Genomic DNA, 57,221 nt, shown 5'->3' on the forward strand with positions numbered 1-57,221 from the left:
CCGCCAGGCCCATCAGCATGCAGCTGACCGTGCAGTTGCCGCCGATGTAGTCGCGTACGCCGCGCTGCATGGCGGCATCGATCACCGGACGATTGACCGGATCCAGCACGATGATCGCGTCGTCCTTCATGCGCAGCGTGCTGGCGGCATCGATCCACAGGCCGGTCCAGCCGGCAGCGCGCAGTTTCGGATAGACGGCCGAGGTATAGTCGCCGCCTTGCGCCGTGACGATGATGGGCAGTTTTTTCAAAGCATCGATGTCATGAGCATCCTGCAGGGGACCCGCCCCCGCCGCCCATGAAGGCGCCGCCCCGCCTGCGTTGCTGGTGGAAAAAAACACCGGTTCGAAGAACGCGAAATCGTTTTCTTCCCGCATGCGCTGCATGAGCACCGAGCCCACCATGCCACGCCAACCGACCAAACCTACTGCCTGCGCCATAAATTTCCGCCCCAACCAAATATAGTAACGATTCAGATTTCTTTATTCTAATGCCTTCAGCACGGCATCACCCATTTCCGAGGTCGACACCCGCTTGGTGCCAGCCTCGAAGATGTCCGCCGTGCGCAAACCCTGCGCCAGCACGGCTTGCACGGCGGCTTCGATACGATCGGCCTGCGCGCCGGCATCCAGAGAATACCGCAGCATCATGGCTGCCGACAAAATGGTCGCCAAGGGATTGGCGACGTTCTGCCCCGCGATATCCGGAGCGGAGCCGTGGCTGGGCTCGTACAGGCCCTGGCGGCTGGCATTCAGGGACGCCGACGGCAGCATGCCGATGGATCCGGTCAGCATGGCGGCCTCGTCGGACAGGATGTCGCCAAACAGGTTGCCGGTCACCACCACGTCGAATGCCTTGGGTTCACGCACCAACTGCATCGCAGCGTTGTCCACGTACATGTGCGACAGCGCCACCTGGGGATATTCGCGCGCCACGTCGATTACGATATCGCGCCAGAATTGAGAGGTCTCCAGCACATTGGCCTTGTCCACGCTGCACAGCCTGCCCTGGCGCTTGGCGGCAGCCTGGAAAGCGACGTGGGCGATGCGCCGGATTTCGGTCTCCGCATAATGCATGGTGTCGAAGCCCTGGCGCTCGCCTGCGTAGGGACCGTCTTCCAGGGTGCGCACGCCACGCGGCTGGCCGAAATAGATGTCACCGGTCAGTTCACGCACGATCAGGATATCCAGGCCGGCGACGATCTCGGGCTTGAGCGACGAGGCGTTGGCCAGTTCGGGATAGAGGATGGCCGGGCGCAGGTTGGCGAACAGGCCCAGCGCCTTGCGCAGGCCCAGTACCGCTTGTTCAGGGCGCAGGGAACGTTCCAGCTTGTCGTATTTCCAGTCGCCAACGGCGCCAAACAGGATGGCGTCGGACTGCAGGGCCAGGTCCAGGGTGGACTTCGGCAGCGGATGCCCTTGGGCAGCGTAGGCGGCACCGCCGACGGGCGCCTCGGTGAAGGACAGGTCCAGGTCCAGGGCGCGCAGCACGCGCACGGCCTGTTCGACGATTTCCGGCCCGATGCCGTCGCCCGGCAGAACTGCAATGTGTGATGTCATGAAGGTTTCCAGGTCATATGAACCCGGCCCTGCCAGGCGAAGCGCGTCCGCCTGGCAGGGCCGGGTCCGGGAGTCGGTGAAGTGGGTTCAAGGATTGCCGGGAGCCGCCTTGACCAGCCAGGGATGCTGCGCCAGGCGGCTGGATTCGAAGGCACGGATCTGATCTGCATGCAGCAGGGTCTGATCGATTTCGTCCAGCCCCTTCAACAGGGACTCCTTGCGGTAGGCATCGATCTCGAAGGACCAGTGCGCGCCGTCCGGCGCCGTCACTTGCTGTTGCTGCAGGTCGACGGTCAATTGATAGCCGGGTGTGGAGTCCACGGCCTTGAACAACTGATCCACGACGGCTTCGGGCAGGACGATGGGCAGCAAGCCGTTCTTGAAGCTGTTGTTGAAGAAGATGTCGGCGTAGGACGGCGCGACCAACGCCCGGAAGCCATACTGCTGCAGCGCCCAGGGGGCGTGCTCGCGACTGGACCCGCAACCGAAGTTCTTGCGGCACAACAGCACCGACGCGCCCTGGTAGCGCGGCCGATTCAGGACGAAATCCGGGTTCACGGGTCGCTTGCTGTTGTCCATGCCCGGTTCGCCGTGATCCAGGTAGCGCAGTTCGTCGAACAGATTGGGGCCAAAGCCGGTGCGCTTGATGGATTTCAGGAACTGCTTCGGGATGATCAGATCGGTATCGACGTTGTCGCGATCCAGAGGGGCCACCAGGCCCTGGTGGGTGGTAAAGGCTTGCATGATGGAATCCTATTGGAAAGTGCGCACGTCGACGAAGTGGCCCGCCACCGCAGCGGCGGCCGCCATGGCCGGGCTGACCAGATGAGTGCGCCCGCCCTGCCCCTGGCGTCCTTCGAAATTGCGGTTGGACGTGGAGGCACAGCGCTCGCCCGGATCAAGGCGGTCGGCGTTCATGGCCAGGCACATGGAACAACCCGGTTCGCGCCATTCGAAGCCCGCGTCCAGAAAGATGCGGTCCAGGCCTTCCTGTTCCGCCTGTTCCTTGACCAGTCCCGAGCCCGGCACCACCATGGCCAGGCGCACGTTGGACGCCACCCGCCTGCCCTTGGCTACGGCTGCGGCAGCCCGCAGATCTTCAATGCGGGCATTGGTGCAGGACCCGATGAAGACCTTGTCGATGGCGATGTCGGTGATCGCCGTGCCCGGCTTCAAGTCCATGTACTGCAGGGCGCGTTCCATGCCCTTGCGGCGTACCGTGTCAGCCTGCGCCGCCGGATCGGGCACCTGGTTGCCGACGGCCGTGACCATTTCGGGCGAAGTGCCCCAGCTGACCTGCGGCTGGATGGCGGCGGCATCGATGTCCACCACGTGGTCGAAGGCCGCATCCGGATCGGAATGCAATGTCTTCCAGTAGGCGACGGCCTGATCCCACAGGGCGCCTTCCGGCGCGTAGGGACGGCCCCGGAAGTAATCGATGGTGGTCTGGTCCACCGCCACCATCCCGGACCGGGCGCCAGCCTCGATGGCCATGTTGCACATGGTCATGCGGCCTTCCATGGTGAGCGCCTGCACGGCGCTGCCGCCGAATTCAATAGCGTAGCCAGTGCCCCCCGCCGTGCCGATCTGGCCGATCACGTACAGGATCAGGTCCTTGGCCGTACAGCCGAAAGGCAGCGTGCCGTTGACGCGCACCAGCATGTTGCGGCTCTTTTTCATCAGCAGCGTCTGGGTAGCCAGCACGTGCTCGACCTCGGACGTGCCGATGCCGAAGGCCAGCGCGCCCATGGCGCCATGTGTGCTGGTGTGCGAATCGCCGCAGACCACCGTCATGCCCGGCAGGGTCGCGCCCTGTTCGGGGCCGATGATGTGCACGATGCCCTGGCGCCGGTCATTCATGCGGAATTGCGTGATGCCCCAGGCGTCGCAGTTCTTGTCGAGGGTATCGACCTGCAGGCGCGAGATCGGGTCCTGGATGCCCTGGGAACGATCGGTGGTGGGCACGTTGTGATCCGACACGGCCAGGTTGGCGGCGATGCGCCAGGGCTTGCGGCCCGCCAGTTCCAGGCCTTCGAAAGCCTGCGGGCTGGTGACTTCATGCACCAGGTGGCGGTCGATGTACAGCAGACAGGTGCCGTCCGGGCCTTGATGCACCACATGGGCATCCCAGAGCTTGTCATACAGGGTTTGGGGCATGGTCGTGATCTCGAAATTCGGAAAGATGCGCCGCCGACGGGGTATCGCCGACAGCGGCTGAAAACCCATTATGCCAGTGTGACCTCCAGCCACAAGCCCAGCAATTATCCTAGTATCAAAGGTAACTGGTACCCGTTTCGATCTGCGACATCACTGACGCTGCTGATACAGCGGCAAGACCCGCGCCGACGCCTGTTCCAGGTCCTGGATGCGGCTTTGCGACGAAGGGTGCGTGGACAGGATTTCGGGCGGCGCGCCGCCACCGGCCTGTCCCATCTTCTGCCACAGGGTGATGGCCGCGCGCGGGTCGTAGCCCGCCCGAGCCGCGAGCTCGACTCCCATGCGGTCGGCTTCGGTCTCGTTGGAACGACTGTTGGGCAGGGTGAACATGACCTGGCTGAGATTCGAGCCCAGATCGGCCACCGCCTGGCTGCCGGTAATCGCCGCCAGAATCGAAATCCCCATATTGGTTCCCATCTGGCGGGACACCTGTTCGCGGGCATGCTCGCGCAGGGCATGGGCGATCTCGTGCCCCATGACGGCGGCCAGTTCCGCATCCGTGGGCTTGATCTTGTCCAGCAGCCCGGTATAGACCGCGATCTTGCCGCCCGGCATGCACCAGGCATTGACCTCGTCGGACTTCAGGACGTGAATTTCCCAGGCCCAGTTCTTGGCATCCGGGCGAAAGGCCCCTGTCTGGGCGATCAGCCGGCGCCCGATGGCCTGCACTCGCTGCGTCTGCGCAGCAGAGGGGTCCAGCGCGTGTTTCGCCCGCGCCTGGGCAAGAATCTGCTGGTACTGGCCAGCGGCTTCCTGGTTCAGTTCAGCCTCGGACACCAGACTGGACATGTACTGGGTGCGGTCGATGCCGACCTGCCCGGACCGCGTGGTCTGCACCGGCGCGCAGGCGACCAGCGCAACGGCCATCCCCGTGCCAACCGTCCATCGACAGGCCCGACGCCATGAATTGGATACGTACGGCTGAGTGCTCATGAGGATCCTTTCAGAGTGATCCGGGCGTCCCGTCACCGGGGTGCCCGGTGCGGGGCGTTCAGGCGCACTGCCCCCGATGACGCAAGGCGTGATCCATCAGCACGATGGCCAGCAGGGCCTCGGCGATGGGAGTGGCACGGATTGCCACGCAGGGGTCGTGCCGCCCCAGGGTCTGGACCATGACGGGCTCGTTGGCCCGGTTCACCGAATGTCGTTCGATGCGGATGCTGGAGGTCGGCTTGATCGCCAGGGACACCAGCAGGGGCTGGCCTGAGGAAATCCCCCCCAGGACGCCGCCCGCGTGATTGGCGAGGAAGCCATCGGGGCTGAGCTCGTCGCCGTGTTCCGAACCGCGCATGGCGATGCATTCGAAGCCCGAGCCGATGGACACGCCCTTGACGGCGTTGAGCCCCATCATGGCGTGGGCGATGTCCGCATCGAGCCGGTCGTACAGCGGTTCGCCCCAGCCGGCGGGCAGGCCGTCGGCCTGGACTTCGATACGCGCGCCAATCGAGTCCCCGTCATGGCGCAGCTGATCCATGAAGGCTTCGAGTTGCGGGACGATGGCGGCGTTGGGCGCGTAGAACGGATTTTCCGGCACCGCATCCCAGGATTCGAAGGGAATCGGAATCGGCCCGAGCTGGCTCATGTAGCCGCGAATCCGCACACCATGTTCCTGCATCAGCCATTTGCGGGCCACGGCCCCGGCGGCCACGGTGGGCGCCGTCAGCCGGGCCGACGAGCGGCCCCCGCCACGCGGGTCGCGGATGCCGTATTTCTTCCAGTAGCTGTAATCGGCATGGCCAGGACGGAAGGTGTCGGCAATATTGCTGTAGTCCTTGCTGCGCGCGTCGGTATTGCGGATCAGCAGGCCGATGGGCGTGCCGGTAGTCTGCCCCTCGAAGACGCCGGACAGGATTTCCACGGTATCGGGTTCCCGGCGCTGGGTGACGTGACGCGAAGTGCCGGGCCGGCGGCGGTCCAGTTCCGCCTGGATGTCGGCTTCGGACAGCGCCATCCCGGGGGGGCAGCCATCGATGACGGCGCCGATGGCCGGCCCATGCGATTCGCCGAAATTGGTGACACGGAACAAGGTACCCAGGGTATTGCCAGACATGGTCGGTATGCGGTGGGAAAAGTCGTCGTAAGGGAATCCGATTATGGCACAGGCCCCGTCAGGACGAGCAGCTGACGGCCACCACGGGGATGTCCGGCGCAGGCGGCCGGGCGTACTGCGCGCAATCGGGGCGTTCCGTGAACGGATCCTGCAGCAGGTCCATCAGATGATCTATGCCCGACGCATCGCCCTGCTGCGCGGCTTCGATGGCCTGCTGCGCCAGATGATTGCGCAGCACGTACAGTGGATTGACGCGGTTCATCGCCGCCTGGCGCCCGGCCTGTGGATGCGGATCCTGCGCCCGTCGGGTCCGGTAGCGATCCAGCCATTGCTGCGCCGCCTGCGCGTCGGTGAACAGGTCCAGCCAGGACTGCGCATCGGTATCGACATCGGCCAGACGGCGAAAGGCCAGGGTGAAGTCGGCCCGCTGCGCGTGCAGCAGCGCCCACCAGGCATCGCCCAGTCCGGCGTCTTCGGGGCGCCAGTCGGACAGGCCGAATTTGCGCGCCAGCCCCGCGTGGTAGGCCTGCAGAAAGGTGGACTCGAAGGGCGCCAGCGCGGCTTCCAGGTCGGGCACGCTGCAGCCCAGCACCATCAGGCTTTCGGCCAGGCGCGTCAGGTTCCACTGAGCCACTGCAGGCTGCGCATTCCAGGCATAGCGCCCCAGAGTATCGCTGTGATTACAGATGTGGTTGGCCTGAAAGGCGTCCATGAAGCCATAGGGCCCGTAGTCCAGCGTCAGGCCCAGGATGGACATATTGTCGGTATTCATGACACCGTGACAAAACCCCGCCAACTGCCATTGCGCCATCAGCCGAGCGGTCCGGCGGGTGACCTCGTCGAGCAGTTGGCAGGCCGTGGCAGGCCGGTCGGGCCGATCCCCCGGCCCCACCCGGCAATCCTGGAACCCCTGTGCGATCACATGGTCCAGCAAGGCTGCCTGTTCCGTCGCGGACCGCGCCCAGTGCTCAAAGTGTCCAAAGCGGATGAACGACGGCGCCACCCGGGTCACGACCGCCGCCGTTTCGGGCGTTTCCCGGATCACCGGATCGGCGGACGCCACCAGCGCCAAGGCGTGGGTGGTCGGAATTCCCAGTCCGCTCATGGCCTGGCTGGCCAGGTATTCGCGCACGCTGGATCGCAACACCGCCCAGCCGTCCCCCATGCGGGAATACGGCGTGCGCCCCGACCCTTTCAGTTGAATTTCCCAACGCCCCTGCGGCCCCTGGATGTCTCCCAGCAGATGCGCCCTGCCGTCGCCCAACTGCCCGGCCCAGACCCCGAACTGATGGCCGCTGTAGACGCTTGCCAGAGGCTCGACCCCCGGCAGGCGGCCACTGCCGGCGCACAGCGCCAGGAATTCAGGCGACTGCAGGGCGGCGGCATCCAGGCCCAGCCATTGGGCCACCACCGGATTGGCATGCGCCAGCCACGGGGCGGTCAGCGGCCGAGGCGCGACGTGCGTGTAAAAAGAAGCCGGCAGGTTGGCGAAGGCGCAGCCCGAGGCCGATTGTGCGAACAGTGCCCCCTGGGCGTTGTCGGCAGCAGCCGCAAGCGGCGGCGCATCCGGACGATTCATGATGCCGCCCCTACGATGTCTGGCGGCGAGCCGCGCGTTTGGCCGGCCGCACATAGAGGATGGCGCCCAGGTACAAACCCAGCGACAGCACGATTTCCACCCCGGCCAGGGCCGCCGAGACGGCCGATGCATCCGACCAGGCTCGCACGGCGCCTTCCATCAGGTAGAGCAGGCTGAGCATCGCCACCCACTGCAAGGTATAGAGCCGCGCCCCCAGCACTCCGCGCACGGCAAACAGCAGCGGCACTGCCTTCAGGGCCATCAGGGTGCCCCCGGGCCGCAGCGGTGCCCACCAGAGTTCCCACCCCACGCACAGGACGATCAGGGCGACCAGGCAGATGCAGGCCAGACGATGCAGGCCTCGATTGAGCTTCGTTTCCATGCTGCTATTATGGCTCGAAACCAGCCTCCTGCCTGTCGACGATGCCGCCTTCACCCGCCGTTTCCGCCACCGAACGCCGCGCCCGAATCCTGGACATCCTGCGGTTCACCCTGGATTTCGCCAGCCACCGCAAGCTCACCCGGGTTGCTTCCAGCCTGACCTTCACCACCGTGCTGGCCATCGTGCCGCTGCTGGCGGTAGTTCTGGCTCTGTTCACCGCCTTCCCGCTGTTTGCGCAATTCCACCTGGCGCTGGAAACCTTCCTGGGCGAAAGCCTGCTGCCGCCATCGGTCTCGGATACCATCATGCGCTACCTGAACCAGTTCGCCGCCCAGGCCTCCGGTCTGACGGCGGTGGGCGGCGGCTTTCTGGTGGTGACTTCGATCCTGCTGATCATGACGATCGACGAGGCCTTCAACGAGATCTGGAACGTCGCCCGCCAGCGGCTGCTGCGCCAGCGCCTGCTGGTGTACTGGGCCATCATTTCCCTGGGGCCGATCCTGATGGGCGCCAGCCTGTGGGCCAGTTCGGTGCTGGCACGCGAATCCCTGGGCTATATCGGCGACCTGCCCGAAGGGCTGGGACTGCTGCTCAATCTGGTGCCCTTGCTGGTGTCGGTCCTGGGATTTACAGCGCTGTTCGTGTTCGTACCCAACTGCCGGGTCCTGTGGCGCGACGCCCTGGCCGGCGGCCTGGGCACGGCCATCATCCTGGCCCTGATGAAGGCGGCCTTCACCTGGTATCTGACGAAGTTCCCGTCCTACACCGTGATCTATGGCGCTTTCGCCACGCTGCCGATCTTCCTGCTGTGGATCTACCTGTCGTGGCTGGTCGTCCTGCTGGGGGCCACGGTGGCATCGCTGCTGCCCGCCTTGCGCCTGCGCCGCTGGGCCCTGCAGCGTCACCCCGGCGCCCAGATCGTCGACGCTGTGGGCATCCTGCAGGTGCTGTGGCAAGCCCGCGACACCCTGCCTCCCGGCCGCAGCCTGGGCTTTCTGGAAAAGCACCTGCGCGTCCACCCCGATGCCCTGCACGACATCCTGTCCATGTTGCGCGAACTGGGCTATGCCGTGCCGACGTCCGACAACGACCACTGGGTGCTGAGCTGCGACCCCCACGGCGCGACCCTGGGACCACTGACCGATCACCTGCTGCTGGATCGCAAGCAACCTGGCCTGAGACCCGTCGTAGCCGATGCGCTTGCAGCCACGCTCCAAGGCCAGCCGCCGACACTCGAAGCGCTGTTCCGGCGATCCGCTACCGCAAACCCGGACGATGATGCACAATAAGCATTGGGGGGCTTTCCGGGACCATCCCCTGAAAGTCATCAAGAAAAACGGCCCATAGGGAACCATCATGTTGAAAGTCAATGAAATCCTGCGGGTGAAGGGGCACACGCTGTATACCGGCAGCCCCGACATGCCCGTGCGCGAAGCCATCTCATCCATGAGCCAGCTGGACATCGGGTCCCTGGTCATCATGGAACACGGCCAGCTGGTCGGCATGCTGACCTTCCGCGAAATCATCAACCACCTGAACCGCCACGACGGCCAGGCAGGCGATTTCACCGTGCGAAGCATCATGGACGACGCACCGGTCAGCGTCACGCCCAACACCGACGCCGACGAGGTCCAGCGCCTGATGCTGGACAAACACGCGCGCTACATCCCCGTCATGGACGGCCCCACCCTGATGGGCGTGATTTCCTTTTACGACATGGCCCGCGCCATCGTCGAGGCTCAGCAGTTCGAAAACGACATGCTGAAGGCCTACATCCGCGATTGGCCGACCGAAGACGCCGGCACGTCCGCCCGCAAATCCTGAGCGCTGCCGGCCGTCAGCTGATCCCAGGCGCGGCGCAACACGGTCGGCCCCTCGGCTCGCAAGGCCTTGGGGTCGGACAACAGGCGGCGCCACTGGCGCGCCCCCGGGCGACCGGCGCGCCAGCCCAGCAATCCCCGTACCAGAACATGTAGCGGCTCTCCTCGGGCATGCTGGCGCACCACGTACGCCTGGAACCGTTCCAGGACCGATTCGGCCCAGGCGGCATCGTCGACAGGCAGTTCCAAGGCATGTTCCAGCACTTCGTGCGGCGTCAGATGACGGTCCAGCACGGCCAGGATGTCCGGGTGATGCCAGGCAGCCCTGCCCAGCATGACGCCGTCCAGGCGCTGCATCCAGGCCACGCAATCCGGCACCTGAGCCAGCCCGCCGTTCAGGATGATTCTCGCATCCGGAAAGTCCTGTTTCAGACGCAGGACCTCGTCATAGCGTAGTGGCGGCTTTTCACGATTGTCCTTGGGTGACAGGCCCTTCAGGACGGCATTGCGGGCATGGGCGATGAACACCCGGCAGCCCGCGTCGTACAGGGTGCCGACGAAATCGCGCACGAAACCATAGGATTCCTGGTAGTCCAGGCCCAGGCGGTGCTTGACCGTCACGGGCACCGACACGGCATCCTGCATGGCCCGCACGCAATCGGCCACCAGGCGCGGCTCGGCCATCAGGCAGGCGCCAAAGGCACCGCTTTGTACCCGTTCGGACGGGCAGCCGCAGTTCAGATTGATTTCGTCATAACCCCAATCGGCCCCCAGGCGGGCGCTGCGCGCCAGGGCGTCGGGCTCGCTGCCCCCCAGCTGCAGGGCCACCGGGTGTTCCGCCGCGTCGAAATCCAGATGCCGTGCCGCATCGCCATGCAGCAAGGCCCCAGTCGTGATCATTTCGGTATACAAGCGGGCCTGCGGAGCCAGCAGACGGTGGAAATACCGGCAGTGGCGATCCGTCACATCGATCATCGGGGCCACGCACAAATGCCAATCAGCCATCATCGCAATTCAGTCGAAGAGAAGCGCCATTGTACTTTCGACTAAAATGCCGCGTTGGACCCACCCCCACGCAGCCACAGACTGCTCCCAATCTTTCATGGCCGTATTCACTACCGTCTCCGAAGACGACGCCCGCACCCTGCTGCGCCGCTACCAGCTGGGCGAACTGGTGGCGCTGCGCGGCATCACCGCCGGCATCGAAAATACCAATTACTTCCTGGATACGACGCAGGGGGCCTACGTCCTGACGCTGTTCGAGGTGCTGAGCGCCGAACAGCTGCCCTTTTACATCGAACTGATGCACCACCTGGCCACGCGCGGCGTACCGGTCCCGCAGCCGCAGACCCTGCTGGACGGCTCACGCCTGACCTCGTTGCACGGCAAGCCCACTGCCATCGTCACGCGGCTCAATGGCGGCTATGAACCCGAGCCCGGCCCGGCGCACTGCGCCCTGGCAGGAGAAACTCTGGCCCGAGCCCACCTGGCCGCTCGGGACTTCCCCCTGCATCAGCCCAATCTGCGCGGCCTGCCCTGGTGGCAGGCCACTGCACCGCACGTCCTGCCCTTTCTGGATGCCGATCAGGCCGCCCTGCTGACCGACAGCCTGCGCGAACAAGGCGCCTTCGCGGCCGCCCCGGACCTGGCTGCCCTGCCCTTCGGGCCCGCCCACTGCGACCTGTTCCGCGATAACGTGCTGTTCGACGGCACGTTCGAATCGCCCCACATGGGCGGCTTCATCGATTTCTATTTTGCCGGCTGCGACACCTGGCTGTTCGACGTCGCCGTCAGCGTCAACGACTGGTGCATCCAGAGAAGCACCGGCGCCTTCGTGCGGCGGCGGCTGCAGGCCTGGCTGCAGGCCTATCACGCAGTGCGCCCCTTCACAGCGGCCGAACATGCCGCCTGGCCCGTCATCCTGCGGGCCGCTGCCCTGCGCTTCTGGATCTCCCGACTGTACGACTTCTATCTGCCCAGGCCGGCTCAAACCCTGAAACCCCACGACCCTCGTCATTTCGAACGCATTCTGCGGCTGCGCAGCACCCAGGCCGCGCCGGCGCTTCCCCAGGCCACCCCATGAACGTTTCTTCCCTGCAAGCCGCCGTCCTGCCGCCCAGCGCAGGCTGGGGCTGGATCGTCCAGGGCTATGCCCTGTTCCGGCGCCAGCCGCTGGCCATGATCTTCTGGAGCACCGTCACCAGCTTCCTGATCAACCTGGGCGCGGCTATCCCCATCCTGGGCCAGATCGTACTGGTCAGCCTGACCCCGCTGCTGACGTTCCTGACCCTGTGCGCCTGCCGCCACCTGAGCCAAGGCCAGCGCATGCTGCCCGGCATGTGGCTGCGCCCCCTGCAGGAAGCCGGCGCCACCTCGGCCCAGTTGCGCCTGGGCCTGGCCTACCTGGGCTGCACCCTGCTGGCAGCGCTGGCTGCCGTCGTCCCGTTCCTGTCGCGGCTGCTGACGGCCATGGGCACCGGGGACCAGCCCGATTATGAAGCGCTGGCCAGCGTGATGACCGGTCCAATGATCGTCTTCGGCGGTTTCTACGTGCTGCTGTCCGCCCTGTTCTGGCACGCACCCGCCCTGATGGGCTGGCACAGGCTGCCGCTGCGCCGAGCCCTGTTCTATTCCATGGTGGCATGCTGGCGCAACAAATGGGCCATCGTCCTGTACGTCGCCAGCTGGGCCGCAGCGTTCTATGGCCTGCACCAGTTGCTGGACGGCCTGGTGGCGATGGGCGTGCCGACGTCGCTGCTGATCTGGCTATCCCTGGTCCTGGACATCCTGATCACCGCCCTGCTGTACTGCAGCTTCTACCCGATTTACGCCACGATCTTCCGGAACGCCGACGCGTAGGGCCCAGGCCTGCTCGATCCGGTCGGCCCAGCCCGCCCCGCGGCAATAGCCGGGCGGCAATTCCAGCGCGGCCCACGCCCGCGCGCAGGCCGCCCACCGATTGGGCGGCCACTCGGGCAGGCACCGCAGGATCTCGCCGGATTGTCCCAGAAAGACCAGATCGAAGACCTGGGCCAGGCCCAGGCCATGCACCAGGCGGCAGCGCGGCAGCAATAATCCCCAGGGCGCATCCCCCCAGCAAGACCAGGCATGCAGCCCCAGCAGCCTCTGGCGAAAGGTCTGCGCCTCGACCAGACGCAGGGCACAGGCAGATCGCACCCAATCCGGCCGATCACGCGGGCCGCCCACCCTCACAGGCCGGCATCCAGCAGCTTGACCGCGACCGGAAAGCCGATGGCCAGGAAGGTGCAGGGAAAAATGCACAGCACCATGGGAAACAGCATTTTCACCGGCGCCTGCAAGGCCAGGGTTTCCGCGCGTGCGAATCGTTCGCTGCGCTGACGTTCGGCCTGGGCCCGCAGCAAAGGCCCCAGGCTCATGCCCAGGCGATCGGCCTGCGCCAGCGTCAGCACCAGGCTGTGCACGCCGGGCAGGCCGCAGGCCTCCGCCCAGTGGGCCAGCCAGCGGGCACGCTCGACCCCGGTGCGCTCCAGCGCGCTGGCGTCGCGCAGGCTCTGACGCAGCGGCCCGGCAGGCGCGTGATCGGCGACCTGGCGCAGGGCGACCGGCAGGCTGAGGCCTGCCTCGACGCACAGCGTCATGAGATCCAGCATGAAGGGCAGTTCACGCAGCATCGCCTGGCGCCGCAAGGCCGCCCGTTGGCGCAACTGCAGATCGGGCCACAGAAAGGCCAGGCCCGCGCCCCCCAGCGCGAACGCCAGGGTCCCCGGCCCCGACAGCCCGGCCATCAGCGCGGTGCCCGCCGAGACGCACAGGCCGACACCCGCCAGCAGCAGGCGCGCGGCCAACCAGTGCTCGGCGCTCCAGCGTTCCGACAAGCCGGCGCGCGGCCCCCAGCACTGCAGACGGCGGCGCATCGGCCACGTCACCCAGGGTGCGCACCAGGGCGACAGCGCCATCACCCAGGGCCACCAGAGCACGGCAGTGGCAGCCCGATCCCGGATCTTCTGAGTGGCCCAGGGGGCCCCCAGGACCCAGCACCCCAGACATACCGCCACCGCCGCCAGAACCAGGCCCAGCCAGAATCCCATCACGCAGATCTCCTTCGGACGAATCAGACATCGATGGCAGCCACCCGCCGGATCCAGACGATGCCCAGCACTTCCAGCACACCCATGATCGCCAGCACCAATCCGCCATACCAGGTTCGGTACAACAGCGACATGGCCTCCGGCTCCAGGCGGGAGAGCACCAGCAACAGGCAGACGGGCAAGGCCGCCATGATGTGGCTCTGCATCCGCCCCTGGGCCGTCAGGGCTCGCACTCGTCCCAGCCAATGCTGGCGAGACCGCAGCGTCTGCGCGATCCGTTCCAGGGTGTCGGCCAGGCCGCCGCCCGTCTGCGCGGCAATGCCCAGCGCCGACACCACCAGGCTGCAGGATTCGGTGGGCATGCGCTGATGCAACTGCTGCAAGGCATCCTGGAATGCCAAGCCCAGGCGCTGCTCGCGCAGCATCAGGGAAAATTCCTGGGACAACGGCGGCAGGGATTGCGGCACAATGTTCTGCAGGGCCGGCTGCAGGCCCGCCCCGGCCCGCAAGGCACCGGCCAGGGCCTGCATGAATTCCGGCAGCTGTTCGTCGAACTGCCGCAACCGGCGCTGCCGCATCTGCCGCAAGACCAAGGGCGGCGCCATCGCCAGCCCCAGCAGCACGGGCGCGATGCCCCACCATCGGCCCGCCAGCCAGGCGGCGACCAGCAGGATCAGCGCCCCGGCCATCCACCACAGCGGCCGCAGTTGCGCGGCGTCGACGAACAGAAACGACGCATCCAGGGTGCGCCGCGTCTCGTCCTGCAGGCGGTGGTCATAATCGCGCCAGAGCCGCAGCAGGCGCCCCAGCAGCAACCAGGCGCCCACGGCCGCGCAGGCTCCGATCAGCACAATCAGGACGATATCGGCCCTCATGTGGCCCCCGGCGCCGCATCCGCCAGCGCGGCCTGGCCCTGGCGCACCGAGCGCTGGGAAAACAGCCGGATATCCAGCGCCGCCGCCCCGCTGAATCCATCGGGCATCAGCCCACAACCCGTGAAGACGGCAGGCGGGCCGGCCTGACCCAGGAACAGCTCCTGCAGCTGGATACGGCCGCTTTCGATGCCCGTCACCTGCACAATGGCGCTGATCAGCCGCCGGCCGTCGGCGGTGCGCACCAACTGCACGATCAGATCGATGCTGGCTGCGATGTGCTCACGCACGGCGCCCAGCGGCAGATCCATGCCGGCCATGAGGATCATGGTTTCCAGCCGCCCCAGGGCATCCCGGGGACTGTTGGCGTGCAGAGTGGTCAGCGAGCCCTCGTGCCCCGTGTTCATGGCGGCCAGCATGTCGAAGGCCTCGCCGCCCCGACATTCGCCGACGACGATGCGGTCAGGCCGCATGCGCAGGGCGTTGCGGACCAGATCCCGGATCTCGATCCGGCCGCGCCCCTCTTGATTGGGCGGACGGGCTTCCAGGCTGACCAGATGGCGGTGATTGAGCCGCAGTTCAGCCGCATCCTCGATGGTGATGATGCGCTCGCCCGCCGGAATCGCATTGGACAGGATGTTCAGCAGGCTGGTCTTGCCGGACCCGGTGCCCCCCGATATCAGCATGTTCTTTCGGTAGCGGACGCCATGCGCCAGAAAGCTGGCCATGGACTCGTCCAGGGCACCGACCGCCAACAGGTCCGCCATGTCCAGGCGACGCGCCGGGAACTTGCGGATCGTCAGGCTGGCGCCCCGCAGGGAAACCGGCGCAATCACGGCATTGATCCGCGACCCGTCGCGCAGCCGGGCGTCCACCATGGGCGCGCTGTCGTCGATGCGCCGTCCTAATGGAGCCACAATGCGGTCGATGATGCCCAGGACCGCCTGCTCGCTGCTGAAGCTGGCCGGGTCCCGCACCAGGCATCCCGCGCGTTCGACGAAAATCTCATCATGCCGGTTCACCATGATCTCGGTCACGCCCGGATCGGCCAGCAGCGGTTCCAGCGGCCCCAGCCCCACGGCCTCGTCTACCAGTTCCAGCAGCAGGGCGCGCCGATCCAGGGATCGGGGCAGATGCAGGTCTGCCGCAATCAGATCTCCCAGCACACGCGTGGCCTCGGCCCGCAAGGCAGCATCGCTCATGCCGCTGATGTCCCGGCGGCGCAGCTGCAGGGCCTTGATCAGGCCTTCGTGCAAACGGCGCCGGTGGACCTTCCAGGCAGCCGACGACTCCACCACATTCGAATTCCGGATGGCAGCGGGCGGAAATCCACTCTGCGAGGGCACCGCAACCCCAGCAAAGGACTCCGGGACAAACGCGGCACCGCCCTGCTCCGGAACAGTGCTTCCGACATTTTCCTCAACGATGCCAGGCTCACAGAGCCGCACTGGCTCAGGCGGCATGGACAGGTCCGCCGCATAATCCGCCGCTGGCGGCTCTGACAGTTCCGCCTGTCCGGCGTCTGCCGGCGATCCGCCATCGAAGGGCGATCCGGCCTGGCCAGCACGGCAATGCGCTTCCCGCAACAGTCGCATCCGGATCAGGCACGGTCCGATCAGCAATTCGTCATCCGGCTGCACAGGTCCGTAGGACGCCACCCTGCGTCCATTGACGGAAGTTCCGAAAATCGAACCCAGGTCCTCTACCCAGACCTCGCCGTCCCGGCACAGCACCCGCGCATGGTGGCGGGCCACCCGCCAGCTCTTGAGAATCAGATCGCAATCCGCCTCGCGGCCGATCAACAAGGACAGCGCATGGATTTCCTGCCGGCGGTGACCGTCTTCGAAATGCAGATCGAGTTCGACATCGTTCATGGCTGCGCTCCTGTGGGTGTCTGCCATTGGGACCCCGGCCCGCTGGCACGAGGGTTCCAGCCTCGTGATTCGGGCTGGCTGCGGCCCGCTCCGGCGGGTCGGATCGGATTCATCAAGCTGGGGGCCTGAGGAAAGGCCTGCTGCAGCACGGCGGCCGCACGCCCGGCACGCGCGCGCACGTCGGGATGGCCCGCCGTCACCAGCTGTGGCGTCACCAGGATGGCCAGCTCCGTTTCATTGCGCTGGAACCGCGTCGATCGGAACAACGCCCCCAGTATCGGCAAGGATCCCAGGCCGGGCACACGATCCACGTTGTCAGCCGTGTCCCGCGACAGAAAGCCCGCCAGCACCAGCGTCTGGCCGGAACGGACGTTGAATTCCGTCGCGGTCCGCCGTGTCTTGAGGGAAGGGCCACTCGGCACGGACAGGGCCGTATCGATGGAACTGACTTCGACCTCGATACGCGAGCGCACCGCGCCGCTGCGTTCGATGGACGGCGTGATGCGCAGCGACACCCCATACGGCTTGAATGCAACTTTCGAATTCCCAGAGTCGTCCACTGTGGCATAAGGGACTTCACCACCTGCCAGGAACTCGGCCGTTGCGCCACTGCGGGCCAGCAGCTGAGGCTGCGCCAGCACGACGGCTCGCCCATCCTGGGCCAGCAGATTGAGCCGCGCGGACAAGAGCGCATTCAAGCCAAAATACCCTGCCGCCTGGGCAGCCGGAAATACCAGGGGCAATACGGTTTCCCCCGGGCGCTCGGCGAAGCGTCTCGACCCGCCATCCCAGCCTACGCCGGCATTCACGCCCCCTGCGCTTTGCGGATCCCAGCGCACACCCAGCTCGCGCAACAAGGACTTGGGCACCTCGACCACCTGAACGTCCAGCAGCACCATCTGATCCCAGCCCACGGTACCGGTGAAATCCAGCAGCTGCGGATAACGGCGGCCCAGCTCGGCCAGGCGCTGTCGATCCGCGTCGGACAGCTCATCACCTTCGATCAGGAGTTTGTCGCCCAGCGGGGTGACATGAGCGCCCGGAATACGTTCCAGCACGGACCGCAACTCGTCACGCAACTGGCGGGCGCCCTCCGGGGCAACCGTCACGGCGTAGCGAGCCACCTGCCCATCCGTCGTCCAGGCGTGCAATGTGCTGAAACCCGGTTTGCGGGCAAACAAAATGACTTCCCGGTCGTCGGTGCTGACCGCGTTGACGATCTGGCCATCCCCCACTGCCACGCGAGCCACTCCGGGGATGCCCAACACGCGCACCTCGCCCACCTGCAGGGAGATCGGTGTTTCAGGCGCAGATGCCACCGCGTCGGCCGCCCAGCCGGCAGGCGTCGCCAACAGCACGCACAGGGCCGGCAGCACCCGCAGCACGCAGTTCCAACCCCGCGACACGCCGCCGAGCCACTTGCCCGGAACATGCTGGAGTGGCTGCCGCAGCCGCCCTGCCAAGGCCGGAGCAGGGTCAGGGCCTGGTGGATACATGCAGTTCATGACGGCTCCTCCAGGGGGTCAGCCTCTGGCAAGTCCGCCTGCCAGAGATGGGTCTGCAAATGCGGCTCGCCCTGCGGCGCCGCGCGTTCGGGCAATCGATCAGATCCGCCAGGATCGGGGACGAGGACCCCGGTGCCCTGGCGCTGCCAGGCACTGCTCAGGAACTGCGCGGACGGCAGGTCGAACAGGCCACTGCCCGAGCCTGGCGCCACGCTGCGGCCTGGCACCGCCCAGGCTGGCATACCCCGGGCAGCGGCGCCGCCATACAGGATCACCGCTTTGCGGGCCGCAGGTGGTCTGGGGGCATTGATGCCCAACAGCGCGGCCAGGTCGCCGCGCACTGCCCGGCGATCTGCCTGATCGTCCTCGGGGTGGCGCAAAATGGCCGTCAAGGTACCCGCCTGACGGGCAGCCACCAGCTTGACCACGTCATCGGGCGCGGCATCCAGCGTCACGGTCGAATAGGAAGCCTCGTCGGCAGCGAGTCCCGCCGGCCTCGTTTCCCGGCCCGTCGCCAGCACCAGCACACCTTGCAGCAGCGGCGCGGTCATGCGTTTGCGCTGATGATCGAAGGACACGTACAGGTCGATCAGATCGCCGGGCTGCAGCAGGCCGGACAAGGAATTGACCTGATCCACCGGCAAGGTGATGGCCCGCCGCCCCGGCGCCAGATGCGCGGAAAATGCCGTTTGCGGCACCAGCGTATGCGCAGCCAGGATGGCGTCACCGGCCTGAAGGGTCGTGGTCAGCACCCGGCCTTCCAGATCCGCGTATCGGGCGGCAGGCAGGGTGTCGCGCCCCACCCACTGGGCGGGAAATTCGCGCAGCGCCAGATGATCGGAGACCAGGCGCGTGCCAGCGGGCAGGTCGCGCGCCGCGACAATGCGCTCGACCATGGTCAGGCGAGCCTGGTCTTCGGCCCGCTGGATGCGCTCGCGCACGTGCAAGGACAGGAACAGGGCGGCCAATGCCCCGATGCCCAGCGCCAGCGCGGCCAGGACGACAGTTCGGGGAATCCGCAGAACAGGCAGTTTCATGAGGGCTCCTGGGGGTGATGCCAGAATGTCAGGGCAACGGACCGGCGGCGCGCATACAGATGCACCGACAGCTGGCCGCCATCGGGATGGTGCCAGTCCGGGGGCAGCACATCCCTGGCCAGGCCTGTTTCTGGCGCGCCGCTTGCTGCCGTCGCGCCGTGCGCCACGGACCAGCCAGCGGCATGCAAGGCGCGCCGTACGGCAGCCGCCACCTGGGCTGGCGTGCCCGGACAGTCGAAACTGCTGAGCGAAGCCGGATCATCGGCCCCATCCCTGGCCTGCAGCACGCGGCGAGCACCAGGTGGCGCCAACGCGGCAGGATCGAAGCCGGTCCCTGCCGGAACTGCAGGCATCAGGCGGGACAGCAGCCCCGCCGTGCCATCGGCCCGGGGCTGCAGCTGCGCCAGCCAATGTTCCTCCCCCCGCCCGCCAGACAACAGCAGCATGGGCCCCACCCACTGCAGCCGCGTCAGCCTTTGTCCGGACACGGAAATCAAGCGCCGCGCGGCAGTCAGGGGCGGCACCGGGGCCCGGAACGACTGTACCGACAGCCGAGCCTGCGGCCCATCCAACTGCTGCGGACCGGCCCAGACCCACCCTGGCTGAGAGACTGCCCGCGCAGGGTCCCAGGATTGCGCGACCACGGGCCCGGCAAGGCCAGCCAATACCGTCGCCAATCCCAGCCATCCCGATACGATGCAAGCCCGTCTCTTCATGGCGCGCTCCAGCGCTGCAGGTGCCGTTCTGGCACCCGCGCGGTCCAGGGGCCGATCCAATCCCAATGCGGGCGCTCGCGCCCCCAGGCGGCATCCACGCGATGCACGCGAGCGTCCACGTCGCCGCCTGCCGCCCGAGAGGCCCGCGCGGCTCGGCCCCACACACGTTCACTGTCCCCCAGCGTGTCTTGCACAGCGGCATCGCCGGCGGCTGCACCGCTGCCCCGCATGATCGCCACATGGCGCTGCAGAAAGAGCGCCTGATCGTCGAAATCCCGCAACCCGCCCGAGACCTGGTCCTGACCTGCCGTGCGGGCGCGGGCCTGGATCCGCCACAGCGTTTCATCACCCAGCCGCAATTCCCGGCGAACGTCCGCTGCGCCAGGAATGGAGCCACCCGGCCGGCGACCCGACCATGCAGCCAGGGCGTCGAACCGGACATCGACACCGTCGGGCAGCAACTCGGCCCCCGATCGGGTCCGCCCGCGCTGCCCCGGAGCCAGGACATCAGCCACCGCCTGTGCGGACAGGCCGGCCTCCTGGTCGCCCTGATGAGCCCAGGCAAAGGCGGCCTGCCGGCTGGCGTGCGACAGCTGCAACGCGGCATCCTGGGTGCGCCCCAGCCAGGCGATCCCCAGGCACAGGCTGGCCAGCACGCCCAGCGCCGCCAGGGCTTCCACCAGAGCCTGTCCGCGTTGACAGAAGTCAACCGTCATCTCAGTCTCCCACCAGCGGCAGCAGCGGCCGGGCCAGCCGTGCCTGCCAATAGGGATGGAACAGATTGGCGGATTCCATCAGGCCGTCGCCACGCGTCCCGGGACGGGAAAACAAGGTTTCCGCCGCGCTGCGGGCATGCATCGGGGCGCCCGCAGAATCCGGCAACGTCAGGCGCACGACGAATCCAGCCACGGCCTGCGAACCCGCCCCGGATGCCACGTCCAGATACCCGGCCAGCCCGCGCGAGGGCCATTGCTGGCGTTCCTGCATGGCATAGGAATTGGCAAGCGGGTTGGCCTGCCGACCCAGCAAGTCCCATTGCGTCGAGCCCTGCACCCAGCGCCAGAAATCCTGCTCGGAAAAGTCTGCCGGAGCATCCGCCGCGTGATCGGCGCCGATGGCCTGGCCCGGCTGTGCGGGCATCCAGGCCCAGCCCATGGCGTATTCTCGGTAATAACAACCGACCCAGCGGTTGGAACGCACGGCGTGGAAGGATTGCGTATCCCCCGACTGCCAGCGCCCCGAAGCGTCCAGTTCGGTGCCGCCCCGGCGGCGTAGTTCGTGCCTGAGCCACGGGCAGCGCGGGTCCACCGACCAGGCATTCTGCGCGGTGGCACTGCGCGGCCCCAGGAAGGCATACAGGCCGGCGAGATCCCGCACCAGCCGGAACAGGGCGGCATCGGGTGGATGCGGACGCAGCAGCGCCGGCCAGCCGTCGTCGAGGACCTGCGGCTGCAGGGCCTGGGGGGATCGTTCCGGATAATGCGCAGCCAACACCGCCTGGATCGCATCCAGGCGCGCCTGCGGCAGGCCCTGCGCCAGGGCTCGGGACAGATCCTGGGCATAATCGTGCACAAAGGATTCATGGGCGGCAAAGGCCTGCGCCAGAGTGCCGCCAGGCCGCGCCTGGAGATCCAGGCCGACGGCGCCCGCTGCCGCTAGATAGGCCTTGCCCTGCCGCGCCCCGAACAGCATGCCGATCAGATGAGCGGGCGGATTGCCCTGCGCCAGGCGCCGGGCCTGGGTGCCTCCGTAGTGCGCCCAGCTGCCCAGCGTCAACAGATGCGCCATGGCCAGTTGATGGGCCAACTGGGCGCGGTTCAGGTAGGACAGGAAATTCAGGGTGCGGGCCTGCACCAGGGCGCCGCTATAGGCGGCAGCATCCAGGCCGTGCACCATCCTGGCCTTGGCCGCGACCACCTGCCCAGTGGCGAAGTAACGCTGCCACGCCAGGCCCAGCACAGCAGCCAGCAGCATGCCCAGGACCAGCACCTGCCCGCGTTGAGAATGAAGACCGGCCATGGCTACTGGCCTGCGGCCGCATTGCCGGTAAAGGATTTCAGGGTCTTGGCAGCCGCCTGGGAGGCGGCGGATTCCGCCGCCGACTGGGCCATGCGGGACTGCTCGCTGCCGTCTTCACCCGCGATCTCGCGCGCCATGGCGGCCGTCTGCGAGCGGATGACCTGGCCAAACAGCTGGTAGACGGCAATCGCAGCCACGGCAACCAGGGCGACCACGATGACGTACTCGACCATGGCTTGCCCCCGCTGGCAGACGTGCATCGCACGGCGACAGCGGGGCCGCACGAACGGCCGCAGCCGGGAAACCGTCGAGCGGATCGCCAGTCCGGGATCGGCCGGACGGAGCAATCGAGGTAGAGGACAGCGAAGGCGGACAGGCATGGCGGACTCCGGCAGAACGAGACAGGAGCCCAGTGTGCCCCGCCCCGCCTGCCCCGCCTATTCGCACTTTCCGGCTGGGATAAAAACAGCCAAACGTCCTGAAACGGCTGGACGCCCGGCAGCCTTCGTGCTGTCCATATCAGGCGATGCGCACCTGCAAGGCCCCCAGGCCTTCGATCTCGCCGCGCAACTGGTCTCCGGCCACTACGGCGCCGACGCCGGCCGGAGTGCCGGTGAAGACCAGGTCGCCCGCCTTCAGCTCGAAAAGCGTGGACAGATACGCGATCGCTTCCGGTACGGACCAGATCATGTCCGACAGGTCGCCTGCCTGGCGCGGCTGCCCGTTGACGGACAGCGTGATGCGCCCGGAGATCATCGGTCCGGTGACGGCCACCGGATGCACGGGCCCCAGCACGGCGCCGTGGTCAAAGCCCTTGCCGGTATCCCAGGGACGGCCGGCCTTCTTGGCCTCGGCCTGCAGGTCGCGGCGCGTCATGTCCAGGCCGATGGCGTAGCCCCAGATGGCGCGCGCGGCCTGTTCTTCCGTCAGGTCGCGCCCACCGGCGCCCAGGGCCGCCACCAGTTCGACTTCGTGGTGCAAGTCATGCGTGGCCGAGGGATACGGCAGCACTCCTTCGGTGCCATCGGCGACATTCAAAGCCGCATCTGCCGGCTTGCCGAAGAAAAACGGCGGCTCGCGGCCGGTGTCCCCCATCTCGCGGGCATGGTCCGCATAGTTGCGGCCGACGCAATAGATGCGGCGCACCGGAAAACGTGCTGAACCGCCCTGCACTGCCAGGGACACGGGGTCAGGGCGGGGAATGACTGTCTCTTCCATGGGAACTGCTCCAGAAAAATGTGCCCCCCACGCTGCGCCTGCGGCTTGCTGCCCCCCCAGGGGGCGCTTTTGCCTTGGGGCGGCCCGGCGGCACAGAAAAATGCCCCCACGCTGCGCCTGCGGCTTGCTGCCCCCCTAGGGGGCGCTTTTGCCTTGGGGCGGCCCGGCGGCAAAAAACCCGGACCGGGTCCGGGCACGATGTCCTGCGGCCTGGATTCAGGCCTTGCCTTCGTAGCGGGCGGCCGAAGCGCGGATTTCCTGCTTGGCGGCATCCAGGCCCGACCAGCCCTGGACCTTGACCCACTTGCCCTTTTCCAGGTCTTTGTAGTGCTCGAAGAAGTGCTGGATGCGCTGCAGTTCTTCTGCCGGCAGATCGGCCGTCGATTCGACGTGGCGGTACGGGGGGTAGAGCTTGTCCACCGGGCGGGCCAGAAGCTTGGCGTCCTTGCCGGCTTCGTCTTCCATGTTCATCACGCCCAGCGCGCGGCAGCGGATCACCGCACCCACCTGCACCGGGAACGGAGCGATCACCAGCACGTCCACAGGATCGCCGTCTTCCGACAGGGTCTGCGGGATGTAGCCATAGTTGCAGGGGTAGTGCATGGCCGTCAGCATGAAGCGGTCGACGAAGACCGCGCCGCTGGCCTTGTCGACCTCGTATTTGACGGGATCCGCATTCATCGGGATCTCGATCACGACATTGAATTCTTCGGGCAGCTTGTCGCCAGCCGGCACACGATCTAGGCTCATGAAGTTCCTTGGTTGTCAGTCTGTAAAACGAAAATCAGGGTTCGCGGTTTCTGTCCGAGGTCAGCGACATGTCCACCCCGGGGATCGGCGCCGTGTCGAAATAATCGTCTTCCGTGGAGGACGATGCAGGGCGCGCTGCGGGCGGTGGCGCAACAGGGGTGGGGACAGCTTCCAGGGCCTCGTCTGCAGCATCTTGCAGATAGGCAGCACTGGCGGCCACCGGCGCGTCGGGAGACAGCATCGCCGCTGCGGCCGGCACGCCCTGCAGGAACTGCGGGTCGCCTCGGGTATCGGCCGCCGGCAGCGGGCGCTGGATCTGAGGCAGCTCGGCATCGGCTGCCTCGCAGGCCTGGCGCCAATGCCTCAGGGCCTGATCGGGACGGCCCAGGGCATCATGCAGATTGCCCAGCAAGGCGTGGATGTGGATGTCGGCCCGCAGCGCCAGGCTGCGTTCCAGGTAATGCGCCCCCTGCCCCCAGAGCTGGGCCGCCAGGCACAACTGGCCCAATGCCGCCAGCAAGCCGGCATGGTCGGGGTGGGATCTGAGCCATAGTTCCGCATGCCCCAGGCGCTGGCGAGCCTGTTCCGCATCGCACAGCGCGTAAGCCCGCAGCAGTTTTTCGTCGAGCTGACGGTTCAGGGCGGCTTCGAGGATGCGGGCCGCATCATCGGGGCGACCCAGACGCGTCTGGGCCCGGGCGCCGGCCAGCGCCACCACGGGGGTCAAGCGCTCGTCGGCAGTCAGGTCGCCCCACAGTGCGTTCCAGCCGGCGACATCGACGGCATCCAGGCGCTGGGCGGCTGATTCGCAGATGAATAGCCGTGCCTGGGCCTCGTCGATGGCACTGCGCCGCAGCAGCAGTCGCGTCAGGGCATAGACGCGATCCGCATGACCCAGCTGGCGATGTGCGCGCAGCAGCAGCCGAGTGGCATGCAAGAAGCGGGACGAGGCATCCTGCAGAGGTTCCAGCAGATCCAGGGCTTCTTGGGCGCGATTCTGATCCAACAGCATTTCTGCCGTCACGGTATCGACCGCCTGCCGCAGGCGGCTGTCCTGGCCAGCGCCTTCCTGGGCCAGCCGCAGCGTCTGGTCGCGACGCCCATACTCGCCCAGCAGGTGCAGGGCCCGGGCGGCGCTGAGTCCGGCCAGGACCTTGCGGTCGGCCGAACGGGTGCGTGCCAGCAGGCTGGACAAGTCTTTTTCCGCCTGCACGTAGCGACCTTCCAGCACATTGATCCAGCCGCGCTCCAGCAGTTCGACATCACGGCGCTGTGCGCGCCGACCGCGCCAAGCCCGCAGACGATCGGGGCTGTTGCCCATCCAGCGCAGCAGACGCAGCAGCCAATGCAAGACCACGAACGCTACCAGCGCCAGCACGACTGCCAGTGGCAGTGACAATTCCAGCCGCCACGGCTGCGCCACAATGATGACGTTGCCGCCATGATCATGCACCGTCAGGGCCAGCCCCACGGCGGCAGCCAGCAGAATCAGGGTCCAGATCCAGGATCGCATCATGCCCCCCTGTCAGACGGCGCCTGCGCCTGCGGGCGCGGCGGCAGGCGTCTGAACGGCGGGATCGGACGGGTTCTGGGCGGGAGCATCTGGCGCATCGTCCGAATCGTCAGGGGTGGCGTCATCCTGGGCAGCCTCTGCATCGCGCGCGGCGGCGATGGCCGCCAGGCTGTTGTCCAGCGCGGGCATCGCGATTTCGATGGGCATGTCATGCAGTGCGCGCGCCAGCTTCAGGGCCTGACGAGAAGATTCCGCCCGCATGTCGTAGCGTTGGTCGATCGCCTGAGCGACGCGATCCAGTTCGGTCTTCCAGATGCGTGACTGATGCATCATGAGTGCCAGCTGCGCAGTGACCGCGCGTTGCTTCAGGCCCTCGCGGAATCGTTGCGCCTGGTCGGGAGACATCAGCAAGGCGGCCGAATCGCCCACCCGCCGAATGTCGAGCAGGCCACGCAGGTCTTGCGTGACCTGGGCTGCGGCATCCCGTGTCCAGTGCCAACCGTCCTGCAGCACGCCCTGCCACCCCGTCGAAGACGCTGCGGCATCGGACTCGCTGCCTGCTGCCGCCCCGGCCGGTGCGGCAGCAGGTGCCGCAGCATCGTGGCTGGTCGCCGCGACGACATCGGGGACCAGCAAGGGTGCGCTGCCGATCAGGCCCGACAGCTGGTCCAGCTGCGCCGACAAGGCGGGCAGATTGATGGTGGCCACGGCCCTCAGGCGATCAAGATCGCCGTTGATGGATTGCTGCAAAGCCGCCAGATTGGGGCGGTTGGCCCGCGCGAGCTGGGCCTGGGCGGCTTCCAGGGAGATGATGGCATTGGCGACGTTGCCGCCCAGCGACAACTGCTGCTGGGCAATGGTGACCAGATGGTCGATGTCGTTGAGCAGCAGCAGGTCGGACCCACTGTCGGTCATGAGCTGCAAGGCCTGGTCCAGTTCCTGCACCTGATTGCTGGTGGATTCCAGCGTGCTGCGCAGGCTGTCGACCTGGGCTGCCTGTTCGCGAGCCATCGACAAGGCCTGGGCCGCCTGGCTGCGGGCATCCTGGATCAACTGGGAATTTTCGCTGTGCTGGCGCTGGAAGTCGGCCTTCAGGACACGGTACTGGCGATTCTGTTCGTAGAGCGCCGCGCCCAGCACCAGGGCCAGCAGAATCAACACCACCAGCAGCAGACGTCCGAAGCCGCTGGACTGGCGGGGCGAGGCCTGCGCGCTGGCCAAGGCCGAAGCCGGCGAAACGGGATCAGAGGAAGAAGACGGCATGCTGTGATCGGATTCGCTCATGACTGCGTTCAGGTCCTTCGGGGAAGCTGTCGGGATGCTGCCACTATAGCCTGAAACAAGGCAGCCCCATCGGGACTGCTGAGCGTGACGTGCAACACCCCATCCGGCCGGTCAGCGTACCGGTATTGTAAACGGCGCGCGATGCGTTCGTGCAGCGTGACGGCGTGCAGGACCGGCGGCCAGTCCAGCCGGCGGGCCTCCAGACTGGACTCGATGGCCGACAGGGCCTCCAGGCTGGTCAGCAACAGCACCAGCGGTTCTGGGCTTGCCAGGCGCGCGCAGGCCACCGCATTCCAGACGCAGGGGTCACGCCGGTACAGGGCGTGGATATCGACCTGCCACCCCAATTGACGCAATTGATCCGCCAGCCAGTCCCGGCCGTGCTCTGCCCGGAGAATGCGGACTCGTCCCACCGGCAGCGCCTGGGCCTGGATGGTTGCCAGCAGGGATTCCGAATCGGGCGGCAGGCCATCGGCAGGCGCCAGGATCCGGGCCGGCGGCACGTGCGCCTGCAATGCCTGGGCAGTCGCCGCGCCCACGGCCCCGGCCCAGGCGCCGGGCGGCCAGGGCACAGGCTGGGCCGAGAAATAGGCGTCCACGGCCTGGCGGCTGACGAAAATGAACAGATCCCCGGGGCAGGCAGGCGGGCGTGGCGTATCCAGCCACTCGACGGCCAGCGCGGGGGCCACCATCACAGTCAGTCCGGTGTCGCGCAGCGCTTGCGCGAGTGCTTCGTTGCGTCCTTGCGGACGTGTCAGCAGCACCTGCGCGGCGGACGGCCGATCATCCATGAGATCAGGCGGACAGGCGGGTCAGGATATCGCTGGCGCCCTGGCCGAACAGTTCCTGCGCCACAGCGGCGCCCAGGGATTCTGCCTGGGCAGCATCGCCGCGCGCCTGCGCCCGCAGCACCCGGCTGCCGTCCGGTTCGGCAACCAGCGCCCGCAGCCACAGGCCGTCGGGCTGCAGCACGGCATACGCGGCCAACGGCACCTGGCAAGATCCCCCCAAAGCACGGGACACAGCGCGTTCTGCCAGGGTGCAGGCAGTCGCATCGCGGCTGGCCAGCGGCTCCAGCCAGGTGCGCAGGTCGGCGCGATCCGCCAGGGTCTCGATGCCCAGGGCCCCCTGCCCGGCCGCCGGCAGGCTGAGATCCACCGGCAGCACGGCGCGGATCCGATCCCCCAGGCCCAGGCGCTGCAGGCCGGCTGCGGCCAGCACGATGGCGGCATAGTCGCCCCGGTCGAGTTTGGACAGCCGCGTGTCCAGATTGCCGCGCAAGGGCTTGACCACCAGTTCGGGGTAGCGGGCCCGCAATTGCGCCTCGCGGCGCAGGCTGGAGGTCCCTACGACGGCACCGGCCGGCAGGTCGTCCAGGCTGTCGGCAGTATTGGATACCAGCGCATCGCAAGGGTCGGCCCGATCCAGGATCGCAGCCAGGGTGAAGGGATCATGCAGGTCGACAGGCACGTCCTTCAGGGAATGCACGGCCAGGTCCGCGCGGCCATCCAGCAGCGCGGTTTCCAGTTCCTTGACGAACAGCCCCTTGCCGCCGACCTTGGACAAGGTGCGATCCAGGATCTGATCGCCGCGCGTGGTCATTTCCAGCAGTTCCACGCTGCAGGCCGGATACAGCCGGCGCAGGCGGTCTCGCACATGATGGGCCTGCCACAGGGCCAGGCGGCTGGCTCGGGTGGCAATCACGAGTTTTTCAGGGGATGAAGTCATTACAGCGTTATCCTGGAAAGCAGCAAACGGGCCAGCAGGCCGATGACGGCCAGCGCCAGCAGAACCTGAAGCAAAGAGGGGCGTTTCAATTTCATGGGCAAGCGATCCCTATTCCTGTGTCTGTGTCTGGGCCGTATGACGCCGCGACCACCACAGACCCACGGCCACCACCAGCGCCGCACCCGCGATCTCCGCGATCAGCCGGACCGGAACGTCTGTCTGGCCCAGCCAGGGGTCCAGGGCGATGTCCGTGACCAGCATGCCTCCGGCGATCCAGCCCAGCAGCCCCGCCCCGAACGTGACCAGCAAGGGGAAGCGATCAATGAGCTTCAGCACCAGGGTGCTGCCCCAGATGATGATGGGCACGCTGAGCAGCAGGCCGAAGGCCACGTACAGAATCTGATGATCCGCAATGGTGTTCTGGGCGGCGGCGGCGATGGCCACGACATTATCCAGGCTCATGATGAAATCCGCCACAATGATGGTGCGCACGGCGGACCAGACGGAGGTCGCCCCGGTCACCGAGTCATGGGCATCGCCATCGGGCTGCATCAGCTTGATGCCGATCCACAGCAGCAGGACGGCGCCTACGATCTTCAGGTACGGCACGGCCAGCAAGGCCAGGGCAAACGCGATCAGGGTGACCCGCAGCACGATGGCCCCGGCCGTCCCCCACAGGATGCCCTGCAGTCGGCGCCGGCGTTCCAGTTTGCGGCACGCCAGGGCGATCACGACGGCATTGTCGCCCCCCAGCAGGATGTCGATCAGGACGATCTGCAGCACCGCCCCCCAATGCAGTTGCTCCAGCCAAGCCAGCAGCATGTCCGTGTCCTATTTTCCAAATCCATGAACGGGCTGCATCCCCCCCGATGGGGATGATATGCCCGTGAAAAAGGCCCGCCGGGCGGGCCTTTCCGATGCGAGGGCCGGGCATGCCCGGCGCCTCGTCAATACACAATCATTACAGCACGGTTTTGAGCAGCTTGCCCATTTCCGAAGGATTGCGCGTCGTGCGGATGCCGCAGGCTTCCATGATTTCCAGCTTGGCGTCGGCCGTGTCGGCGCCGCCCGAAATCAGGGCGCCGGCGTGGCCCATGCGCTTGCCCGCCGGGGCGGTGACGCCTGCGATGAAGCCGACCACGGGCTTTTTCATGTTGTCCTTGGCCCACTGAGCGGCATTGACCTCGTCGGGGCCGCCGATCTCGCCGATCATGATGACGGCATCCGTGTCCGGATCGTCATTGAACATCTGCAGCACGTCGATGTGCTTCAGCCCGTTGATCGGGTCGCCACCGATCCCCACGGCGCTGGACTGGCCAAGGCCGAGTTCCGTGACTTGGGCCACGGCTTCGTAGGTCAGCGTGCCGGAGCGGCTGACGATGCCGATGCGGCCCTTGCGGTGGATGTGACCCGGCATGATGCCGATCTTGATTTCGTCTGGCGTGATCAGGCCCGGGCAATTGGGGCCCAGCAGCAGGGTCTTGCGATTTTCGGCGCGCATGCGGTTGCGCACTTCCAGCATGTCACGCACGGGGATGCCTTCGGTGATGCAGATCGCCAGATCCAGGTCGGCTTCGACGGCTTCCCAGATGGCGGCCGCAGCGCCTGCGGGCGGCACGTAGATGACGGAGACGGTCGCGCCCGTGGCCGATTTGGCGTCCTTCACGGAAGCGTAGATGGGCACGCCTTCGAAGTCCTGGCCGGCCTTTTTCGGATGCACCCCGGCGACGAACGCCGCCTTGCCGTTGGCGTATTCACGGCACATGCGGGTATGGAACTGACCGGTCTTGCCGGTGATCCCCTGGGTGATGACCTTGGTGTCCTTGTTGATCAGAATCGACATGTTCTATTCCCTGTGGTGCTTATTTCGCGGCGGCGACGGCGGCGGTCGCGGCTTCGGCCATGGTATCGGCGCTGATGATGGGCAGGCCCGAGGCCGCCAGCATCTTCTTGCCCTGTTCTTCGTTGGTGCCCTTCATGCGCACCACCAGCGGCACGCTGAGGTTCACGGCCTTGCAGGCGGCGATGACGCCTTCGGCGATCACGTCGCAGCGCATGATGCCGCCGAAGATGTTGACCAGGATGGCCTTGACGCCCTTGTTCTTCAACATGATCTTGAAGGCTTCGGTGACCTTTTCCGCCGTGGCGCCGCCGCCCACGTCCAGGAAGTTGGCCGGCTCGCCGCCGAACAGCTTGATCGTGTCCATGGTGGCCATGGCCAGGCCTGCGCCGTTGACCAGGCAGCCGATATTGCCGTCGAGCTGGATGTAGGCCAGGTCGAACTTGCTGGCTTCGATCTCGGCGGGATCTTCCTCGTCGAGGTCGCGGTATTCGACGATCTCGGGGTGACGGAACAGCGCATTGGAGTCGAAGTTGAACTTCGCGTCCAGGGCGATGATGTTGCCCTTGCCATCGCGATTCAGGGGGTTGATTTCAACCAGCGACGCATCGGTTTCCATGTAGCAGGTATAGAGCTTCTGGCACACGTCGATGAACTGGGCCACGGAATCGGCCGGCATGCCCACGCCCTTGGCCAGCGTGTCGCCGTCAGCCTGGGTGAAACCCTTCAGGGGGTCGATCTGGATGGTGATGATTTTTTCGGGGGAAGAATGGGCGACTTCCTCGATGTCCATGCCGCCTTCGCTGGAAGCGATGAAGGCCACTTTCTGCGTGGCGCGGTCGGTCACGACGGACAGGTAGTATTCCTTCTGGATGTCGGCGCCGTCTTCGATGTACAGGCGGCGCACTTTCTGGCCTTCGGGGCCGGTCTGGTGCGTGACCAGCTGCATGCCCAGGATCTGGCCGGCCAGCGTCCTGACTTCGTCCAGCGACTTGGCGACCTTCACGCCGCCGCCCTTGCCGCGGCCGCCGGCGTGGATCTGCGCCTTGACGACCCAGACAGGACCCCCCAGTTTTTCGGCTGCCGCCACGGCCTCCTCGACCGAGAACGCGGGGATGCCGCGCGGGACAGTCACGCCAAACTTCTTCAGCAATTCCTTGCCTTGATATTCGTGAATTTTCATGAGTTACCTGTCTGTGAAGAAAAAAGAAAACCACCCGCGGGCCGCTTCGAGCCGCAGGCCTGGGCCAGGCCCGGAAGTCCAGGGATTCTCTGAACCGGTCGAGCGGAAAGCAGGCGCTGCGGATTTGGGCCGAATGCAAGGCGCGAACCGCAGCGATAGCAATTGCTATCGCGAGGATTTGCAACGTAGCAGGCGGCCCGAAGCAGCAGATGCATGCGACGCGCCGACCGGTGCAGAGAGTCCCTACCCTTCATGATGCGAATCCGGAGAAACATACCAGGGCGCGTAGTGCTCTCGCACCACCGGTCCATCCACCCGAAGCGCGTGACAGCCGTCCAGCTGGAAGGGGCGCTGGCCGTCTGGATTCTCCCGTCGCCGGCCCGCCATGGTCTGGACGGCCGCCGTGGGCAGAACGTTGGTAAGTTCGGTGACGTGCGTGCAGCCGGCCGTGCGGCCAAAGCGCTCCCGCACGTGCTTGCGAAACTGCTTGAGCAGATTCAGGCCGATCAGGTGTCGGTAGTCGGGAGCGATGGCGCTGCAGAATTCGCCATAAGGCGCCGCATCGTAGGCGACCTGCGCATCCGTGATGGTGAACTGGTCATCGATGGTGACGCGCAGGTGCATGTGATGGACCGGGGCGCCCGCCTCGTGGGTGCGCCCGCCCTGCACGGGAAAGTCGTAGGCCTTGGTGTCGACGAGTTCGGCATCCAGATCCCACAGGCCGTCTTCCCGCGCATAGGACTGCACGCGAATGGATCGCGTATGCAAGGGTTGACGGGGACTCGCCGGGGCGGACAAGGGCATGGGGATACAAAAGGCTAAGACAAGCCAGAATCTGTTTAACCTTTCGATTATACCGTGCATCAGTATTTGCTTATGGGCCCCGCCCCAGAGGCCACCACAGGGGTCCCGGACATGCGCCCCACCCCGAACGCGGCGCACATCCGGTCCATCGCAACGCGCGGCGATCAGGCCGCCCGGCGCAGCGTCCTGGCCGCATGCACCATGGATTCCAACGCGGCGCGGGTTTCCGGCCAGGCGCGGGTCTTCAGGCCGCAGTCCGGGTTGACCCACAGCCGTTCGGCCGGCAGGCGCTGGGCGGCCTTGCGCATCAGGTCCACCATCCAGGATTCCTCGGGCACATTGGGCGAATGGATGTCGTACACCCCCGGGCCGATGTCGTTGGGATAGGAGAAATCCTCGAACGCGCCCAGCAGTTCCATGTTCGAGCGCGAGGTCTCGATGGTGATCACGTCCGCATCCATCGCGGCGATCGCCTGGATGATGTCGTTGAATTCGGAATAGCACATGTGGGTGTGGATCTGCGTGTCGTCGCGCACCCCGCTGGTGGACAGGCGAAAACTGTCCACGGCCCAGTTCAGATAGGCAGTCCAGTCGCCCCGACGCAGCGGCAGGCCCTCGCGGAAAGCCGGCTCGTCAATCTGGATCACGGTGATTCCGGCCTTTTCCAGGTCCAGAACCTCGTCGCGCAAGGCCAGGGCGATCTGCCGGCAGGTCTGTTCGCGCGGCTGGTCATCGCGCACGAAGGACCACTGCAGGATCGTCACCGGCCCGGTCAGCATGCCCTTGACCGGCTTGTCAGTCAGGGATTGCGCATAGGACGACCAGGCGACCGTCATTGGCGCCAGACGGGCCACGTCGCCATAGATCAGCGGCGGCTTGACGCAGCGCGAGCCGTAGCTCTGCACCCAGCCATACGCGGTGAAGGCAAAGCCGGCCAGCAGTTCGCCGAAATATTCCACCATGTCGTTGCGTTCAGGTTCGCCGTGCACCAGCACGTCCAGGCCGATCTCTTCCTGGAAGCGGACAACGCGCTCGATCTCTGCGCGGATGGCTTTTTCGTAGGCGGCATCGCCCAGGGTGCCTGCGCGCCAGTCGCGACGCAGGGCCCGGATATCAGGGGTCTGGGGGAAGGAGCCGATGGTCGTCGTCGGGAAGGCCGGCAGCCCCAGGCGCTGCTGCTGGCTGCGAATACGCTGCGCAAACGGTGTGCGCCTGCGGCTGATGGCGGCGCACGCCGCCAGCCGGGCAGCCACGTCCTGCCGGTGGATGCGGCCTGACGCGGCGCGGCTGCGCACGGCCTGGCGAGCGGCCTCCAGAGCCTGCTGTTCCTGGGAGCCGGTCTTGCCGTCCACCAGGGCCTGCAACAGGTGCAGTTCATCCAGCTTCTGCACGGCAAAGGACAACCAGCTGCGCAGCTCCGCGTCCAGGCCGGTTTCCAGGGACAGATCGATGGGGGTATGCAATAAAGAGCATGATGGCGCGAGCCACAGGCGATCTTTCAACTGGGCAGCGGCCGCCTTGATCCGGGCATGGATCCCATCCAGATCGGCGCGCCAGACGTTGCGCCCGTCGATGACGCCCAGCGACAGCACCTGATCGCCCCGCAACCCCGACAGCACCGCATCCAGCTGGCCCGGTGCCCGGACCAGATCCACGTGCAGGCCCTGCACGGGCAAGGCGCATGCAATGTCCAGATTGTTGCCCAGGCCCCCGAAATACGTGGCCAGCAGGACCTTGGGCCCCTGCTTTGCCAGGCGGGCATAGACGTTCGCGAAAGCCTGTTGCCAGGCCAGGGGCAGATCCAGCACCAGGATCGGTTCGTCGATCTGCACCCAGTCCACCCCCTGGGCGGCCAGGCGCTGCAGTACCTGTTCATAGACCGGCAGCAGGCCTGCCAGCAAGGCCAGCTTGCCCTCATCCGACGCGCCCTGCACGAAGGCATCGCCCTTGCCCAGCCACAGCCAGGTCAGCGGTCCCGGAATCACGGGGCGAGCGCGATGGCCCAGCGCCTGCGCTTCGGCAACCTGCTCGAACAGGGATTCCCGTGCGATCCGGTAGGTCTGGCCCGGATGCAGTTCCGGCACGATGTAGTGGTAATTGGTATCGAACCATTTGGTCATTTCACAAGCGGCCGCCGGCGTGCCGGACGGCGCCCGGCCGCGCGCCATGCGAAACAGCGTGTCCAGCTCGACCGGCGCGCCGTCCGCCTGGCCGAAACGGGCCGGGACGGCCCCCAGCAATGTGGTCCATTCCAGGATCTGGTCGTACCAGGCGAAATCGCCGACTGGCACCCACTGCAGGCCGGCCTGGGCCTGCACCGCCCAGTGACGGACGCGCAATTCACGACCGGTTTCCAGAAGGCTGGCCTGATCGGCTTTGCCGGCCCAATAGGCTTCCTGAGCCCGTTTCAGTTCACGGGCGGCGCCGATGCGCGGAAAACCCAAAGCATGAATAACCGTCATGATCAATCCCTGATAACATTAAAAATATTCAATGAATGGTATTGTGCATGGGGAAGATCTAAATAAAAAATCAAATCCCGCACGCATAACATGAGGAAAATTCATGATAGAGGTCAGACACCTGGAAACCCTGCTGGCCATCCGGGACGGTGGCAGCCTGCAGGAGGCAGCCGAACGTCTGCATCTGACGCAGTCCGCCCTGTCACACCAGTTGCGCGACCTGGAGGTGCGCCTGAAGACCCCGCTGTTGAACCGGCGCACACGTCCTGCCCGGCTGACCACGGCGGGCCTGCGCCTGGTGGCCCTGGCCGAAGACGTGCTGCCGCGCATCCGGGCGACGGAACTGGAACTGCGCCGCCTTTCGGCCGGCCGGGCCGGGCGGCTGCACGTAGCCATCGACTGCCATTCATGCTTTCAATGGCTGATGCCCACCCTGGACGCCTTCCGCAAGGACTGGCCGGAGGTTTCCCTGGACCTGTCCGCCGCCTTTTCCTTCGCGCCCCTGCCGGCCCTGGGCCGGGGCGATCTGGACGTGGTGATCACGTCCGATCCGGAAACGCTGGATGGCGTTCGCTACACCCCGCTGTTCTCCTACGAACTGGTGCTGGCGGTTTCCAGCCAGGGGCCCCTGGGCTCGGCTCGTCGGATCGAGGCCGAAGACCTGCGCGACCAGGTCCTGATCACTTACCCGGTGGATCGCAGCCGGCTGGATGTCTTCACGGTGTTCCTGGACCCGGCCGGCATCGAGCCCGCAGGGATCCGCACGGCGGAACTGACCCCGATGATCGTGCAACTGGTGGCCAGCGGACGGGGCGTGGCGGCCCTGCCCAGCTGGGCGTTGGATGAATATCGCAATCTGCCCGGCCTGCACATCTGCCGACTGGACGACGGCATCTGGCGCACCCTGCAAGCAGGCATCCGCGCCGAAGACGCCGATACGGCCTATATGCAGGCGTTTCTGGAGCAGGCGCAGCGCACATGTTTCGAGACGCTGCCGGGCATCCGCCGCGCAGACTGAGCCGCCCGAACCGCCGCCCGCCCAGGCATCCGCACGCAGATGGGCGCCCCCGGATCAGTCCGAGACATCGTCGCTGGATTCCTGATCGCCCGGATCGTCGGCGCGGTCGCGGTCGGACAGCACGCGCCGGATCGCATCGCTGGAAAATCCGCGCCCCGCCAGAAAACGATACTGCCGGGCGTAGTCGCGGGCATCCCGGGGCGGTGCGGAAAATTTCCGCTGCCAGACGGCCAGGGCGCGTTCCGGTTCGGTTTCACGCAGGCTGTGCTGCAAGCCGTCCAGCTGATCGTCGGCGACCCCCTGCTGGCGCAGGGTGCCCAGGATGCGCTGCGCGCCCTGCCGGCCTGCCGTACGGTGGGCATAGGCCTGGGCATAGCGCTGATCGGACTGCCAGTGGCTGCGCTGCAGATCGTCCAGGACGGATTCGATTTCGGCCGGATCGTCGCTGTAGGCGGATAGTTTGCGCTGCAGTTCCAGGCGGGAATGTTCCCGCCTGGACAGGTAGGCGACGGCCCGCGCCTTCAGGCTGGGGCCGCGCCGTGACGCATCATTCGCCATCCGCAGGGGCGGTCGCCGCTACGGCGCCGCCGGCGGGCGCAGCCCGCAGCGCGACCCCCAGCTGTTCACGCACCCGATTTTCGATTTCGAAGGCCAGTTCGGGGCGTTCTTTGAGGTAGTCGCGGACGTTGTCCTTGCCCTGGCCGATGCGGTCGCCGTTATAGCTGTACCAGGCCCCGGCCTTGTCGACGATGCCCGCCTGCACGCCCAGGTCGATGATTTCGCCTTCGCGTGAAATGCCGGTGCCGTACATGATGTCGAATTCCACCTGTTTGAACGGAGGCGCGACCTTGTTTTTGACGACTTTCACGCGGGTCTCGTTGCCCACGACTTCGTCGCCTTTTTTGATGGAGCCGATGCGACGGATGTCCAGGCGCACGGAAGAATAGAATTTCAGCGCATTGCCGCCCGTGGTGGTTTCGGGATTGCCGAACATGACGCCGATTTTCATGCGGATCTGGTTGATGAAGATCACCATGCAATTGGCGCGTTTGATCGTGGCGGTCAATTTACGCAGGGCCTGGCTCATGAGACGGGCCTGCAGGCCCGGCAGGGAATCGCCCATGTCGCCTTCGATTTCGGCCTTTGGCACCAGGGCGGCGACCGAGTCGATGACGATCAGGTCGACCGAGCCGGAACGCACCAGCGCGTCGGTGATTTCCAGGGCCTGTTCACCAGTGTCCGGCTGGGAGATGAGCAGGTCTTCCAGGCTGACCCCCAGGCGGGCGGCGTACTGCACGTCGAGCGCGTGTTCGGCATCGACGAAGGCGCAGGTGCCACCGATTTTCTGCATTTCGGCGATGACCTGCAAAGTGAGCGTGGTCTTGCCGGAAGATTCCGGGCCGTAGACTTCGACCACCCGGCCGCGCGGCAGCCCGCCGACCCCCAGGGCGATGTCCAGCCCCAGCGAACCGGTGGACACGACCTGGATGTCGTGTTCGACCTGGTTGTCGCCGTAGCGCATGATCGAGCCTTTGCCGAATTGCTTTTCGATCTGCGACAGCGCGGCGGCCAGCGCTTTGGCGCGTTCGGGGTTGGCCTTGCCGGTGCGTTCGTCCATGGAGGGTTTCCTTTTGCTGAATGCTGAAGATGACATGAGGGAAATTATGGCATTAAATTGTACTGTATAAAAGCCCAGTTATGACAAATGCATCCAGGCGCCCGCCGTGCCGCCGCCTCTGCCCTCTGTCCCGCTGCATCGTTAACCCTAAATGACGCTCCGATACGGCCATGCGACAATCCAACGCATCCGGGCGACGAGCGATTCTTGCCGCCCCATCTCCGTTCCCCCTGGATGTCATTCCCGCCATGCGTATCCTGATTGCCGAGGACGACAGTATTCTCGCGGACGGGCTGTCCCGATCACTGCGCTACGACGGCTATGCCGTGGACGTGGTCCACGACGGGTCCAGCGCAGATTCCGCCCTGCAGCTGCAGACCTTCGACCTGCTGATCCTGGACCTGGGCCTGCCCCGAATGAGCGGCCTGTCGGTGCTGCGCAAATTGCGCCAGCGCGGCACGCCCCTGCCCGTCCTGATCCTGACCGCTGCCGATTCCGTCGAACAGCGCGTCGAAGGCCTGGACCTGGGCGCCGACGACTACATGTCGAAACCCTTTGCGCTCAGCGAACTCGAAGCCCGCGTGCGCGCCCTGATCCGCCGCCACGGCGGCGCGCGCGCATCCGTGCTGCATCACGGCCGCCTGGCCTTCGACCTGAATGGCCGGGTGGCCACCATCGACGACGCGCCAGTCGAACTGTCGGCCCGCGAGACCAGCCTGCTGGAAATCTTTCTGTCGCGCAGTGGCCGCATGATCAGCAAACACCAACTGGTCGACCTGCTGTGCGAATGGGGCGAAGAAGTCACCACCAACGCCATCGAAGTCTACATCCACCGGCTGCGCAAGAAAATCGAACCCGCCGACATCCGCATCCTCACGGTGCGCGGCCTGGGATACTGCCTGGAACCCGAGAACCGCAGCCAATCGGCCGACGCGGCCACCATCGGCTGACGCCCGCCCATGTTCGCGGATCCGCGTCCCGATCATGCGCGACCCCGCCGGCGGCGCCACGCCACGCTGCTGGGCCGTATCCTGCTGTGGATGATCGTGCCGCTGTTCGTGCTGTGGTCCATCGGCATCGTGATCACGTACTTCATTTCCCTGAACATCGCCAATTCGCCGTACGACCGCACCCTGTCCAGCCACCTGCGACTGCTGCGCCTCGAAGTCGAGCAGCAGCGCCTGGCCAACGGCGTCACCCTGTCCGACTCCGCCCGCACCGTGCTGGCGGGCGGCGGCGACGACACCCCCACCACCTGGCAGATCCTGGACGCCAACGGCCACCTGATCGCCGGCGACCCCAACATCCCCACTCCGGAAAACTGGACCTACGACATCGACCAGATCCGCTACCGCAACGCCACACTGGACCATCAATCGATCCGCATGGCCTACCTGTGGGGGGGGCGTGATCGCGACGGTGCCGGCTTCCTGACCGTTGTGGCCGAACCCGGCGAGGCCCGCGCCACCCTGCAGCAGGAAATCCTGACCGGCATGCTGACCCCGCAACTGATCATCCTGCCGCTGGCCGCCATGCTGGCCGGACTGGGCCTGACGCAGGGCCTGGAACCCCTGAGCCTGCTGCAGGAACACATACGGCGTCGCAAACCCAGCGACCTGTCCCCCATCCGCGACGACCTGGCTCCGGCCGAGATCGTGCCGCTGATCGCCGCCATGAACAACGTGCTGCTGCGCCTGTCGGCATCCATCGAATCCCAGCGGCGCTTTGTCGCCAATGCCGCCCACCAGCTGAAGACACCACTGGCCGGCATCCGCACGCAATGTGAAATCGCGCTACGCGAACAGGATCCCGCCCACATGCGCGACAGCCTGCAGCAACTGGTCACCGGATCCCAGCGCGCCACGCGCCTGGTCAATCAGCTGCTGCTGCTGGCGCGCGCCGAATCCCTGGACCCCAATCAATCCCGCACGACCGAACAACTGGATCTCAACGCCCTGGCGGCCGAAGGCACGGGCGAATGGGTGCAAGCTGCCCTGCAACGCAGCATCGACCTGGGATTCGAATCCCCCGACGAACCCCTGCCGGTGTTCGGCAACCGCATCATGATCCGCGAACTGCTGAACAACCTGATCGACAATGCCCTGTTGTATACGCCGGCGGGTGGCCAGGTCACGGTGCGGGCGCTGCCCGATGGCGACCTGGTCTGCCTGGAAGTCCAGGACACCGGCCCCGGCATCCCCCCCGAAGAACAATCCCAGGTCTTCGATCGCTTCTACCGGATCCTGGGCCACGAGGCCGAGGGCAGCGGCCTGGGCCTGGCCATCGTCCGCGAGGTCGCCGAACACCACCAGGCCACCATCGCTTTCCTGCCGCCTGGCAACCATCACGACCCGGTCAGCGCCGGCACGCGGCTGCGAGTCTCCTTCCCACGCGATCATGTCCCCAGGACCCGCACATGAACCGTCCATCCCTCATGACGTCCGATCCCATGGATGACTCCCGGCGGCCCATGACCCACGAAGAACGCCGGGTCATCCTGGCCTCGTCCATGGGAACCGTGTTCGAATGGTATGACTTCTACGTGTACGGTTCGCTGGCCGCCATCATCGCCCAGCACTTCTTTTCCGGCCTCAACCCCACGGCCGGCTTCATCTTCGCCCTGCTGACCTTTGCCGCCGGTTTCGCAGTGCGCCCCTTCGGCGCCCTGGTCTTTGGCCGCCTGGGCGACATGGTCGGGCGCAAATACGCCTTTGTCGTTTCCATCCTGATCATGGGCCTGTCCACCTTTCTGGTGGGGGTCCTGCCCTCGTCGGCCTCGATCGGCACCGCCGCCCCCATGATCCTGCTGTTGTTGCGCCTGCTGCAGGGGCTGGCCCTGGGCGGCGAATACGGCGGCGCGGCCGTCTACGTGGCCGAACACGCCCCCAACCACCGACGCGGATTTTTCACCAGCTGGATCCAGACCACGGCCACGACCGGCATGTTCCTGTCGCTGGTGGTGGTGCTGGGTACCCGGGCCACTCTGGGCCAGGAGGCCTTCGAATCCTGGGGCTGGCGCCTGCCCTTCCTGATTTCCGTGCTGCTGCTGGTGATTTCAGTCTGGATCCGCCTGCGCCTGCACGAATCCCCAGCCTTCACGCGGATGAAATCCGAAGGCCTGATTTCCCGCGCGCCGATCAAGGAAGCCTTTGGCCGCTGGAGCAACCTGCGCCTGATCCTGCTGGCCCTGATCGGGCTGACGGCCGGTCAGGCCGTCGTCTGGTACACCAGCCAGTTCTATGCCCTGTACTTCCTGACGGAAACCCTGGGGGTCGAGGCCAACATCGCCAACATCCTGGTCGCCCTGGCGCTGCTGCTGGCCTGCCCCTTTTTCCTGGTCTTTGGCGCGCTGTCCGACCGGATCGGCCGCAAGCCCATCATCATGGCCGGCTGCCTGATCGCCTGTCTCAGCTATTTCCCGGTCTTCAAGGGCCTGACGCATTACGCCAACCCCGCGCTGGAGCGCGCCCAGCGCCAGGCTCCCGTCTACGTCGTGGCCGACCCCGGCAACTGTTCGCTGCAGTTCAACCCGGTGGGCATCGCCTCGTTCACCAGTTCCTGCGATCTGCTGAAGGCCTTCATGGCCAGCCACTCGGTGCATTACATCAACCAGGCCGCTGCGGCCGGCACCGTGGCCTACGCGCTGATCGGCGACCAGCGCGTCGATTCCTTCGAGGGCACGGTGCTGCCGCGCGCGGAATTCGCGCAGCGCGGCGCCACCCTGCAGCAGACCCTGCGCCAGGCGGTGCGCAGCCATGGCTACCCCGCCCACGCAGACCCCTCGCAGATCAACTACGCCATGGTGCTCCTGCTGCTGTTCTTCCTGGTGCTGCAGGTCACCATGGTCTACGGGCCCATCGCCGCCATGCTGGTGGAAATGTTCCCCACGCGCATCCGCTACACGTCCATGAGCGTGCCCTATCACATCGGCAACGGCTGGTTCGGAGGCTTCGTGCCGCCAGTGGCCTTTGCCACGGTGGCGACCACCGGCAATATGTACGACGGCCTGTGGTATCCCATCGTCATCTGCGCCATGACGCTGGTGGTCGGTACGCTTTTCATCCGGGAAACCCGGCACAACGACCTGGATGCGGTGTAATTCAGAGTGTCGTCAGGGATCATCCTTTAGAATCTTTACGTGCATCAATGTTGGGTTCCGGTCCCTTGTTCCCCCTTGCGTCCCGGGCCCGTTCAGACGTGATGCTCCGTCGTCCCTGCACCCCCCGCGAGCCTTTTTTGTGCGCGGACGACTGCTTCTCATGGCCCGGTCCAAACACCGGGCCATTTTTTTGCCGCTGGGACGCCCCAAGGCAAGAAACGCCCCCCTGGAGAGGCAGCAAGCAGGCTCCAGCCTGCGCAGCGTGGGGGCCCTCATTCAGGGCAAGGGCATCGCGTACAATCAAGGCCCTCTTTTCACCGCCGCCCGCCGGCCACTGCGCACACGACCATGTGGTTCAAGAATCTCAAGCTCTATCGTCTCTCTCCCAATGCATCCCTGAGCGCCGCCGACCTGGAAGCCGCCCTGGAACCGCTGGCCTTCCAGCCTGGCAGCAGCCAGGACAGCCAGGTGTCGGGCTGGCTGCCACCCCGGGATGACAGCGGCCTGGCCTATGCCCAGCACGGCCAGATCCTGCTGCGCCTGCAGACCGAAAAGAAACTGCTGCCCAGCACCGTGGTCAACCAGGCCAGCCGCGCCCGCGCCCTGCAGATCGAGGAGCAGCAGGGCTACAAGCCCGGGCGCAAGCAGATGAAGGAAATCAAGGAACAGATGACGATGGAACTGCTGCCGCGCGCCTTCGTCATCGGCCACGACACCCGCGTCTGGATCGACACGATCAACCACTGGGTGGCCATCGACGCCGCCGCGACTGCTCGCAGCGACGAGGTCCTGGGCCTGCTGGCGAAAACGCTGACGCCCTTTCCCATCGTGCCCCTGCACGTGGAAATGTCGCCTGCCGCCGCCATGACCCTATGGCTGACGGAAGACGAAGCCCCGGCCGGATTCACCATCGACCAGGACACCGAACTACGGTCCACGGGCGAATCGCGCGCCACCGTGCGCTACGTGCGCCAGACCGTCGACACCGAGGAAGTGCGCCGCCACATCCAGGCCGGCAAACAGTGCACGCGCCTGGCCATGACCTGGAACGACCGCGTGTCCTTCGTGCTGACCGACAATCTGGACATCAAACGCGTCGCCCCGCTGGACGTGCTGAAGGAACACCAGGACGCCCAGGCCGCCAACGAGGCCGAACAGTTCGAGGCCGACTTCGCCCTGATGTCGGGTGAGCTGGCCCGCATGCTGGACGACCTGGTGGCCGCGCTGGGGGGAATGCGCCCGGACACGAAATAAGGCCCCGACGCCGCGCCCGGGGTTTGCTGTCCCCCCCGCAGCGAGCCCGTCAATACATCCCGTGGAACACGCTGTCGTCCGGACCGATGTGGGACGGCGGCGCCCAGGTGACGTCGCGCAGTGAATGCTGCACCAGGCCTTCCACGCCCAGCAAGACGGCAAAGATCGCCATGCGCACCGGGATGCCATTGTCGGTCTGGCGGAAGATCGCCAAGCGCGGATCGTGGTTCAGGTCGGTGCTCAGGTCGTTGGCGCCTTCGCGGCTGTCGCGCGGCAGCGGGTGCATGACGATCACGTCCGGCCCGCAGCAGGCATCGACGATGGCGCGGTTGACCTGAAAATCCGCCGTGTAGCCTTCCAGGCTTTCCCCGCTGAAGCGTTCCTTTTGCACCCGCGTGGCATAGACCACGTCCGCGCCCTTGAGGCCGGCGGCCAGGTCGTGGGTCTGCTCGACCACATGGCCGTTCTTGTTGACGGTATCCAGCAGGTAGTCGGGCATCTCCAGCCCCGGCGGCGACACCAGGGTGAACTTCAGCCCCCGGTACAGGGCCAGCAGCTTGATCAGGGAATGCACCGTACGGCCGTACTTCAGGTCGCCCGCCATGACGATGTGGGCGCCGTCCAGCAGTTTGCCCAGGCGGGAGAATTCCGTCAGGATGGTGTACAGATCCAGCAGCGCCTGGCTGGGGTGTTCGCCCGCGCCGTCACCGCCGTTGACCACCGGAATGTTGGTGGCGGCGGCGAATTCCGCCACCGAGCCCTTTTCCGGATGACGGATCACCATGGCATCCACGTAGCCGCTCATGACGCGGCTGGTGTCGTAGATGGACTCGCCCTTGGCCATGGATGAAAATGTGAAGCCGGTCGTGTCGCAGACCGAACCGCCCAGCCGGCAGAACGCCGCGCCGAAACTGACCCGGGTACGAGTGCTGGCCTCGAAGAACAGATTGCCCAGCACGGCGCCTTCCAGCACCCGCGTGACCTTTTGGCGCCGGGCGATGGGCTGCATCAGGTCCGCCACGCGGCACAGTTCCTCCACGGATTCCCGCGTGAACTGGTCCACGGACAGCAGCTGGTGTTTGTTGTCGATGGCGATGCGATCACGCAGCGAGCCGGACTGCGCGCTTTGCGCATATTTTTCCATCAGCGCGCCGTTTTCCACGATCTCGGTCACGAAGCGCGACACGACTTCCGGCATGGCACGGGATTCCTGCGATCCTTCCGGCAGCAGCCAGGTATCCAGGGCCCGGCGCTTGACGCCGATGCGGGCCGCAAACACGTCGCGGGTCAGGTTCATGCGGCGCATGGCGTCGCGCAGGAAAACTTGCTGAGAAACGGCCACGATCGGCTCCTGTATACGCAATGCGTAGATTTTCGCCGAATCCACAATATCAAGGCAAGCGAAAATTCATCTCGCCACGAGCGAAAGATGAAAAAGCAACACGGCCCGATGATCAGCCGGCCTCCACCGGCCCTGCTGCCGCTACGGGACTCCGGCCACCGAACGGGCGGCCACGTCCGCGTTGTGGGCAGAGCCCACGCCAAAAGCCAATTTCTGTTCGCGGATGGGCGAGGCATAGGCCGGCGCCGCCAGCATCATCTGCCCCACGACCAGGGCCAGGCGCATCCCGGGATTGGCCGCCGTTGCGTCCCGCAGCTTGGTCAGACCACTGTCCTTCAGAACCAGGACCAGGATACCGCCGCCATTCTGGTCCGTGGCCGACTGGATGCCCATCAGATCGTCGCGGCCGATGATGGCGTCCGTGCGCACATACAACAGCCCCGACGGTTTCAGCGGCACCGGCGTCCAGCCGGGATGCGATCGGGTGTCGGCCAGGAATACCCGCAGGTCGCTGGCCTCGCGGCTGGGATTCACCGTGCGCACCGGATCGGCATGTGCGGGCTTGGCCGTGCCCAGATTTCCTGCCGCCGTCGTGGAAGCGCCCTGAGCGCCCGTGCGGGCACCCGGCATCGTCTGGCAGGCCGACAGCGCGAATGCCAGCAGCACCGGCAACCCCAGCCGCAGGGGGTGCCAAGGCAGACGGCGTGTGCTTTCCGGTGTAGTCATGATTGGGTTCTCCTAGCTTCCAGGCCCCGATGATGACATATTTTGGCGACCGTCTTGTAAACGCGCCGTATCAGGATCCCTCAACGGTCCGATGCCCAGGCGCCGGCGCGCACCGTCACTTCGGCCTGATCCAGCACCCGGCCTTCGGCATCCCGCAGCTGGAAGACATGCCGGCCCGGCTGCGGCGTCCAGTCCGACGCCGCTCCGATCCCATAGGCCCTGCCATCCAGAAACCAGCGGGCAGCGGCCGCCGGACGCGACCGCACATCGACCGCCCGCACCCGCAGGCGCTGGCGGTCCCAGGGGATGTCCGGATCCAGGGCGATCAGGGTGCCGTCGACCGGCTCGGCAATCCGGGGGCGGCCTGCTGCGGCATCCTGACTCGGCGGCGCAAACACGGCCTGGGCGGTGTCGCCCAGAAAGTATTCCGTGCGAGCCGGCTCCAGGCCACCGGCAAAAAGCACCTGTTCGGACACCACGGCGGCAGGCTGCGCAGGCGCGCCGATCTGCCGCCCCGCGTACCGGCCCATCGGATCGGTCGCTGCACCGCGAGCCATGGGCGCGGGGATGGCGCGATCCGCCGATGAACTCGCGTGCGCCGCATCGCGCCGCGTCAGCCAGTTCATCAGATCATGCCAGATCGGCCCTGCCCCGCTGACGCCGGATACCTCGCGCATGCTGGCGCCGGCGCTGTTGCCTACCCAGACGCCCACGGTGTAGTCGGCCGACCAGCCCACGCACCAGTTGTCGCGCATGTCCCGGCTGGTGCCGGTCTTGACCGCCGACCAGGCGCGGGTGGACAAGGGACTGTCCAGCCCGAAGGTGCGGGCACGCGCCTGCCTGTCGGCCAGAATGTCGCCGACGATCCAGGCCGCGCCTGGGGAAAACAAGGGCCGTCCTGCCTGATCCGGTGCCGCCCGATGGCCCGCGCGGCTAACGCCGGGCGCATCCGCAGCCCCCGGGACAAGGGACACCGGCGCATAGTTGCCGCCGCGCGCCAGTGCCCGATAGGCATTGCTCAGGGACAACAGCGTCACATCAGCCGAACCCAGCGCCAGGCTGTAGCCGTAATAATCCCCGTCTCGCGTCAGCGGCAGGCCCAGGGCCGTCAGGCGCTGCGCCAGTACGTCCGGGCCGACCATCATCAGTGCGCGCACCGCCGGAATGTTCAGGGAGGACGCCAGCGCCACGCGCGCGCTGACCCAGCCGCTGAAGCGGTGATCATAATTGTCGGGAATGTACAGGCCACCACCGCCATCCAGGTCCAGCGGCCGGTCATCCAGCAGGGATGCAGCCGTCAGGCGCCGTTCGTCCAGCGCCAGGGCGTACAGGAACGGCTTCAGGGTCGAACCGGCCTGGCGCAGCGCCTGGGCATGATCGACGTCGGCGGCCTCGGACAGATCCCCGGACGACCCCACATAGGCCCGCACGGCCCCCGATCGATTCTCCAGCACCACCACGGCCGCATCCGTCACGCCCGTGCCCCGCAGGTCCCGCAGATGGCGGCGCACCGAGCGCACAGCCAGCGCCTGCAGATCGGCATCCAGGGTGGACCGGACCGTGCCATCCACTGCCTGCCCACCCCGGATCAACAGGCGCGCCCAGTGCGGCGCCAGGCCCGGCGTCTCAAAGCGGGCGGCATGGGCGCGGGACAGCGACAGATCGATGAAATCCCGCAAACCATGGCAGCGATCCGGGCGCCCCAGGTCGCGCAGCACCGCGCAGCTGCGCTGGGTCAGGGCCGCCGGCGACGCATTGGGCCCACGCAGCAGCACGGCAGCCAGCGCCGATTCGCGCAGCGTCAGCCCCGAGGCCTGTTTCTGGAACATCACCCGCGACACCGCATCGACGCCGCGCAATTCGCCTCGATAGTTGGCCAGATTCAGATAGGCTTCCAGGATCTGCGCCTTGGACCAGCGCGATTCCAGCTGGCGGGCGGCCTGCATCTGGTCGAGTTTCTGCCACACGCCCCGGCCGTCCGGCCCACGCCGTAGATCCGCATCCAGCATGGCCGCCAGCTGCATGCTCAGGGTTGAGGCCCCACGCCGGCCATCCCCCCACACAGCCGACCAGGCCGCCGATGCGCTGGCCAGCCAGTCAACCCCGCCGTGCTCGTAGAAACGGCGGTCCTCGGACTGGATCACGGCCCGCTGCAAGGCAGCGGAAATGTCCCGCAGCGGCACCCAGTCCCCGCGCCGGCTGGAAAAATCCGTTCGGATACGCTGGATTTCCCGGCCATCGGCCGCCAGCACCCGGACGTCCGACGCCTGCCAGGCCTGGCGCACGGCCGCGTAATCCGGCAGGGCCGCCGCAGGCGCGATGAGATCCCCTGCCGGCGCCGACATCGGCCACAGGGCCGCCACCAGCAGCCCGGCCCCCAGATGGCGCCAGGCGTTCAATCGGCCGTCACCCGGAAGGGTTCATTGGGCAGGCTGCCGAACACGTCCGGCTGGTACAGGGCCTCGATCCGCGTCGGCGGCAGTTGATAGTCTCCCGGCGTATTCAGCCGCACCGTGTATTCCAGGGTTTGGACGCCGGCGTCCAGGACCTCGAAATACGCCCGATACACGCCCGCGTCGCGTTCGATGAACGTGGGCCGGTCCCAGAACGGCTGATCTTCGGATTCACCCTGGACGGCGATTGCCGAATCCCGCCCCAGGCCGCCGCCCAGGATGGACGCGCCGGCCGGCACCGGGTCGCTGATCACCGACCAGACGACCGGTTCCCGGCTGTGGATGCGCAGACTGACCCGGTAGACATCGCCCACCGACCAGCGATCCGGTCGGGCACGGGACACCGGCGTGATCGCGCGTTCCACCCGCATACCGGCATCCACGGCCTGGGTCTGCGGCACTGCCGCCCGGGCCGTCACGGTCGCCCAGCCGCCGCCGGCCCCCTGCTGTGCCAAGTCCACCGTGCCCCGCCGGGATGACGGCCACGACATATCCAGAGCCTGACGGTGAATGCCGTCCGCCTGGGGCATATCGGCCCAGGCCAGCGTCCGTGCCGTCCCCGGCGCCAGCGTCACTGACACGGAACCCTGCCCGGCCTGGGCTTCCTCTCGACGCGCATAGTCGTTGACCGCCAACATCCCCAGCACATTGGCCGTGGTCGTGGACCAGGCGCCATGGCTCTGCAAGGACAGCAGGCCGGTCATCAGGCGTGACAGGTCGGGGCGCCATTCCGGACGCGGCAGGACCGTCATCAGCAGCCGCGCCTGGGCCGTCGCGACGTTGCTCATCAGCCACCAGCCCTGATCCGCCGTCGCGTCCGACAGCACCAGCGAAGTCCCATGGCGGCTGAGCCGCATCCGCAGCACACTATCGGCGTACGCCAACAACGCGGCGCGATCCGGCAGGTCGGGCACGTGTTGCAGGATGGACAGCCACGTCACCACCGCAGGCGTCGGCCAGTCGCTGACGTCCAGGGCGAAGGAGTCCAGCATGCCCGGCTGCCAGGCCCCGGCCAGCGCCAGCGCATCGACGGCAATGAGCTTGCGCCAGAACTGATCCTGCACCGGCGCCCAGGCCGACTCGTCCAGGCGGCCCAGGACGAAGTCCTGCAAAGCGGACAGCATGCGTTCCCGGGCCTGATCCGGCAGCGCGTTGGGCCAGCCCATCGCCCCCGCCCGCGCCGAGACCTCGACCAATTGAGCGGTCAGGATCACGCTGCCACGCCCGCCGGGGAAATAGGCCAGCAGTCCGGCCTCATCCTGGTAATCGGGCAGCCGCTGCATCAGGGCCTTCCAGGCGGCCTCATCCCGCATGCCGACGGCCTTGGAGCTGAGCTGTTCCATGCAAGTGTAGGGATAGGCCGCCAGCCAATCCTGCACACCCGGCAGCGTCCCCGCCAGGCTGGACTGCAGCTGGACCGTCACTCCGCCACGCGGCACTCCCTGGGCGTTCAGCTGCGCCCGCGCCGAGGCATCGACCGGCAGGTGCTGCGGCGCCCCTGGGCGGATTTGCAATAGCGTTGCCTGGCGCACGGTCACCGGCACGGCCGGCAACAGCGTCTGCTGCACCACGATCCGGTCTGCCGCCTGCTCGCTGCCCTGCCGGGTCTGCGCCGCGAAGGTCCATTGCAGGGTTTCACGGTCCTGCTTGTTCCCCAGCAGCGGCGCATCCACCGGCCAATCCAGCGTCGCCGATGCGCCCGCCGCCAGGTCCAGGGCCTGCTGTGGCAGGGACTGTGCCGTTGTCCCCTGCATTTGGGCCGACACTGTCAGCGGCAGGGCAAGCTGCGTGCGATTGCGCACCGTGATCCGCGCCTGATAGCGGTCGCCCTCGCGCACCACCTGAGGCAGCCCGGACACGACTTGCAGGTCCTGGGTGCTGATGATGTCGGTCGAGCCAGTGCCAAAGCGCCCCTGGCCCTGGTCGACCACGGCCACCAGCCTGAACCGTGTCAGGGAATCGTTCAGCGGCACCTGCACCTGTGCCCGCCCCTGATCATCCAGGGTCAGGTCGCCGCGCCACAGCAGCAGTGTGTCGAACAGTTCGCGCGTGGCGCCGAACCCCCCGCCACCGCCCGCCGGCACTGCCTTGCGGCCGTAATGCCGCCTGCCCACCACCTGGCCCTGGCTGGTGGCCGTGCGCACGCCCTCGTCGCGCTCTACCCTCATGGCGTCCAGCAGATCCCAACTGCGGTTGTCCATCAATTCCAGCAAGGCTGCATCCACAGCGGCAAACGCCACCCCCGCGCCCGCCGCCGGCTTGCCATCCGGCAGGAAAGCCTGGATCTCGACCTGTGCCGTGTCACGCACCTGATAGGTGTCGTGATCGGCCTTGACCTGCACCTTCAGGCGATCAGCTTCACCGCTGACACGGATCTGCGCCAGGCCAAAGCGAAAGGACGGCTTGGCCAGATCGATCAGGCCGGTCGGCGCCGGGGCATCGTCAATCTGATCCGCCCGCGCACGAACCCAGTCCAGCGGGTGGCGCCACCCCCAGTCGAAGAAAGAAGCCCAGGGCACGTGGCGAATGCGGCCACGCACCGCCAGCACCGAGACATAGACGTTCGGCCCCCATTCGGCCTTGACCGGCAGGCGCACGACGGGTTCGTCGCCATCCAGCGACACGACGTGGGTTTCGAGCACGCCTTCGCGTTCCACAGCCACCAGGGCCTGGGCCTGGCGAAACGGCATGCGCACGGTGAATTCGGCCGTTTCACCAGGTTTATAGCTGGCCTGGGACGGAATCACGTCGATCCGGTCGTCGTCGCCCCCCGAAAACCAGTTTTCGCCGCCCCATACCCAGATCGAGGTCGCCGCCCGCGACAGCCGGCCCTGGGCATCCTGCGCTTGAGCGAACAGCTGGATCTCACCGTCTCGATCCAGACTGACGGGGCACGCCAGCAGCCCCTTGGCGTCGGTCTTGCCCTGGCACAACGTGCCCAGGGATGCGACCTGCGCATGCGTATCGTAGGTGTAGAAGCCGCCCACCAGGCGCTTGCGCGTGGAATACGTGGTGCGCACACGGCCGTCCAGCTGCACCGGAACCCCCGCCAGCGGCCGGCCCTGCGGGTCCACGGCCAGCAGCTTGACGGTCGAGGTGTCGCTGCGCGACATCCAGCGGCCGGTCTGCAGCCCCACCACCACGGCGGCCGGCCACACCTGCGCCGTCTGCGACAAGGTCTGGATTTCGCCATTGGGGTCGGCAAACGAGGCCTCGAACAGCCAGGATTGCGGCGCATCCACCGCCGGCAGATCCCGCAGGTCGACGCGCGCCCCGCCCTGCGCATCCAGGCGCAACGGCTGCTTGTCCAGGATCAGGCGGCGCAGGCTCTCGGGCGCGGCCTGATCCGCCTGATCCGCCGAGGCTGCTTGGTCCTGCAGGCTGTCCGGCACGCCAAAGTTGAAATCCGAGTAATCGCTGAAACCGGGATACAAGGGCTGCGCCACCGCCGACAGCGTGGCATCCAGATCGCGGGCTGGACCGCCCGACTGCCAGGCCAGCTGCAGATCGGCCTGGACCGCCGCCGGCGCGATCAGTGGGCCAGCGGCCCCCGGCGCAGCAGCGCCCGCAGCCGCGATCTTCAGCGACCCGGTCAACAAAGGCAGCTTGAACGCCTCGACCCTGAAACCGCCCGCCAGCAGCGTCTGCGCCCAGCCATCATCCCGAGCGGCCGCATCGGCCGGCGGCGTCAACTGGATGTCATATTGCCCCAGCTTCGCCGTGCGGGGAATCGCATAGTCCAGCACCGCATACAGGCCGCCGCCGGGGCTCAGCTGCCAGGTCACCGGCAGTTTGGCCGTGTCGCCAGAGCCCTCGTGCACGATCTCGACCGCTTCGGGCAGACAAGCGGGCTTGCGAGCCGTCAGGCATCCGGTCGGCGGATTGCGCACCCCATCGCGCGTCAGGTCGCGCAGGAAGAGCTTCATGGACACAGTTTCCCCCACCCGCAGCAGGGACCGGTCCAGCACCGCATGGGCCACCTGATCCGGCACCGGCGACTGGCTGGTGGGGACATCGAAGCGCCAGGGCTCGATGCCCTGATCCCAGCTGGACCAGGCAAAGGAAAAATCCGCCTGGCCGTGGGCCGCCGGATGATCGGCGGCAATCCGCGCCGTCACGAACACCCCCGATTGCGAAGTGCCTTCGCAATACTCATCGGCCGGCACCGCCCCCAGCGAATGCCAGAGCCCCTGTTCATCGGTCTGCCCCTGGCGGATGCGATGACCGTCGCAGCCCAGGATCGCCACCTGGGCGCCGGCCACCGGCCGGCCGCCATCCAGCGTCGTCACCCAGACCAGCGCATCGTCGCGGCCGGTCTTGACGTGCACCGCCAGATTCGTGACGAGCACGGCCGAACGCACATACATCGTGCCGCCCGGCTGGTCCTTGTCCGACAATAGCGCCGCCCCCAGCCTGGGGGACGCGGCCTCCAGCACGTGCAGGCCCGGCGTCGGCACCGGCACCCCAACCATTTCGATATCCTTGCCCTCGGCATCCTGCACCCCTGGCAGCGTGAGCGCGCGGGCCTCGTCCTGCGGGCCGAATACAGATCTGGAACGCACATCGACCAGGGGCTCGTCCCGTTTTGCATCCCGCACGGGGCGCGAGGCCAGCACGTCGGCGAACTGGCCCGCCGTCAGTTGGCCTTCCTGCAGACGCTGGACCTTCGCCATCCACTGCAGCGCCTGCACGTCATCGGTCGTGACGTGGTCATCGACCCGACCCGCAGAAATCATCATGTCCCGGGTACGCAGCTGCGGTCCGACCCGACGCAGCGCCAGCGGCACCAGGGCTGGCGCGTCCTGAGCGGGCGCGCCTTCGGCAAAACGCTCGATGATCCCGAACGGCCCAGAGGCGAATTTCACCAGCGGCGGCAAGGCATCGACCGGCACGTCCAGGGGGAATCGGGACGCATTGACCAACGCGCGCCCCATCTCGTCGCGCAGGTTCTTGGGCAGCACCAGCCGCAGCGTGGACCGTTCCGCAAAGGGCGCTCCAAACGTCAGGCTGGAAACGGCATCCGGAGCCGATCCGTCATCGGTGGCCTGTATCCGCCGAGGCCCGTCCGGGGTTTCCAGCACCACCTGGTTTGCCAGCGCGCGCGGCACTGGGCTGGAAAACGTCACCCCGATCGGAAACAGCGGCGAACACGGCGCCTGGGCATTGCTGCGGGTACAGTTCATCGAAGCCCGGAAGGGCCCGCGCACCTGGAAATCCTGCGACAGCACCATCCGGCTGACCACGCCCGGCTGGCCGGGCAGATCCGGGGACTTCACCCCCGGCCCGACCACCAGGCGCACCTGCGCCGAAGACGGCAACAGGCGTTTGCACTGCAGCAATCGAGCATCAGCCCGGCGCTGGGGGTCGCCTTGGTCCCAGCCGACCGACCGCAGGATCTGATCGCGCTGATCACCGGCGATGAGGCGCACCGGCACGGACTCCCCCAGCCCCTGGACCTCGCAATGCGCATGGTCCAGGATCGACTGCGGATCCGTCGCGGTATTGAAGCGCAGGACGAAGACCTGATCTTCCACAATATTGTGGTCCCAGGGATAGGCAATTTCCGCGCGTGGCCCGCCCGTGGTGAAGGCATAGGCCTTGTCGCCATCCAGCGGGTGGCCCTGCAGATCCCGGAAATCGGGGTTCGGCTCGGCCCGGCACGACACTGCGCCCGCCAGCGGCCTTTCAAAGGAATAGACCCAATGCTGCGGGTCTACCCAACGGCCCGAGCCCTTCGCAGCGTCCGAATCGCACTGGATCCGGTAAGGGTCTGCCGCCAGATCATCGCCTAGCGCAATGGCCGGCGCATCGAAATCGACCTGCGCCTGCATGATCCGCGCCATCGCCCCCTGGGGGGTGAAGCGCGTGACCTGTGCGGCGGATGCCGAGACGACCCAGCCCAGGGCCAGGCCTGCCAACAGAGTACGGGAGAGGATCGGATGCATGGGGCGGCCCTGTTCTGTTGTTCTGCTGATGCAATGCCCAGCGCACCATGGAGCGGCCAAGCGGCGATGCAGGCAGGTTACCACCACCCCGCCGCCGTCACCAAGGCGTCTCATGCGATGTCTTATGCGATAATTCCCGCTTTCCCGGCAGCCGGCCATTGGCGCCCGCCGCCGTCGGGGGCCTCTAGCTCATGCCTGGTTAGAGCAGCGGACTCATAATCCGTTGGTGCCGAGTTCGACTCTCGGGGGGCCCACCAGAATTCAGACCTCGCCCCACACCTGCCCGCTTGAATGAGGCTCGGCTCTACCCCATTGCTCCATTAAACGTGTTCTTCGCAAAAACAAGTCTAATGAATGCCGGTGTCCCCCGTTAATGATGTAGAGCCAAGATAGACTCCCTACTGAAATAGACGCGTCATGTTGGGCGGCGGCGACACCTCACATGCAATTCATGTATCCATTCATGAGGGCAGCCGCCCAAGCGTGGAGAACTCCGGGAGCTATGTAACCACCGGCAATATCCGGGGCCCGGGCTCGGGGATTGCGCCCATAATTCCCATCATGAAAACCTCTATTGCACATCGCGCCGGCCGGCTTGCGGTTCTGCTGGTCGCCCTGTCCGCCCTGGGCGGATGCGCCGTCTACCAACCTGCTCCCGCCTACTACGACGATGGCGGCGGGGTCGTTTACGGCGGGCCGTCCGTGTACGTCGCCCCGCCCGTCTACGTGGCACCCCCGGCCTTCTATTTCGGCTTCAGGTCATACGGTGGCGGCCACCGAGGCTACCACCATGGCCGGCATGGGGGACGGGGCTGGCGTTAAGTCAGCCCGCCAGGTGCTTGAGCGTCTTGCCGAGTCAACCCCGAAATACATCGTCCAATTCTGCGGCATCTACAAAATTCAGCGACCAGGTTTCCAGCTGAGACGCCTTCGCCGTCAGGATGCGCTGCGTGACAGCCTCAGATAAGGGGCCGAAGCGGCGTCGAATCTGGTTCAAGAGTAGCTCTGCTTGGCCTTCTTGCCTGCCTTCTTGCCTACCCTTCGCAATCCCATGACGTTCGGCGATCGTGACATAGCTCATCGTATGCTCCTGTTCCAGCTGCTGAGCAGCCAGAAGATAATCCACTTCCAATTCCGACGGCAGCCCAATAACCCATTCCACCAATCGCAGTAGCTGACCGATCTAGTCTCGCTTATAGCCGTAGCCGTAGAGCCGCCGAGTCAGGCTTAGCAGCGGCGCCAGCCGCGTGGCCTTGTCTGGATGGCCCGAGGCCTGCAACTGCGCCATGATCAGCACGGCGAACGGGTTCGCCGGCGCCAAGCGGTCCAGCTCATACACCATTCAATCCAGAAATCCATCATCCAGCAGACCCTTCTCTTCCCCTTTCGCCATCACATAGCGTTCAGCAACCGCCAGGAAGCCACATTTATACCAATAATTGGTATAAAATAGCGGCTTGCCAAGGAGAACAAATCATGCGAAATACATCTGTCTCCCTCGGGCCGCACTTCACCAGCTTCATCGATTCCCAGGTGGAAGGCGGGCGCTATGGTTCCGCAAGCGATGTCATCCGGGCAGGACTGCGACTGCTGGAAGAACACGAATCCACGGTGAAAGCGCTGCAAAACGCACTGAACGCTGGCCTTGAATCCGGCGAACCACGCCCGTTCGACTTCGAGGCTTTCAAAGCCAGCAAGCGTGCAAAATTCCAGGCGCAATGAAAATCATTGCGTTTTCGCCGGCGGCAGAAACCGACATTGACGAAATTTGGGACTACACCGCCGATCGGTGGGGACCAGACCAGGCTGACAGCTACATAGATGCCATTCGGGATACCTGCTATGCGCTAGCCCGAGGAACAAAGCAAGGCCGATCTTCTGTGCTGCCGAATTTCCAAAAATACCTGTGCGGTTCGCATGTAATCTATTTTTTGGGTTACGCCGATCGCCTGGACATCATCCGCATACTGCATCAACGGCAGGACGCGGAGCGGCACCTATAGTCCATAGGTCATGGCAGGATTGTACTTTGAGCCCTTCAGAATCAACCCCGAAATACATCGTCCAATTCTGTGGCATCCAGGATGTTCAGCGACCAGGTTTCCAACTGAGACGCCTTCGCCGTCAGGATGCGCTGCGTGACAGCCTCAGATAAGGGGCCGAAGCGGCGTCGAATCTGGTTCAAGAGTAGCTCTGCTTGGCCTTCTTGCCTGCCTTCTTGCCTACCCTTCGCAATCCCATGACGTTCGGCGATCGTGACATAGCTCATCGTATGCTCCTGTTCCAGCTGCTGAGCAGCCAGAAGATAATCCACTTCCAATTCCGACGGCAGCCCAATAACCCATTCCACCAATCGCAGTAGCTGACCGATCTAGTCTCGCTTATAGCCGTAGCCGTAGAGCCGCCGAGTCAGGCTTAGCAGCGGCGCCAGCCGCGTGGCCTTGTCTGGATGGCCCGATGCCTGCAATTGCGCCATGACCAGCACGGCGAACGGGTTCGTCGGCGCCAAGCGGTCCAGTTCATCCCAGCGGGCGCGCCACATCTCCAATTCTACAATCGGAAAGGTGAACCGGGTCTGTTGATCCAGGAATCTGTCCTGGTAGGTCAGCGTGGCCGTGGGCCGCTGCTTGTTTTTACGCACGGGCTGGTCGATCAGGATCCCTAGACTGTAGACCTGCGGCGGCAACTGCAATTTGCTCTTGCGCCGTTCCCGCTGGCAGATCAGCACCCTGTATTCCAGCATGCGCCAGCCAAAAGCCCGCAGCGCCTGGGGGCCGGTCAGGCAGCCTTGGACCTCCACATGGACCAGCAGCAGCGCCCTGTCGCCACTCAGCAGCTGGACCTGCACCAGTTTATCCGCATACCGACGGCCTTGGGCCGGAGCACTGGCCCGTTTGACCGCCTGCAACTCCTTGTCCAGGAACACGATCGGCACGGACCAATCGATCAAAGTGTGCAGATCCGGCGCCACCAGCGCCAGCATCTGAGGGAAATAAAGCTCCAGCGCCTCTTTCCACGGACTGTCGTGGTCGTCGGCCGGGCGGTCGGGATCGGACATGACTGGGTTCCCAAGCAAAGGAACACCCATTGTCCGAATCGCCGAGAGCTGCTTCTAGCTGACAGACCTACCAAAGGACGCAAGGGTCACACCGACGATACGGGTGGCACCCTAACCCCTACGTTTCAACAAGGCAAAGTGAACTTTCGACGCAGGTGTCAACGCCGGTTGAAAACTGACCCACTTTCGTCGGAATCGTCGGAGTAAAACTGACCCACCCCGGCATTCCAAATCTAGTTCCTGATCTTGATGTTCCCGGCCTTTCGCTTGTCTTTGAGCCGGTAGCTTTCCCCGGCGATCTGCACGATATGAGCGTGATGTAACAAGCGATCGAGCAAGGCGGCGGTCAGCGTCTGGTCCTCAGCAAAGCATGAGGACCACTGACTGAAGGGCAGATTGCTGGTGACGATGATGCTGGTGCGCTCGTAGCGCTGGGCCACCACGTTGAAGAACAGATTCGCCTCCTCGCGTCCAAACGGCAAATATCCGATCTCATCGATCACCAACAGGCGCGGCCCGATGATGGCACGGTTGAAATACTGCTGCGGCCGATCCTGTTTATGGGCGGTGGCCAACTGCATCATCAGGTCGGCGGCAGTCAGGAAGCGGGTCTTGATGCCCGCCATGACGGCACGGTAGGCCAGCGCCTGAGCCAGGTGGCTCTTGCCCACGCCGCTGGGTCCCAGGAACACGACGTTCTCGGCCCGTTCGATGAAGCTCAAGGCTGCGAGCTCTTGAATCTGGGCGCGCGGCGCACCACTGGCGAAGGCGAAGTCATAGTCCTCGATGGTCTTGATCGACGGTAGTGTGGCGATCTTCATCAAGGCGACCCGCTGGCGCTCGATGCGGGCGTCGTTCTCGATACCCAGGAGGCGTTCCAGGAAGTCCCCATGGCTGGCGTCCTCGCGGGCGCACTGCTGCGCGATGGCCGGCCACTCGCCGGCGATCCGCTCCAGCTTCAGGACATCGCTGAGCTGTTCGATCCGATTGTGTTGAAGGTTCACGCACGCACCTCCAGCAACTCGTTATAGACCGACAGCGGGTGCTGGAAGCTCTCTCGCGGCACAGGCCGGTGAGAGGCGGATGGCACCAGGATGCCGTGCTGCTGAGGCAACGCCAGCAGTGCCAGGCGTTCCTCCTGCAGACGCTTGGCGGGTTGTTCCTGCGTAGTGCCATGCAACCGCTGGTCGGCAACTTCCGTCAGCCATCGGCCGATGTGGGCGTTCG

Annotated in this window: 53 protein-coding genes, 1 tRNA gene and 1 pseudogene; 13 read left to right on the forward strand and 42 right to left on the reverse strand. The window is 66.1% G+C overall.

Annotated features, from left to right (window positions below; translation table 11 throughout):
- The 8 genes from VDP74_RS11190 to VDP74_RS11225 all read right to left on the reverse strand — a co-directional run.
- Positions 1-439: aspartate-semialdehyde dehydrogenase (locus VDP74_RS11190; protein ID WP_322999716.1), on the reverse strand; the 439-nt coding region annotated here is incomplete at its 3' end.
- 42 nt (positions 440-481) lie between these two features.
- Positions 482-1,558, reverse strand: coding sequence for a 3-isopropylmalate dehydrogenase (gene leuB / locus VDP74_RS11195; RefSeq protein WP_322999717.1), 1,077 nt, complete (start codon positions 1,556-1,558; stop codon positions 482-484).
- Between the two features lie 87 nt (positions 1,559-1,645).
- Positions 1,646-2,302, reverse strand: coding sequence for a 3-isopropylmalate dehydratase small subunit (gene leuD, locus VDP74_RS11200; protein ID WP_322999718.1), 657 nt, complete (start codon positions 2,300-2,302; stop codon positions 1,646-1,648).
- 9 nt (positions 2,303-2,311) lie between these two features.
- Positions 2,312-3,715, reverse strand: coding sequence for a 3-isopropylmalate dehydratase large subunit (leuC, locus tag VDP74_RS11205; protein ID WP_322999719.1), 1,404 nt, complete (start codon positions 3,713-3,715; stop codon positions 2,312-2,314).
- Between the two features lie 150 nt (positions 3,716-3,865).
- Positions 3,866-4,642, reverse strand: coding sequence for a M48 family metallopeptidase (locus tag VDP74_RS11210; protein WP_322999764.1), 777 nt, complete (start codon positions 4,640-4,642; stop codon positions 3,866-3,868).
- A gap of 124 nt (positions 4,643-4,766) precedes the next feature.
- On the reverse strand, positions 4,767-5,825 hold the full coding sequence (gene aroC, locus VDP74_RS11215) for a chorismate synthase (protein ID WP_322999720.1): 1,059 nt from the start codon (positions 5,823-5,825) through the stop codon (positions 4,767-4,769).
- A gap of 58 nt (positions 5,826-5,883) precedes the next feature.
- The gene (locus VDP74_RS11220; RefSeq protein WP_322999721.1) at positions 5,884-7,404 is read right to left on the reverse strand and encodes a protein adenylyltransferase SelO; all 1,521 of its coding nucleotides are present in this window, start codon (positions 7,402-7,404) and stop codon (positions 5,884-5,886) included.
- 10 nt (positions 7,405-7,414) lie between these two features.
- Positions 7,415-7,786, reverse strand: coding sequence for a DUF2069 domain-containing protein (locus VDP74_RS11225; RefSeq protein ID WP_322999722.1), 372 nt, complete (start codon positions 7,784-7,786; stop codon positions 7,415-7,417).
- Positions 7,787-7,827: 41 nt separating this feature from the next.
- Between VDP74_RS11225 and VDP74_RS11230 the strand changes: the two genes are divergently transcribed.
- Together VDP74_RS11230 and VDP74_RS11235 are read left to right on the forward strand one after the other, a co-directional pair.
- Positions 7,828-9,075, forward strand: a complete 1,248-nt coding sequence (locus VDP74_RS11230) for a YihY family inner membrane protein (RefSeq protein WP_322999723.1) — start codon at positions 7,828-7,830, stop codon at positions 9,073-9,075.
- A gap of 67 nt (positions 9,076-9,142) precedes the next feature.
- Positions 9,143-9,610 (forward strand): CBS domain-containing protein, encoded by a 468-nt coding sequence (locus VDP74_RS11235; protein WP_322999724.1) that lies wholly within the window; start codon positions 9,143-9,145, stop codon positions 9,608-9,610.
- Here the strand turns inward: VDP74_RS11235 and dusA are convergent.
- Positions 9,556-10,581, reverse strand: coding sequence for a tRNA dihydrouridine(20/20a) synthase DusA (gene dusA, locus VDP74_RS11240; RefSeq protein ID WP_416232980.1), 1,026 nt, complete (start codon positions 10,579-10,581; stop codon positions 9,556-9,558). The two genes, VDP74_RS11235 and dusA, sit on opposite strands and share 55 nt — an antisense overlap.
- 127 nt (positions 10,582-10,708) lie before the next feature.
- On the opposite strand from dusA, the gene VDP74_RS11245 reads away from it, so the two are divergent.
- Entirely contained in the window at positions 10,709-11,689 is a 981-nt protein-coding gene (locus VDP74_RS11245; RefSeq protein WP_322999726.1) for a homoserine kinase, read from the forward strand.
- On the forward strand, positions 11,686-12,465 hold the full coding sequence (locus VDP74_RS11250; protein WP_322999727.1) for a BPSS1780 family membrane protein: 780 nt from the start codon (positions 11,686-11,688) through the stop codon (positions 12,463-12,465). Before VDP74_RS11245 ends, VDP74_RS11250 begins: the two co-directional genes overlap by 4 nt.
- Here the strand turns inward: VDP74_RS11250 and VDP74_RS11255 are convergent.
- From VDP74_RS11255 to metE, 21 genes are all read right to left on the reverse strand, one after another.
- Positions 12,373-12,783, reverse strand: coding sequence for a hypothetical protein (locus VDP74_RS11255; protein WP_322999728.1), 411 nt, complete (start codon positions 12,781-12,783; stop codon positions 12,373-12,375). The two genes, VDP74_RS11250 and VDP74_RS11255, sit on opposite strands and share 93 nt — an antisense overlap.
- A gap of 32 nt (positions 12,784-12,815) precedes the next feature.
- Positions 12,816-13,676, reverse strand: a complete 861-nt coding sequence (locus VDP74_RS11260; RefSeq protein ID WP_322999765.1) for a type II secretion system F family protein — start codon at positions 13,674-13,676, stop codon at positions 12,816-12,818.
- Positions 13,677-13,699: 23 nt separating this feature from the next.
- Entirely contained in the window at positions 13,700-14,551 is an 852-nt protein-coding gene (locus VDP74_RS11265; protein ID WP_322999729.1) for a type II secretion system F family protein, read from the reverse strand.
- On the reverse strand, positions 14,548-16,422 hold the full coding sequence (locus VDP74_RS11270; RefSeq protein WP_322999730.1) for an ATPase, T2SS/T4P/T4SS family: 1,875 nt from the start codon (positions 16,420-16,422) through the stop codon (positions 14,548-14,550). Before VDP74_RS11270 ends, VDP74_RS11265 begins: the two co-directional genes overlap by 4 nt.
- Positions 16,419-17,828 (reverse strand): type II and III secretion system protein family protein, encoded by a 1,410-nt coding sequence (locus tag VDP74_RS11275; RefSeq protein WP_322999731.1) that lies wholly within the window; start codon positions 17,826-17,828, stop codon positions 16,419-16,421. The genes VDP74_RS11270 and VDP74_RS11275 overlap by 4 nt, the downstream gene beginning before the upstream one ends.
- 95 nt (positions 17,829-17,923) lie before the next feature.
- On the reverse strand, positions 17,924-18,964 hold the full coding sequence (gene cpaB / locus VDP74_RS11280) for a Flp pilus assembly protein CpaB (RefSeq protein ID WP_322999732.1): 1,041 nt from the start codon (positions 18,962-18,964) through the stop codon (positions 17,924-17,926).
- A complete protein-coding gene (locus tag VDP74_RS11285) occupies positions 18,961-19,680 on the reverse strand; it encodes a hypothetical protein (RefSeq protein ID WP_322999733.1) in 720 nt (239 codons plus the stop codon). Before VDP74_RS11285 ends, cpaB begins: the two co-directional genes overlap by 4 nt.
- Positions 19,677-20,396: a hypothetical protein gene (locus tag VDP74_RS11290; RefSeq protein WP_322999734.1), complete on the reverse strand. Its 720-nt coding sequence runs from the start codon at positions 20,394-20,396 to the stop codon at positions 19,677-19,679. Before VDP74_RS11290 ends, VDP74_RS11285 begins: the two co-directional genes overlap by 4 nt.
- A gap of 1 nt (position 20,397) precedes the next feature.
- Positions 20,398-21,699: a hypothetical protein gene (locus VDP74_RS11295; protein ID WP_322999735.1), complete on the reverse strand. Its 1,302-nt coding sequence runs from the start codon at positions 21,697-21,699 to the stop codon at positions 20,398-20,400.
- Between the two features lie 2 nt (positions 21,700-21,701).
- Positions 21,702-21,959, reverse strand: a complete 258-nt coding sequence (locus tag VDP74_RS11300; RefSeq protein ID WP_322999736.1) for a hypothetical protein — start codon at positions 21,957-21,959, stop codon at positions 21,702-21,704.
- Positions 21,960-22,218: 259 nt separating this feature from the next.
- Positions 22,219-22,917: a fumarylacetoacetate hydrolase family protein gene (locus tag VDP74_RS11305; RefSeq protein WP_322999737.1), complete on the reverse strand. Its 699-nt coding sequence runs from the start codon at positions 22,915-22,917 to the stop codon at positions 22,219-22,221.
- Positions 22,918-23,133: 216 nt separating this feature from the next.
- Complete coding sequence (gene ppa / locus VDP74_RS11310; RefSeq protein WP_322999738.1) at positions 23,134-23,667, reverse strand: inorganic diphosphatase; 534 nt, start codon at positions 23,665-23,667, stop codon at positions 23,134-23,136.
- A gap of 34 nt (positions 23,668-23,701) precedes the next feature.
- Positions 23,702-25,183 carry a heme biosynthesis HemY N-terminal domain-containing protein gene (locus tag VDP74_RS11315; RefSeq protein ID WP_322999739.1) on the reverse strand — a complete coding sequence of 494 codons (1,482 nt, stop codon included), beginning with the start codon at positions 25,181-25,183 and terminating at the stop codon, positions 23,702-23,704.
- A gap of 9 nt (positions 25,184-25,192) precedes the next feature.
- Entirely contained in the window at positions 25,193-26,464 is a 1,272-nt protein-coding gene (locus tag VDP74_RS11320) for a uroporphyrinogen-III C-methyltransferase (RefSeq protein ID WP_322999740.1), read from the reverse strand.
- A gap of 8 nt (positions 26,465-26,472) precedes the next feature.
- Positions 26,473-27,255, reverse strand: coding sequence for a uroporphyrinogen-III synthase (locus tag VDP74_RS11325; RefSeq protein WP_322999741.1), 783 nt, complete (start codon positions 27,253-27,255; stop codon positions 26,473-26,475).
- Positions 27,256-27,259: 4 nt separating this feature from the next.
- Positions 27,260-28,192, reverse strand: a complete 933-nt coding sequence (gene hemC, locus VDP74_RS11330; protein WP_322999742.1) for a hydroxymethylbilane synthase — start codon at positions 28,190-28,192, stop codon at positions 27,260-27,262.
- A gap of 108 nt (positions 28,193-28,300) precedes the next feature.
- Positions 28,301-29,011, reverse strand: a complete 711-nt coding sequence (locus VDP74_RS11335) for a TerC family protein (protein WP_322999766.1) — start codon at positions 29,009-29,011, stop codon at positions 28,301-28,303.
- A 142-nt stretch (positions 29,012-29,153) separates the two neighbouring features.
- Positions 29,154-30,035 carry a succinate--CoA ligase subunit alpha gene (gene sucD / locus VDP74_RS11340; RefSeq protein WP_322999743.1) on the reverse strand — a complete coding sequence of 294 codons (882 nt, stop codon included), beginning with the start codon at positions 30,033-30,035 and terminating at the stop codon, positions 29,154-29,156.
- Positions 30,036-30,054: 19 nt separating this feature from the next.
- Positions 30,055-31,215 (reverse strand): ADP-forming succinate--CoA ligase subunit beta, encoded by a 1,161-nt coding sequence (gene sucC, locus VDP74_RS11345; protein WP_322999744.1) that lies wholly within the window; start codon positions 31,213-31,215, stop codon positions 30,055-30,057.
- A 243-nt stretch (positions 31,216-31,458) separates the two neighbouring features.
- A complete protein-coding gene (locus VDP74_RS11350) occupies positions 31,459-32,019 on the reverse strand; it encodes a DUF2889 domain-containing protein (RefSeq protein ID WP_322999745.1) in 561 nt (186 codons plus the stop codon).
- Between the two features lie 164 nt (positions 32,020-32,183).
- Positions 32,184-34,481: a 5-methyltetrahydropteroyltriglutamate--homocysteine S-methyltransferase gene (gene metE / locus VDP74_RS11355; RefSeq protein ID WP_322999746.1), complete on the reverse strand. Its 2,298-nt coding sequence runs from the start codon at positions 34,479-34,481 to the stop codon at positions 32,184-32,186.
- Positions 34,482-34,584: 103 nt separating this feature from the next.
- Between metE and VDP74_RS11360 the strand changes: the two genes are divergently transcribed.
- Complete coding sequence (locus tag VDP74_RS11360; RefSeq protein WP_322999747.1) at positions 34,585-35,499, forward strand: LysR family transcriptional regulator; 915 nt, start codon at positions 34,585-34,587, stop codon at positions 35,497-35,499.
- Positions 35,500-35,553: 54 nt separating this feature from the next.
- On the opposite strand, the gene recX is transcribed toward VDP74_RS11360, so the two are convergent.
- The gene (gene recX, locus VDP74_RS11365; protein WP_322999748.1) at positions 35,554-36,057 is read right to left on the reverse strand and encodes a recombination regulator RecX; all 504 of its coding nucleotides are present in this window, start codon (positions 36,055-36,057) and stop codon (positions 35,554-35,556) included.
- Positions 36,047-37,117, reverse strand: coding sequence for a recombinase RecA (recA, locus tag VDP74_RS11370; protein WP_322999749.1), 1,071 nt, complete (start codon positions 37,115-37,117; stop codon positions 36,047-36,049). Before recA ends, recX begins: the two co-directional genes overlap by 11 nt.
- Positions 37,118-37,365: 248 nt before the next feature.
- On the opposite strand from recA, the gene VDP74_RS11375 reads away from it, so the two are divergent.
- From VDP74_RS11375 to VDP74_RS11390, 4 genes are all read left to right on the forward strand, one after another.
- A complete protein-coding gene (locus tag VDP74_RS11375) occupies positions 37,366-38,067 on the forward strand; it encodes a response regulator transcription factor (RefSeq protein ID WP_322999750.1) in 702 nt (233 codons plus the stop codon).
- A gap of 9 nt (positions 38,068-38,076) precedes the next feature.
- On the forward strand, positions 38,077-39,537 hold the full coding sequence (locus VDP74_RS11380) for a sensor histidine kinase (RefSeq protein WP_322999751.1): 1,461 nt from the start codon (positions 38,077-38,079) through the stop codon (positions 39,535-39,537).
- A gap of 50 nt (positions 39,538-39,587) precedes the next feature.
- Positions 39,588-41,216, forward strand: a complete 1,629-nt coding sequence (locus VDP74_RS11385) for an MFS transporter (RefSeq protein WP_322999767.1) — start codon at positions 39,588-39,590, stop codon at positions 41,214-41,216.
- 348 nt (positions 41,217-41,564) lie between these two features.
- Complete coding sequence (locus VDP74_RS11390; protein WP_322999752.1) at positions 41,565-42,470, forward strand: recombination-associated protein RdgC; 906 nt, start codon at positions 41,565-41,567, stop codon at positions 42,468-42,470.
- Between the two features lie 49 nt (positions 42,471-42,519).
- On the opposite strand, the gene VDP74_RS11395 is transcribed toward VDP74_RS11390, so the two are convergent.
- From VDP74_RS11395 to VDP74_RS11410, 4 genes are all read right to left on the reverse strand, one after another.
- Complete coding sequence (locus tag VDP74_RS11395; protein ID WP_322999753.1) at positions 42,520-43,812, reverse strand: aspartate carbamoyltransferase; 1,293 nt, start codon at positions 43,810-43,812, stop codon at positions 42,520-42,522.
- 141 nt (positions 43,813-43,953) lie between these two features.
- A complete protein-coding gene (locus tag VDP74_RS11400; protein WP_322999754.1) occupies positions 43,954-44,538 on the reverse strand; it encodes a hypothetical protein in 585 nt (194 codons plus the stop codon).
- A gap of 80 nt (positions 44,539-44,618) precedes the next feature.
- The gene (gene pbpC, locus VDP74_RS11405; RefSeq protein ID WP_416232981.1) at positions 44,619-46,883 is read right to left on the reverse strand and encodes a penicillin-binding protein 1C; all 2,265 of its coding nucleotides are present in this window, start codon (positions 46,881-46,883) and stop codon (positions 44,619-44,621) included.
- 50 nt (positions 46,884-46,933) lie between these two features.
- A complete protein-coding gene (locus VDP74_RS11410) occupies positions 46,934-52,936 on the reverse strand; it encodes an alpha-2-macroglobulin family protein (protein WP_322999756.1) in 6,003 nt (2,000 codons plus the stop codon).
- Positions 52,937-53,114: 178 nt separating this feature from the next.
- Here VDP74_RS11410 and VDP74_RS11415 point away from each other — a divergent pair.
- Positions 53,115-53,193, forward strand: a tRNA-Ile gene (locus tag VDP74_RS11415).
- A gap of 304 nt (positions 53,194-53,497) precedes the next feature.
- A complete protein-coding gene (locus tag VDP74_RS11420) occupies positions 53,498-53,758 on the forward strand; it encodes a hypothetical protein (protein WP_322999757.1) in 261 nt (86 codons plus the stop codon).
- Positions 53,759-53,792: 34 nt separating this feature from the next.
- On the opposite strand, the gene VDP74_RS11425 is transcribed toward VDP74_RS11420, so the two are convergent.
- Together VDP74_RS11425 and VDP74_RS11430 are read right to left on the reverse strand one after the other, a co-directional pair.
- Positions 53,793-54,062: a DUF4351 domain-containing protein gene (locus VDP74_RS11425; RefSeq protein WP_322999758.1), complete on the reverse strand. Its 270-nt coding sequence runs from the start codon at positions 54,060-54,062 to the stop codon at positions 53,793-53,795.
- Positions 54,063-54,119: 57 nt separating this feature from the next.
- Positions 54,120-54,278 (reverse strand): hypothetical protein, encoded by a 159-nt coding sequence (locus VDP74_RS11430; RefSeq protein ID WP_322999759.1) that lies wholly within the window; start codon positions 54,276-54,278, stop codon positions 54,120-54,122.
- Positions 54,279-54,409: 131 nt separating this feature from the next.
- Here VDP74_RS11430 and VDP74_RS11435 point away from each other — a divergent pair, with 131 nt between their 5' ends.
- Together VDP74_RS11435 and VDP74_RS11440 are read left to right on the forward strand one after the other, a co-directional pair.
- Positions 54,410-54,658: a type II toxin-antitoxin system ParD family antitoxin gene (locus VDP74_RS11435; protein WP_322999768.1), complete on the forward strand. Its 249-nt coding sequence runs from the start codon at positions 54,410-54,412 to the stop codon at positions 54,656-54,658.
- Positions 54,655-54,939, forward strand: a complete 285-nt coding sequence (locus VDP74_RS11440; protein ID WP_322999760.1) for a type II toxin-antitoxin system RelE/ParE family toxin — start codon at positions 54,655-54,657, stop codon at positions 54,937-54,939. Before VDP74_RS11435 ends, VDP74_RS11440 begins: the two co-directional genes overlap by 4 nt.
- Before the next feature lie 41 nt (positions 54,940-54,980).
- Here VDP74_RS11440 and VDP74_RS11445 read toward each other — a convergent pair whose 3' ends face one another.
- From VDP74_RS11445 to VDP74_RS11460, 4 genes and pseudogenes are all read right to left on the reverse strand, one after another.
- Positions 54,981-55,250 carry a DUF4351 domain-containing protein gene (locus VDP74_RS11445; protein WP_322999761.1) on the reverse strand — a complete coding sequence of 90 codons (270 nt, stop codon included), beginning with the start codon at positions 55,248-55,250 and terminating at the stop codon, positions 54,981-54,983.
- A gap of 57 nt (positions 55,251-55,307) precedes the next feature.
- Positions 55,308-55,994 (reverse strand): hypothetical protein, encoded by a 687-nt coding sequence (locus VDP74_RS11450; RefSeq protein ID WP_322999762.1) that lies wholly within the window; start codon positions 55,992-55,994, stop codon positions 55,308-55,310.
- 233 nt (positions 55,995-56,227) lie between these two features.
- Entirely contained in the window at positions 56,228-56,998 is a 771-nt protein-coding gene (gene istB / locus VDP74_RS11455) for an IS21-like element helper ATPase IstB (RefSeq protein ID WP_322999763.1), read from the reverse strand.
- A pseudogene (locus VDP74_RS11460) lies at positions 56,995-57,221 on the reverse strand (IS21 family transposase); the annotation flags it as partial. The pseudogene VDP74_RS11460 and the gene istB, both read right to left, overlap by 4 nt.

It is taken from the genome of Castellaniella sp. (genome assembly GCF_034674885.1).
In the GTDB taxonomy this organism is placed as follows: Bacteria; Pseudomonadota; Gammaproteobacteria; order Burkholderiales; family Burkholderiaceae_B; genus Castellaniella.

Coding starts and splice junctions, on each gene's coding strand:
- VDP74_RS11375 (WP_322999750.1), top strand. CDS start 37,366: ATGCGTATCCTGATTGCCGAGGACGACAGTATTCTCGCGGACGGGCTG.
- VDP74_RS11410 (WP_322999756.1), bottom strand. CDS start 52,936: ATGCATCCGATCCTCTCCCGTACTCTGTTGGCAGGCCTGGCCCTGGGC.
- VDP74_RS11300 (WP_322999736.1), bottom strand. CDS start 21,959: ATGCACGTCTGCCAGCGGGGGCAAGCCATGGTCGAGTACGTCATCGTG.
- VDP74_RS11420 (WP_322999757.1), top strand. CDS start 53,498: ATGAAAACCTCTATTGCACATCGCGCCGGCCGGCTTGCGGTTCTGCTG.
- VDP74_RS11400 (WP_322999754.1), bottom strand. CDS start 44,538: ATGACTACACCGGAAAGCACACGCCGTCTGCCTTGGCACCCCCTGCGG.
- VDP74_RS11360 (WP_322999747.1), top strand. CDS start 34,585: ATGATAGAGGTCAGACACCTGGAAACCCTGCTGGCCATCCGGGACGGT.
- sucD (WP_322999743.1), bottom strand. CDS start 30,035: ATGTCGATTCTGATCAACAAGGACACCAAGGTCATCACCCAGGGGATC.
- VDP74_RS11320 (WP_322999740.1), bottom strand. CDS start 26,464: ATGAGCGAATCCGATCACAGCATGCCGTCTTCTTCCTCTGATCCCGTT.
- dusA (WP_416232980.1), bottom strand. CDS start 10,581: ATGATCGATGTGACGGATCGCCACTGCCGGTATTTCCACCGTCTGCTG.
- VDP74_RS11250 (WP_322999727.1), top strand. CDS start 11,686: ATGAACGTTTCTTCCCTGCAAGCCGCCGTCCTGCCGCCCAGCGCAGGC.
- VDP74_RS11225 (WP_322999722.1), bottom strand. CDS start 7,786: ATGGAAACGAAGCTCAATCGAGGCCTGCATCGTCTGGCCTGCATCTGC.
- VDP74_RS11285 (WP_322999733.1), bottom strand. CDS start 19,680: ATGAAGAGACGGGCTTGCATCGTATCGGGATGGCTGGGATTGGCGACG.
- aroC (WP_322999720.1), bottom strand. CDS start 5,825: ATGTCTGGCAATACCCTGGGTACCTTGTTCCGTGTCACCAATTTCGGC.
- VDP74_RS11230 (WP_322999723.1), top strand. CDS start 7,828: ATGCCGCCTTCACCCGCCGTTTCCGCCACCGAACGCCGCGCCCGAATC.
- VDP74_RS11450 (WP_322999762.1), bottom strand. CDS start 55,994: ATGTCCGATCCCGACCGCCCGGCCGACGACCACGACAGTCCGTGGAAA.
- leuB (WP_322999717.1), bottom strand. CDS start 1,558: ATGACATCACACATTGCAGTTCTGCCGGGCGACGGCATCGGGCCGGAA.
- VDP74_RS11390 (WP_322999752.1), top strand. CDS start 41,565: ATGTGGTTCAAGAATCTCAAGCTCTATCGTCTCTCTCCCAATGCATCC.
- pbpC (WP_416232981.1), bottom strand. CDS start 46,883: ATGTCGGCGCCGGCAGGGGATCTCATCGCGCCTGCGGCGGCCCTGCCG.
- recX (WP_322999748.1), bottom strand. CDS start 36,057: ATGGCGAATGATGCGTCACGGCGCGGCCCCAGCCTGAAGGCGCGGGCC.
- recA (WP_322999749.1), bottom strand. CDS start 37,117: ATGGACGAACGCACCGGCAAGGCCAACCCCGAACGCGCCAAAGCGCTG.
- VDP74_RS11245 (WP_322999726.1), top strand. CDS start 10,709: ATGGCCGTATTCACTACCGTCTCCGAAGACGACGCCCGCACCCTGCTG.
- leuD (WP_322999718.1), bottom strand. CDS start 2,302: ATGCAAGCCTTTACCACCCACCAGGGCCTGGTGGCCCCTCTGGATCGC.
- VDP74_RS11350 (WP_322999745.1), bottom strand. CDS start 32,019: ATGCCCTTGTCCGCCCCGGCGAGTCCCCGTCAACCCTTGCATACGCGA.
- VDP74_RS11305 (WP_322999737.1), bottom strand. CDS start 22,917: ATGGAAGAGACAGTCATTCCCCGCCCTGACCCCGTGTCCCTGGCAGTG.
- VDP74_RS11430 (WP_322999759.1), bottom strand. CDS start 54,278: ATGGTGTATGAGCTGGACCGCTTGGCGCCGGCGAACCCGTTCGCCGTG.
- VDP74_RS11260 (WP_322999765.1), bottom strand. CDS start 13,676: ATGGGATTCTGGCTGGGCCTGGTTCTGGCGGCGGTGGCGGTATGTCTG.
- cpaB (WP_322999732.1), bottom strand. CDS start 18,964: ATGAAACTGCCTGTTCTGCGGATTCCCCGAACTGTCGTCCTGGCCGCG.
- metE (WP_322999746.1), bottom strand. CDS start 34,481: ATGACGGTTATTCATGCTTTGGGTTTTCCGCGCATCGGCGCCGCCCGT.
- VDP74_RS11380 (WP_322999751.1), top strand. CDS start 38,077: ATGTTCGCGGATCCGCGTCCCGATCATGCGCGACCCCGCCGGCGGCGC.
- VDP74_RS11440 (WP_322999760.1), top strand. CDS start 54,655: ATGAAAATCATTGCGTTTTCGCCGGCGGCAGAAACCGACATTGACGAA.
- sucC (WP_322999744.1), bottom strand. CDS start 31,215: ATGAAAATTCACGAATATCAAGGCAAGGAATTGCTGAAGAAGTTTGGC.
- VDP74_RS11210 (WP_322999764.1), bottom strand. CDS start 4,642: ATGGCCGTTGCGCTGGTCGCCTGCGCGCCGGTGCAGACCACGCGGTCC.
- VDP74_RS11325 (WP_322999741.1), bottom strand. CDS start 27,255: ATGGATGATCGGCCGTCCGCCGCGCAGGTGCTGCTGACACGTCCGCAA.
- ppa (WP_322999738.1), bottom strand. CDS start 23,667: ATGAGCCTAGATCGTGTGCCGGCTGGCGACAAGCTGCCCGAAGAATTC.
- leuC (WP_322999719.1), bottom strand. CDS start 3,715: ATGCCCCAAACCCTGTATGACAAGCTCTGGGATGCCCATGTGGTGCAT.
- VDP74_RS11235 (WP_322999724.1), top strand. CDS start 9,143: ATGTTGAAAGTCAATGAAATCCTGCGGGTGAAGGGGCACACGCTGTAT.
- VDP74_RS11295 (WP_322999735.1), bottom strand. CDS start 21,699: ATGGCCGGTCTTCATTCTCAACGCGGGCAGGTGCTGGTCCTGGGCATG.
- hemC (WP_322999742.1), bottom strand. CDS start 28,192: ATGACTTCATCCCCTGAAAAACTCGTGATTGCCACCCGAGCCAGCCGC.
- VDP74_RS11265 (WP_322999729.1), bottom strand. CDS start 14,551: ATGAGGGCCGATATCGTCCTGATTGTGCTGATCGGAGCCTGCGCGGCC.
- VDP74_RS11270 (WP_322999730.1), bottom strand. CDS start 16,422: ATGAACGATGTCGAACTCGATCTGCATTTCGAAGACGGTCACCGCCGG.
- VDP74_RS11290 (WP_322999734.1), bottom strand. CDS start 20,396: ATGACGGTTGACTTCTGTCAACGCGGACAGGCTCTGGTGGAAGCCCTG.
- VDP74_RS11315 (WP_322999739.1), bottom strand. CDS start 25,183: ATGATGCGATCCTGGATCTGGACCCTGATTCTGCTGGCTGCCGCCGTG.
- VDP74_RS11385 (WP_322999767.1), top strand. CDS start 39,588: ATGACCCACGAAGAACGCCGGGTCATCCTGGCCTCGTCCATGGGAACC.
- VDP74_RS11220 (WP_322999721.1), bottom strand. CDS start 7,404: ATGAATCGTCCGGATGCGCCGCCGCTTGCGGCTGCTGCCGACAACGCC.